This is a genomic window from Cupriavidus sp. 05L310 (assembly GCF_056398185.1).
On the sequence record NZ_JBFTOX010000041.1, the window covers coordinates 1 to 57,671 of the forward strand.

Consider the following 57,671-nt stretch of genomic DNA (forward strand, 5'->3'; position numbering starts at 1 on the left):
GTCTTGCGACGAAAGACCAGTTGGAAGTCTGCCCGCTTTCGCGTGGGATGATGTTTCAACCCCTATCCGAACCATTACAGCCCGGCATTCGCTTTTTCCAACCTCCCATACCCGCACAGCCAACAGCGTTCCTTGCGGTTCGCCTGCCTAAGCTAACTGCGCTTCGGCAGCCATACGGGCTTACCACGTTCCCTGCGCGTTACACGACTGGGTTAGGGCCTGCCTTTTCGCCGGTGGTTCATTAGCGACGTGTCCCGACGATCCAGCGGGACATCCGACCACGTACCGTTTGGTTAGTGCCTATCAGCAGCTTTGGCACTGCAATGCTTACGACGTTTATCAGCAGTTCACTTACATTACCCATACCAGTCAGCCTAGCTCCTCGACCCCATCGCTGCTCGGAGTCTCCACCCATTTCCCTCACGGAGAACGGGCACCCTTACGGGGGCTACATTGTCAGGGAAGCTTCACACCCCACCGTTACCAGTGACGCATGTCCCCTTAGGCTACTGCTAGTCGCATAGCAGGTTCTCTATCAGAGCACCCTCGCGGGTGAGTCCGACCGAACCATAACGCGCAGAGCTTACGCTCCGGAACCTCACTCTCTTACTTCATGTGCTCCTAACCAGCGAGCGCTTGACGGCGGTGGGCTCTTGCGAGCGCTAGCCTCCGTCCCAAAGAACGTAGCGCCGATCCCATATGGACCGGATTGAATGCTATGTTGCGCCTACACAACAAACCGAATTGTGCAGACGCCCACACCCGCCATGGAGCGTGCGTTTACAGAGAACTCGCCCAAAGGCGAGCGTCCCCGCCCTTGGGCAATGGCTGGACATTCATCCAGCAAAAAGCAAGCTTCGATTCGGGCCGGTATTCTGGCCCCCATCGCAACATCTGGACTCCCCCCACCTTGCGGCCAGGTTCGTCAAAGCAAGAAATGGTTGAGATTGACGGGTCAGCCTAAGCCTTCCCGCGTCCCAACAAAGGTCGATGCTCCTAACGTTGGAGCTACCCGGACACGAAGTGCGTGTCGCACGGATCGCCGCATTATAGCAAGCAGGGCGCAGCCAACCGCCCCCGGTTCGCGCTGGAATGCCCGGCCGCGCGGAATCATTTATGCTGCGTCCGGTCTGAATGCTGTCGCACGGGACGTGCGGCCGACGTGGACGGCACATTCTGCCCTCGCCCACGCTGGCTGTGACGACCGCGCCATTTCTCCTCCCTCGGTTACTCCATGCAACGACGCAACTTCCTTGGTGCCGGTGCGGCAGCCCTGCTGGCTGCCTGCTCCTTTGGCCCAAAACCGGGCGCACTCACCGCAGCGCCGGACACCCCGGCTGCGCCGCCCACGGCGCCACCCCGGCCGATCAAGATCGGCCTTGCGCTCGGCGGTGGCGCCGCACGCGGCTTCGCCCACATTGGCGTGATCAAGGCACTCGAAGCACAGGGCATCCATCCGGACTTGGTCACTGGCACCAGCGCGGGCGCGGTGGTCGCGGCACTCTACGCATCGGGCATGAACGGATTCCAACTCAACAAGGTGGCGCTGACGATGGACGAAGCCACCATCGCCGACTGGGCCCTGCCCTTCGGCACCCGCTTTGGCGGCTGGCTCAAGGGCGAGGCGCTGCAGAACTACGTGAACCGGCTGGTCGCAAATCGCCCGATCGAGTCCATGAAGCTGCCACTGGGCATCGTCGCCACCAACCTCAAGACCGGCCAGGGCATCTTGTTCCGGCGCGGCAACACCGGCCAGGCGGTACGGGCATCGAGCAGCGTGCCGGGCGTGTTCCAGCCGGTCTCGATCCAGGGGCATGACTATGTGGATGGCGGGCTGGTCGAACCCGTACCGGTCGATTCCGCGCGCGCCATGGGCGCTGACTTCGTGATAGCCGTGAACATCTCCGCCGAGCCCTCCAGCCAGAAGAACGGCGGCCAGAGCGGCGTATTGCTGCAGACCACGGCCATCATGGGGCAGTCGATCAGCAAGATGGCCCTGGCGCATGCCGATGTGGTAATCCGCCCCGACCTGCCGGACATGGGTGGCAGCGACTTCGCCTCGCGCAACCGCGCCATCCTGGCTGGCGAGCAAGCGGCCTCCGCGGTCATGGCGAGCCTGCGCGACAGGCTTGCCCTGGCGCGCTCGCGGCCCGCCGGAACGGTGGCCGCGCAATAACGGCCGCGGGAGCACATGCCGCCGGGAGGCGGCGCCAACGAAAAAGGACTGCGAGGCAGTCCTTTTTCGTTGTGACACGCACGGACAGGGCCCGCCCTCGCCTCAGCCGCCGTAGAGCGAACGACCGCCTGCGTTGGGATCGAAACGCTTGAGCGTCTCGACCATATTGCCCAGGTTGCTGGCGCTGCCGCTGTCCTGCGGCATATCGTCGATACGGCGCGCGCCGTTGTAGCGCGTCACCCAGTACGAGGCGCGCATGTCATCGACACGAATCTTGCTGCCGGTGGACGGGGCATGTACGAACTTGTTGTCACCAATGTAGATGCCAACGTGCGAGAAGGTATGGCGCATGGTGTTGAAGAACACCAGGTCGCCGGGGCGCAGGTCGCTGGTTGCCACGGTGGTGCCAACCTGGCTCATCTCGACCGAGCGGCGCGGCAGCATGAAGCCAAAGGTATCGTTGAAGACGTAGCGGACAAAACCGCTGCAGTCGAGGCCCGATTCCGGGCTGTTGCCGCCGAAGCGGTAACGCACGCCGATCAACCCGAGGGCATTCATGACCAAGTCGCCGGCCTTGCTGGCCACATGGCTGGTCGAGTTCATGACCGAAGACAGCAAGCCGCGCTTGCCTTCCGGATGCGGCTCCGCGCTGAGTTCGGTACGTGCGTCGATGCGGGCGTCGGGATCCTTGAAGACCGTGTCAGCCAGCACTCCATTCGATAGAGTGGCACCGCAGGCAATGGCTATTCCTACGGCGGCGCGCGCCAGGGAATGAAGCACCGTTCGCTGCATTGGTTCTCCTGATGAATCGTTCTTGTCCGGGCCCGGGCAAACACACCGGGGCGGGCCTGAAATCAATGAAGTGGATCGCACGCAAAAAGCGCGCCAAGTGACGCAAGCCACCCGCGCTGTGCATAAGCGACGCGCGAACCACCCGTAAAATTAGTTCTCGCCGGATGGTATAAGGTTGTCATCCACATGTCAAAGTTCGTTACAAAATTCAGACAAAGTGCTTTGTAATCAAGGCTATACAACGGAAGTCGCAGATGCTTTCTCGGTTTGATTATGTCAGCGGCAGGTCAATCGGGTGACACCCTGAGTTCGGCCGCACCAACTTGCGGCGGAATCGGGTCGCCTGCACCAATTTCGGCCGCGATCATGAGCTTGCGGGTGTATGCGTGCTGCGGATCACCTAGCACAACCTCGGTTTCTCCCGCCTCCACCACCTCGCCGGACTTCATCACGATGACCCGGTGCGCCATGGCGCGGATCACGGCCAGGTCATGGCTGATAAAGAGATAGCTCAGGTTGTACTTGCGCTGCAGTTGCGTCAGCAGCGCCAGCACCTGCTGCTGGATGGAGACATCGAGCGCGGACGTCGGCTCATCGAGCACCAGCACCTGCGGCTTGAGGATCAGCACGCGCGCGATCGCCACGCGCTGGCGCTGGCCGCCGGAGAACTCATGGGGATACCGCCCCAGGGCCGTGCGGTCCATGCCCACCTCGCGCAGCGCCTCGGTAACGCGTTGCCGCATGGCGTCGCGCGAAAGGCCCGGCTGATGCAGTGCCAGGCCCTCCCCCACGATCTGCTCGATGGTCATGCGCGGCGAGAGCGAACCGAACGGGTCCTGGAACACCACCTGCAAGCGCGAGCGCAAAACGCTACGCTCGCGCCGCGAGACTTCGTCCAGGTTGCGGCCCAGGAACTGGATTTCGCCGGCACTACGGCGCTGCAGGTTCAGCACGGCGTGAGCCAGCGTGGTCTTTCCGGAGCCCGATTCGCCCACGATGCCGATCGTCTCGCCCTCGCGCAGCGAAAAATCCACGCCCTTGACCGCGGCAAACTGATCCCGGCCGAACCAGCCAGCCAGCCCGCTGCGCTTGCGCGCATAGTTCACGCACAAGCCGCGCGCTTCCAGCAGTACCGGCGCCAGCGGCACCAACGGCAGCACCTCCCGGCGCGGCCGGCTGTCGATCAGCTTGCGGGTGTAGGGATGCTGGGGCGCGGCGAAAACGCTGGTGGTTTCGCCCACCTCGACCAGCACGCCCTTCTCCATCACGCCCACGCGCTGGGCAAAAGCCCGCACCAGGTTGAGGTCGTGCGTGATCAGCATGACGGCCATGCCGAACTCAGCCTGCAGGTCGCGCAGCAACTCGAGGATCTGCACGCGGATGGTGACGTCGAGAGCAGTGGTAGGCTCGTCGGCCAGCAGCAGCTTGGGCCGGCAGGCCAGCGCCATGGCGATCATCGCGCGCTGGCGCTGGCCGCCCGATAGCTGGTGTGGAAAGCTGTCGAACCGGTGCGCCGCATCACTGATGCCAGTGCGCTCGAGCAACGCAATGGCGCGCTCGCGCGCAGAGCGCCGGTCCAGGCCCTCATGCAGCGCCAGCGTCTCCACGATCTGGTTGCCGATCGTGTAGAGCGGGTTGAGCGCAGTCATCGGTTCCTGGAAGATCATGGCGATGTCGGCACCACGAATGCCCCGCATCTCGCGCTCCGAGACCTTGAGCAGGTCGCGGCCCTCGAAACGCACCGCGCCCTGGTAACGCGCGTCCTCCACCAGGCGCAGCATGGCAAGCGCGGTAACCGTCTTGCCCGAGCCGGATTCGCCCACCAGCGCGAAGCGTTCGCCCGCACGCAGGTCAAAGCTGACATCGCGCACCGCGCGGGTGGCCTCGTCGCCATGGCCGAACGTGACCGACAGGCGTTCGATGCACATTAGCGGACCGCCAGCGCCCTCCTTGGCTTGCACCGCTTGCACACCATTCACGGTGCTGGCTTGCGACAGTGCGCTCATGGCGTCACCTCGGCCGCGGGCGAACCTTCCGGCGCCTTCGGCTCGACCCGTCCGCGTAGCTGGGCCAGGCCCAGGCGCGTATCGAAGGCATCGCGCAGCGCGTCGCCCATGAAGGTCAGCAGCAGCAGGGTCACCACCAGCACGGCGAAGGTCGACAAGGAAATCCACCAGGCATCGAGGTTGGCCTTGCCCTGCGCCAGCAACTCACCCAGGCTAGGGGTGGTGGGCGGCACGCCCAGGCCAAGGAAGTCGAGGCTGGTCAGGGCCAGGATGGCGGCGCTCATGCGGAATGGCAGGAAGGTGATGACGGGCGTCAGGCTGTTGGGCAGGATGTGGCGCCACATGATCTGTACGTTGGAGAGTCCGAGCGCCCGTGCCGCCTTGACGTAATCGAGCGAGCGATTGCGGTAGAACTCGGCGCGCACGTAGTCGGACAAACCCATCCAGCCGAACAGCGAGAGCAGGATGATCAGCAGCGCCAGGCTTGGCGTGAAGATCGAGGCGAAGATGATCAGCAGATAGAGCTCGGGCATCGAGCTCCAGATCTCGATGGCGCGCTGCGAGAACAGGTCGAAGCGCCCGCCGAAGAAGCCCATCAGGGCGCCCGTCAGGGTGCCGATCACCACGCCGATCAGGGTCAGGGCCAGGCTGAACAGCACGGAGACGCGAAAGCCGTAGAGCAGCCGTGCCAGCACGTCGCGCCCGCGGTCGTCGGTACCCAGCCAGTTCTCCGCCGAAGGCGGCGCCGGATTGGGTTCCTTGGAGAAATAGTTGATCGAATCGTACGAATAGCGGTTGGGCGGAAAGATCGCGAAATTGCCATTGCTGGTGATGCGGTCGCGGATAAAGGGATCGAGGTAGTCCGCCCTGGTAGGAAAGTCTCCGTCGAAGGTGTTCTCGGCGTAGGTCTTGACGATGGGGAAATACCATTCGCCCTTGTACTTCACCACCAGCGGCCTGTCGCTCGACAAGGTCTCGGCAACCAGGCTGAGGAGGAAGATGGCAACAAAGAGGATCAGGCTCCAGTAGCCGAGGCGATTGCGGCGAAACCGCTGCCAGGCTCGCTGGCGCGGCGAGGGCGAATGCGGCAGCCCGTTGGGGAGCGTGCGCGAGCGGAATTTCATCGGTGCACTGCCTCGAAGTGGATGCGCGGGTCGACCATCACATAGCAGACATCGGAAATCAGCCGGGTCACCAGGCCGATCAGGGTGAACAGGTAGAGCGTGCCCAGCACGACCGGGTAATCGCGCCGCAGCACGGCCTCATAGGACAGCAGGCCGAGTCCGTCGAGCGAGAACAGCGTTTCGATCAGCAGGGAACCCGTGAAGAAAGCACCGATAAAGGCCGCCGGGAAACCGGTCACAAGCGGGATCAGCGCGTTGCGGAAGATGTGCTTCCACAGCACGCGCCGCTCCGCCAGGCCCTTGGCGCGGGCGGTCAGCACGTATTGCTTGCGAATCTCTTCGAGGAAAGCGTTCTTGGTCAGCATGGTAACCACGGCAAAACTGCCCACCACCGATGCGGTGATCGGCAGCACCAGGTGCCAAAGGTAATCCATTACCTTGCCCATCAGCGAGAGCTGCTCCCAGTTGTCCGACGTGAGCCCGCGCAGCGGGAACCACTGCACGAACGTGCCGCCCCCGAACAGCACCAGCAGCAACACACCCAGCACGAAGCCGGGAATGGCATAGCCCACCAGCACCACCATGCTGGTCACCACATCGAAGCGGCTGCCCGCCCGGATCGCCTTGGAGATACCGAGCGGCACCGATATCAGGTAGGTCAGGAAGAAGGTCCATAGACCCAGGCTGACGGAGACCGGCATCTTCGACTTCACCAGCTCCCACACGCTGCGGTGCTGGAAATAGCTCTGCCCCAGGTCGAACTGGGCGAAGCGCTTGAGCATCATGAAGTAGCGCTCCAGCGGCGGCTTGTCGAAGCCGTACAGGGCCTGGATCTCCTTGATCTTCTCGGGGTCCACGCCGCGCCGGCCGCGGTATTCCGCGCCGCCGCCGCTGGCCTCGCCGCCACCGCCCCCCCTGCCCTTGAGCTCGAGCATCATCTGCTCGACCGGCCCCCCCGGCACGAACTGGATCACCGCGAAGGTGAGGGTGATGACGCCGATCAGGGTCGGGATCATCAGCAATACGCGCTTGAGCAGATAGGCGAGCATCTTGTTTCCTTGTCGCGCTTATTGAGCGGCCGGCTTGGTGTCGGCACGCCACCAATCGCTCAGTATCCAGCCTTCGGCCGTGTAGTAGTGCGGCAAGCGCTGCGGATAGACCAGCTCTTTCCGATATGACACCCGGTGCGAGGCGCTATACCAGTTGGGCACGATGTAGTAGCCGTGCATCAGCACGCGGTCCAGCGCGCGCCCGGCGTTGACCAGTTCCTCGCGCGTATGGGCGTGCAGGACATTGTCCACCAACCGGTCGATGGCGGGCGATTTCAGGCCGAACAGATTATCGGAACCGGGCGTGCCTGCGGCTTCGCTGTTGAAGCGGTCGCGCAGTTCGTTGCCGGGGCTCTGCGAATCCGGGAAGCGGATCGACACCATATCGAAGTCGAAGTCCTCCAGCCGCTTCTGGTATAGCGCGAAATCGGTGGTGCGCTGGTTCACCTCCATGCCCAGCTTTTCCAGGTTGCGCACATAAGTGGTAATGACGCGGCTCATGGCGCCGCCGTCATCCAGGAACTCGAAGACGAAAGGTTCACCCTTGGCATTGCGCAGCGCACCATCCGTGTAGGTCCACCCCGCCTGCGCCAGCAACCTGCGCGCCTCGCGCAGGTTGTCCCGCAGGGAGCGCGGCGGATTGGTGGTAGGCATCGTCACGATAGGCCCGAATACCTCCGGCGCCAACTGTGTGCGCAGCGGCTCCAGCAGCGCCAGCTCGCCGGGGCCTGGCCGGCCGTCGAAGGTGGCACTGGCTGCCAGTTCGCTGTTGGAGAACCAGCTATCGAGACGCCGGTAAGCACCGTAGAAAAGCTGGCGGTTCAGCCACTCGAAATCCAGCGCCAGGATCATGGCTTGCCTGACCCGCACATCCTGGAACACCGGCTTGCGCATATTCATGACGAAGCCTTGCATGCCGGCTCCGTTGCGATGCGGAAAATCGGTCTTCACCAACTCGCCGTTGCTAAAGCGCTTGCCCTCATAGCTCTTGGCCCAGCTCTTGGCCTTGTACTCGACGATGGCGTCGAACTCGCCGGCCTTGAAGGCTTCCAGCTTGGCGGTCTCGTCCTTGTAGAGGCGGTAGACCACGCGATCGAAGTTAAAGGTGCCGCGCCGCACCGCCAGGTCCTTGCCCCAATAGGCTGGATTGCGCTTGAAACTGATGCCGCGCCCGGCATCGTAGCGCTCGATCAGGTAGGGCCCGCTGGCCACGGGATCCTCGAAGGTCAGCTTGTCGAACGGTACCGTGGCGGTCCACTTCTTCGAAAAGACCGGCAGCGAACCGACAATCAGCGGCAACTCGACATTGCGCTGCTTGAAATCGAAGCGCACCGTGTGCGGATCCACCACAGTGACGGCTTTCACATCGGTGCACATGCTGCGGTAGCCTGGGCTGGATGCCTTGCTCATCAGCATGTCGTAGGAATACTTGACATCGCTGGCCAGCACCGGATCGCCGTTGCTGAAGCGCGCCTGCGGCCGAATGTGAAAGGAGACGGACAGCTCGTCCGCCGCCACGGTCACGTCGTCGGCCAGCAAGCCATAGGCGCTGGCGGTTTCGTCGGCGCTGGCGATCAGCAGGGATTCGAACATCAGCGAATTCACGCCGGGGGCGGAGGTACCCTTGAGCGTAAACGGGTTGAACTTGTCGAAGCTGGTGCGGCGATCCGGATTCGCGAGCGTCAGCGTGCCGCCGCGTGGCGCGTCCGGATTGACGTAATCGAAATGGGTGAAGTCGGCGGGATACTTGAGGCCGCCATACTGCGCGAAACCATGGGCCGCGCCAGCGGATAAGGGAAAACCCGCGGCACACAGGGCTACTAGTCCACAGCCCAGCGCCGCAATCGTGCGGAAGCGCTGCCATGCCGCCTGAAGCGGTCTACGTGCGCGAATAGACATCCGGTTGGGGTCCTCCACCTGAATCGGATTCGTCCGCGGCCGTCTGCGGCGCGGTCAAGTTATGAGACAATTTTACATGGGTTCGGCCGGCATTCAGCCATCCGGACATTCCAGTACGCGGCACCGCTAGTTTGCCGGTCGTCAGCCTGCTGCCAAGCAGCCACCGCGGCGCGCGCTGCAACCCGGACGCGATTGCACGAACCGTGCCCGTCCACCTCGAACATCATTGGAGAAGTTATGGGATTTCTCGCAGGTAAGCGAATCCTGATTACCGGCTTGCTGTCCAACCGCTCGATTGCCTATGGCATCGCATCGGCCTGCAAGCGCGAAGGCGCGGAACTCGCCTTTACTTATGTCGGCGAGCGTTTCAAGGACCGCATCAACGATTTTGCCAAGGAGTTTGGCAGCAGTCTGGTGTTCGAATGCGATGTCGGCAGCGACGAGCAAATCGCCGCCACCTTCGCCGCACTGGGCCAGAGCTGGGACAAGCTCGACGGGCTGGTGCACTCGATCGGCTTCGCACCGCGCGAAGCGATCGCCGGCGACTTCCTCGAGGGCCTCTCGCGCGAATCCTTCCGCGTGGCGCACGACATTTCCGCCTACAGCTTCCCGGCGCTGGCCAAGGCCGCACTGCCCATGCTGTCGGACAAGGCCTCGCTGCTGACGCTGACCTATCTGGGCGCGGAGCGCGTGGTGCCGAACTACAACACCATGGGCCTGGCCAAAGCCTCGCTGGAAGCCAGCGTGCGCTACCTGGCCGCCTCGGTAGGCCCGCGCGGCATCCGTGCCAACGGCATCTCGGCGGGCCCGATCAAGACCCTGGCTGCCTCCGGCATCAAGGGCTTCGGCAAGCTGCTGGGCCATATCGAGGAAGCAGCGCCGCTGCGCCGAAATGTGACCATCGACGAGGTCGGCAACGTGGCCGCATTCCTGCTGTCCGACCTGGCCAGCGGTGTGACCGGCGAGATCACCTACGTCGACGCCGGCTTCAACACGGTGGGCGCGAGCCTGCCCGAAGAAGCGTAATCCGGGTGCGGCCGCCTGGGCGGCCGGCCATCGCAAAAAAGGGGCGCCCGGCTTTGGCCGGCGCCCCTTTTTAGTGCCTGCGGCGAGCTGGCACCGGGACCACCGCGCATGGCACGCGCCAACTAATCGGGGCCCGGCGCGGGCAGGAGACCCGAGCGCAGATAAGCAATGATCGGCGCCCAGAAGGCATCCTGACGCTCCGGTTCGATCGCCGCATCGTGCGGCAACGCCGGCAACGCCACCAGTCGCCGCGCCCCCGCGGCGGCACGCTCCAGCCGCTCGGCATGCGCGAAGGGAATCACCTCATCCGCGCGGCTGTGCACAAGCAGCAGCGGCAACTGCAAATTACGCAAGTGCATCTCGTTGTCCCACGGCTCGGGCAACAGCCGCGCCAACCACGCCGGCACCCGCCCTGTCACCACCGCCGCCTCGCGCGCGGACGTGAATCCGGCTGCAATCACCAGGCCAGCCGGCGCCGGGCGCAATGTGGATATCACATCAAGCAGCACCGCTGAGCCCAGCGAAAATCCCATCACATAGCGCCGGGACGACAACGGCGTAGCGGCAAGGAACTGCCCGTAAGCGGCCACGCCATCTTCATGCAGGTTGACAACGCCGGGCTTGCCGTCGCTGGCGCCGTAGCCGCTGTAGTCGAACACACAGGAAGAAACACCGTTACGGTAAAGCAGCGCCTGGGCGCTGGCCCAGTCGGACAGGTTCTCCTCGTCGCCGTGATAGATCAGCACGGCAGGCGCCTCGGCTGCCTGCACCAATACGCAAGAGCCGCGCAACGTGCGCGCCCCGCTGGAAAAAGCGAACTGGCGTGACGGGGCGCCCAGGCGGTCGGGGGTCATGGCATCGGCGGAGCCGGCCGGCTTGGGTTCGAACGCATCACGTTCAACGGCCAGGAACAAGGCATGGCGGGCAGCAGCCGCCAGCAACAACAGGCAGGCGCCGCCGGCCAGCCATTGACGCAGCTTCCTGGCACTGCCTGCCGGGGACTTTGCCATGGGGACACCTCGGGAAACGAGACCGTGGCCAAAAACCGCGGCTCAACCCTGGAATCTTAATCCGGACTTGTGGGGAATGCGGGAGAAGGTGGCCCGCCCTACACGATTCGAACGTGTGACCGCTCGCTTAGAAGGCGAGTGCTCTATCCAACTGAGCTAAGGGCGGATACGTGGAAACTGCTGAAGACTACCGATACGAAGCCCGGTATTCTACCTCAGAGCCGCAGCCTATCCTACCGCCCCGACACGGCGCGCCGCACAGGCAATCGTCACGATGCCTGCGAAATCCGCATGCGCGGTGTCTTTGCCATGCCGGCAATTCGCTCGACGGGCTGCGTGGAAACGCAATTCCGACCCATTGTCTTGGCGTCGTAGAGGGCATTGTCGGCTCGGCGCATTAGCGCATCCGCGCCCTCTCCCGGCAGCCGCTCGGCCATGCCGACGCTGACCGTGTAGGAGATCGCATCCGGCTCGGACGGGCATGGCGTTGCGCGCACCAGCATATTCAACCGCAAGCTGATCGCCCGCCCCTGGTCCAGTGACGCATCGGGCATCACGATGCCGAACTCTTCCCCACCCAGCCGGCCGACGAAATCGCCCGTGCGCACCGACTTGCGCAGCAACCCACTGAAGTGGCGCAGCACGCTGTCGCCGGCGAGGTGGCCGTAGAGATCGTTGATGGCCTTGAAGTGATCAAGATCGATGAAGGCCACGGTCAAAGGACGTTGCAGGCGGTCCGCCTGCTTGCAGGCATCCTCCAGCGCCTCCCAGTAAGCGCCGCGCGTCAGCAAATCGGTAAGATCGTCATAACTGGCGCGATGCTCGAGCCGGCGGCGCAGGCTGTCGTGGGCCATCAGCGCGAAGCTGACCGACAGGCTGACGATGCCGAAGGCGTGCAGGAGGGTGAACGTTCCCTCGGGTGGCCCCTTCGCCAGCCAGGCGAGCCCGGCAGGAAGCAGGGCCAGGTCGGCTGCCTGATAGACGCCCATACCCGCGCAGGCGAGCGCGATCAACCCAAGCGACAGCGCCGCCAGCCGCCCGGTGCCGCGCTTGGCCGGCACTTGCGCCGCCACGACGCGCAGCAACGCGAGCGGAAGATAGATATTGGCCAGGGCGAAGAGCAGCGCCGGCCCCGATGGCGGCGCCCCCGACCAATCGAAGTAGACCGCACCGGCCAGCACCGCAAGATTCAGCAGGCAGAGTGCGCCCGCGCGCCCACGCCTGCCGAAGAAGCAGCGCGTGCCGTAAACCATCAAGGACAGCGCCGCGGTCATGACCATGTCCGCCAGATTGAGCGTCAGCCATTCCGGCAGATAGTCATGCGCGGCAAGCAAGACCGTGGCGGCCGTTACCAACAGGTCGCCAACCGCCCAGGAATTCAAGCCCGCCCGGCCCATACCCGGTGTGCGCTGCAAGACGGCGAATACCACTGCCATCTGCAACCCGAATAGACCCGCGACGAGCATACTAACTTGCGACTGAAACATGATTTCCCCGTCCAACTTGGCAGGTGGCGTTCCATCACGCCACCTTGCGCCCCAGGACCCGCGCGGACCCAAGGTTTTCGCCATTCATTCTTTTTACGCATCTGACCGACTTCATGCGCCCCGGCGGACGAGGGCTGGGCCTCGCGATCGTGGCGAGGGCACTCTTGTTTTCATGCTCGGCGCCAGTCCGGCAGGCGGCACGCTTCCCCTTGCGCCTGACCGGGCGCGGGGTCTGGCCGCTGCGGTGTGCGGATTATGTCAGCGCTTGCGACCAAGTCAAGCGAACCTTACCCATCGAATACGGCAGCGCTACCGGCACCGGCCAGCGCCATGCGCGGCCGGTGCAAAAGTAAAATTTGACCCGTGCCCCCCAGCCGGGCTACAATCCGACGCTTCGGGGCGTAGCGCAGCCTGGTAGCGCATCTGATTTGGGATCAGAGGGTCGCATGTTCGAATCATGTCGCCCCGACCAGTATTTGGCAATATGATCAAAGGCTTAGACCATAGGGTCTAAGCCTTTTTTTCGTCCACTGTTGGTACATGGGCCGAATCTCGGCCACTCGCCTGCCGCCCCCTCCACTGCGCCGCACCAATTCCATGGCAATGCCATGAACATGGGATGCCCCGCGAGAGCCGGAACGACGACACTGATCGCGGGCGGATCCGCAGAACGCCCACACCACTTTTAGCCCGTCACCTACCCGGCCGCGGGCTTTTTTTCGTGTTTTTGCGAGTGGAAACCAACAAGGTACCCGAGAGCACACCACGCCCGGGCAGCACTGGCATGGTATAATCGCGCGTTAGCCCGGGGTGTATGCAGCATGCCCTGTAACCGGGCGCCCTTGCCGAAATCTGCAATCAAGCCGCAATTTATACTGCGACGCAGTATCGGCAAGCCACCGGGAACATCTTGCCCGCTTCATTGCCCCGCGCCTATCACGGTAGCTCGGCCGCATTAGCTTGGGCCGCAACCGGCAAGGCAATCGGCCGGGCACTGACGCGCCCCCTGGCGATTCCCTAACGTGGACCACGTTGCACGCGCTTCGGCCGTGCCGGTCCGGGTCAGCTTGCCTCCCGCAACTCCAAGGCGCAACCAAGCAAGCCGGCGCTTGTCACTGCTGGCACCCGGACCTCGCGAGTCAGCAGGCGGCAAGCCCGCGCTCGCCTCACCGGATTTACCTAAATCATGCAGCCCAAGGCTGCCGTAAAGGAAGAAGATTGGCTAAGGAAGAACTCATTGAATTTGGCGGCGTTGTCTCGGAAGCCCTGCCCGACAATCGTTACCGCGTAACGCTGGAAAACGGCGTGGAAATCTGGGCCTATGCCTCGGGCAAGATGCAGAAACACCGCATCCGCATCCTGGCCGGTGACCGCGTGACGCTGGAAATGTCGCCCTACGACTTGACCAAGGGCCGCATTAACTTCCGCCACAAAGTCTGATCTTCTTCCACACTCGCCGCCAGCGAGCGTTGCGCCAAGCGCGCTCCCAGGGCACCGCATAGCGGCGGTCCGGCCCAGGGAAACATCTGGCCATTGGTACCGCCTTGGTACCGGCAAGGGCCTGCCGGAAGCGTCGCCGTGGCAACGCCGGCCTGATCCCCCAGGCCTGGCATCCACGTGCTGGCGCCGTATGCGTTTCCGGCGGTCTTGGCATGAGGTGCCCGTCACATGCGCGTCATCCGGGCTTGCGATGCTGCAAGCCCGTTTGGCCGGTGTTTGCCCGCCTTGCATGCACCTGCAGGCGTAGCCATACTCAAGCCACCCCCCTAGTCCGAATACCCCGCCCCCATGAATCTGATCCTTTGGCGCCATGCCGAAGCCGAAGAGTTGCCTGGCTCGCTCGGCCTCAGCCGCAATGCCGACCTGCAGCGCCCATTGACAAGGCGCGGCCATAAGCAGGCGGATGCCTCGGCAGCCTGGCTGCGCGCGCACCTTCCGGCCGGCACGCGTGTTGTCTGCAGTCCGGCGCTGCGCACCCGCGAGACCGCCGCCGCCCTGCGGGAGAACGCCGAGATATTGCCCGAGCTCGCTCCAGGCGCCGACGTCAGTTCGGTACTGGCCGCGGTCGACTGGCCGCAGGGCGCCGAGCACACTGTCCTCGTAGGCCACCAGCCGTGGCTAGGCCGCCTTGCCAGCCTGATGCTGGCAGGCACCGAGATGAACTGGAGCGTGCGTAAGAGCGGCATCTGGTGGCTATCGGGCCGCACCCGCGAAAGCGAATCCCAGGTGGTGCTGCGGGCCGTCATCAATCCTGAATTTCTCTGACTTTTCCAGAGATTTCTTGCCTCCCGGGCCAGGCAGGCTCCACTTGCCTGGCCATCGTCACCGAACCGTCACAGCGGCTTCACGGCACTGTCACCTGCCCTCTCTACATTCGACCGCAACAGTTTCGTCACCGTAAGGACATACTGATGCGAGAGCTACCGACGCCCACCCAGCCGTTGTTCGATTCCTTGCCCAATGGCCTCTCCGGCCATTCGGCGCGGAGGCGTCTTCATCGCCAGCAACCTGCACAGGCAAATGAACAAGGGCATGAACAGCCTGCTTTCAGCGTGGCGTGGGCGCGCCACCAGGACGAAGTAGTCGAGGCGCAACGCCTGCGCTACAAAGTCTTTGCCGAAGAAATGGGCGCAAGGCTGAACCCGTCGACGCCGGAACTCGACGTGGATATGTTCGACGCCTATTGCGACCACCTGATCGTGCGCGACATGACCACGCTCAAGGTGGTCGGCACGTACCGCGTCATGGCGCCGCACCAGGCCAAGCGCATCGGCTGCCTCTATGCCGAGTCGGAATTCGACCTGGTGCGCCTGGCCCACCTCAAACCCAAGATGGTCGAACTGGGGCGCTCCTGCGTGCACCGGGACTACCGTTCGGGCAGCGTGATCATGGCGCTGTGGGGGGGCCTTGGCGAGTACCTGCAGCGCTGGGGAATCGAGTCGATGCTAGGATGCGCGAGCGTGCCGATGAGCGACGGCGGCCACTATGCGGCCAGCCTTTACCGCGTCTTCGCGGAGCGTGCCCTGGCGCCGATCGAATACCACGCCTTCCCGCGCCTGGCCTTGCCGATCGATGAGCTGAACCAGACGCTGGAGGTGGAACCGCCGGCACTGATCAAGGGCTACCTGCGGCTCGGCGCGCGCATTTGCGGCATGCCGGCCTGGGATCCCGACTTCAACGTCGCGGACTTCCTCACGCTGCTGCGCGTGAACGATATGAACCCCCGCTACGCGCGCCATTTCCTCGGCCTGAACCGCGGCGCCTGATCCGGACAGTTCCTGCGCGAGCGCTGGCTCGCACAGGCAACATCGGGTCATTGACCGGGGGCCGCCTGCCGGCCGGCCCCCGCCCTCTTGCTCAGGCGTAGACCACCTTGTAGCGCTTGCCGATACGTTCCCACTCATCGGCTTCCTGCGCCAGGCTGTATTCCACCAGCGGATTGGCTTCGATCCAGGCCTTCGGCAAGCGGACTTCGAAGCCCTCATCCAGTTCGTCCGAGCGCTGACCAACGGTGATCTCCGGCAGCGGCTCGTCGGCGCGGCGCCGGCACAGCACGAAGGCCAGGCGCAGGCTGAACAGCATGCGCCAGTCGAGGAACTTCCCGCTGCCTGACAGCTTGCCCAGCTTGCCGGCGTGTCCGAGCAGTAGCGTCGCCAGCCGTGCCTGGTCGGTCTTGGAGAAGCCAGGCATGTCGGCGTGGGTGGCGATATACGCCGAGTGTTTGTGATAGCCACTGTGCGAGATGGTCATGCCGATCTCGTGCAGCCCGCCAGCCCAGCCCAGCAGCGCAAGATTGTCATCGCGGCGCTCATTGCGCGGCTCGGGAAACTGTGCCAGCAAGCCCAGCGCGGCCTGTCGCACGCGCTGCGCCTGGGCACGGTCCACGCCATAGCGTCGCATGAACTGATCGACGGTAATGGTGCGCATATCCTCGTGATGCGTGCGGCCGAGCAGGTCGTACAGCACGCCGAGGCGCAGCGCGCCATCGGTCACGTCCATGCGCTCGATATCGAGTTCGGCGAACACGCCGAGCATGATCGACAGGCCGCCGGGCAACACGGGAATGCGGTCCGCCTTCAGCCCGACCAGCTTGACCCGGTTGGCGTTCTCCGCCTTGACCAGCGCGCGCTTGAGACGTTCCAGACCTTCACGGGTGATGCCGTGCTCGGCCGGGTTGTCGTTCATGCCGTTCAGCTCGATCAATTCAGCCAGCGCGCGCGCCGTGCCGGACGATCCCACCGCCTGCTGCCAGCCGGCGGCGCGGTACTGGCGCACCAGCACCTGGATCTCCCGGCGCGCGGCCAGTTCCGCCTGCTTCATCGCGTATTCATCGACGTTGCCACTGGGAAAGAATTGCCGGCTGTGCGAGACGCAGCCGATGTACAGGCTCTCCATCAGCTTGGACGAGTAGCCACTGCCAATGATGAACTCGGTCGAACCGCCACCGATATCAACCACCAGCCGATTGCCCGCGCAGGCCGGCGCATCGTGCGAGGCCCCCAGGTAGATCAGCCGCGCCTCTTCCCGCCCGGCAATCACCTCGATCGGGAATCCCAGCGCATGCTCGGCCTCGATGAGGAATTCCGAAGCGTTCTTGGCCACCCGCAGCGTATTGGTGGCCACAGCACGCACATGGTCCGCGGAGAAATCGCGCAAGCGGTCGCCGAAACGCCGCAGCGCGTCGATGCCGCGGCGGCGAGCCGGCTGGTCCAGGTATTTGTCGGGCGTCAGGCCCGCAGCCAAGCGCACGGGCTCGCGCAGCGCGTCAACCTGGAAAATCTGGCTGGCCGGCCCGGATGCGGTCAGGCTCTCGTCCACCCGGCCGATCATCAGGCGGAAGCTGTTGGAGCCCATATCGACGGCGGCCAGCAAGCGAGGGGTTTGGTTCATCGCGGTAGGGGGAATGTTAGTCGGTGCCGCAAGCCGCGGCGCAAAAGATTGCATCGGGCGAAACAAGGCTGCCCAACCATGGAAAATATGTCTTTATCATGTCTGCATCGTGACAAAATCACTTTGTCATCAATTTGACATCAATCTATGAAAAAGTCGCCGCATTACCAAAAGAAGGTCATGCCAATGTCGACAAGCCCACCTGGCACGCTGCTCAACCGTGAACTGGGCATTCTGGAATTCAATACGCGAGTGATGGCACAGGCTGCTGACGCCAAGGTGCCGTTGCTGGAACGTCTGAAGTTCATCTGTATCGTATCAAGCAATCTGGACGAGTTCTTCGAGATCCGCATGGCCGGATTGAAGGAGCAGATGCGTGACAATCCGTCCGGCATCACCCCCGATGGGCTCTCGCTGCAGCAGGCTTACCAGATCGTAACGGAACGCGTGCAAACGCTGGTGGCGATGCAGTATGACATGCTGCAAAACGTGATCTTCCCCCTGCTGGAGAAAGAAGGGGTGTTCTTTCACCTGACCTCCACCTGGAACGAGGCGCAACGCGAATGGGCGCGCAGTTTCTTCGTGCGCGAACTCGGCCCCGTCCTGACGCCGATCGCGCTGGACCCGGCCCACCCCTTCCCGCGGGTACTCAACAAGAGCCTGAATTTTGTCATTGAATTGTCGGGCAAGGATGCCTTCGGCCGGGAGGCCGACCTGGCCATCGTGCAAGCGCCGCGCGCGCTGCCGCGCATGGTCAGGATGCCCGAGGAGCTCTCGGGCTATCCCTACGGCTTTGTGCTGCTGTCGTCCTTCATGCAAGGCTTCGTGCATGAGTTGTTCCCCGCCATCAAGGTCAACGGCTGCTATCAGTTCCGCGTCACCCGCAACTCTGACCTGTTTGTGTCCGAGGACGATATCACGGACCTGCGCGAAGCGCTGCAGGGCGAGCTGCCCACCCGCCACTTTGGCGACACGGTGCGCCTGGAAATCTCTTCCGACACACCGCCGACGATCGCGCGCCGACTGCTGCTCGAATCCGGCCTGGGCGAGCAGGATGTCTACCGCGTGAGCGGCCCCGTCAACCTGGTGCGGCTGATGCAGATCCCCGACCTGGTCGACCGCCCCGCCCTCAAGTACCCGCCCCACGTGCCGGCGCCGGTCAAGGCATTCGTGCCTGGCGTGCCGATGTTCGACGCGATCCGCCAGCAGGACGTGCTGCTGCATCACCCCTACGAGAGCTTCAGTTCGGTGCTCGACCTGCTGCAGCAGGCCGCAGTCGATCCCGCCGTGGTGGCCATCAAGCAGACTGTCTATCGCACCGGCAACGAGTCGCCGGTGATGGAAGCGCTGATGACCGCGGCCCGCAATGGCAAGGAAGTCACGGTCGTGGTGGAACTGCTGGCGCGCTTCGACGAAGAAACCAATATCAACTGGGCCGAACGGCTCGAGTCCGCCGGCGCGCACGTGGTCTACGGCGTAGTCGGCCACAAGTGCCATGCCAAGATGCTGCTGATGGTCCGCCGGGAACTGGCCGGCGCCAAGAGCAAGCAGTACAAGCTGCGCCGCTACGCGCACCTGGGCACCGGCAACTACCATCCGCGCACCGCGCGGCTGTACACCGACTTCGGCCTGCTCACCGCCAACGAGCAGATCTGCGAGGACGTCCAGCATGTGTTTCAGCTGCTCACCGGCACCGCGGGCACCATCCGGCTGAACCATCTGTGGCAGTCGCCGTTCACCATGCAGAGCAACCTGGTCGAGCATATCCGCGCGGAAGCGCGCAACGCCCGCGCCGGCAAGCGCTCGCACATCATGGCCAAGATGAATGCGCTGCTGGAGCCGTCTATCATCGATGAGCTGTACAAGGCTTCGCGCGCCGGCGTGAAGATCGACCTGATCATCCGTGGGGTTTGCGCGCTGCGTCCGGGCGTGCCGGGCATGTCGGAGAACATCACGGTACGCTCGATTGTCGGGCGCTTCCTGGAACATCATCGCGTCTACTACTTCCTGGCCGACGGTGCCGATGTCGTCTACTTGTCCAGCGCGGACTGGATGGACCGGAACCTGTTCCGCCGGGTCGAGGTCGCCTTCCCCGTACTGGACAAGACACTGAAGGCGCGCGTGATCAGCGAGAGCCTGCGCGTTCACCTGCGCGACAATGCTTCCGCCTGGATCATGCAGGAAGACGGTAGCTACACACGCAAGCACACCAAGTCCAAGCAGCCCCACGTCAGCCAGCACGACTTGCTGGCCATGTTCGGCAGTGCCTGAGGCGCGGGTGGCACGGCACGCCTGGCGTGCCGTGTCCAGCGAACTGGAGCAGTCGATGCCCTGGGCCAGCCGCAAACCTCCGGTCTGGGCCGGCGACTGACCACCGAGAATCGCCCTGGTCAGGCTGCCTTCTGCGGCGACTGGCCGGGGCGCGGCACGGCGGCCGGCACGTAGCCACTGCGATCGGTCGGGAATACCACGCGGAACACGCTGCCGCGGCCTACCTCGCTGGTGATACGCAGATCGGCATGATGGCGCGACAGCACGTGCTTGACGATGGCCAGCCCCAGGCCGGTGCCGCCGGTATCGCGCGAGCGGCTGCGATCGACCCGGTAGAAGCGCTCGGTCAGGCGCGGGATGTGGTCGGCGGCGATGCCCAGGCCCGTATCGCTGACCGAGAAGATGGCGTGCTCGTTCTCGTACGTCAGCGCGATGCCGATGCGCCCGCCCTCGGGCGTATAGCGCACCGCGTTGGAAACGAGGTTGCCGAATGCCGATAGCAGTTCCCGCTCCGCGCCGCGGATCACCACCGCCGGATCGATCTGCGCGGACACCTGATGGCCGCCCTGCGACAGCGCCTCGGCGTCATGCACCAGGTGCCCGACCAGTTCGGCCATGTCGATGCGCTCCGGGCTCGGCGGCTGCTCGTCGCTTTCCAGTTTGGCCAGCACCAGCAAGTCCTCGACCAGATGCTGCATGCGCATGGACTGCACCAGCATCATGTCGAGATAGCGGTTGCGATCCTGCTCCGATACCGGCAGGTCGCGCACCGTCTCCAGGAAGCCGGTCAGCACTGTCAGCGGCGTCTTCAACTCGTGCGAGACATTGGCGACGAAATCCCTGCGCATCGCCTCGGTGTTCTCCAGCTTGGTGATGTCGTGCGTCAGCACCAGCTTGCGGTTCTCCCCGTAAGGCAGGATCTGTACGGCAATCACGCTGCGCTTGTGCTCGCCCATGTCGCGCATCAGCAGCGGATCGTCGAAACGCTGCAGGTGCAGATACTGGACGAACTCGGGGCGCCGGATCAGGTGGGTAATGCGCTGGCGCACGTCCCGCCGCGCATTGAGGCCGAAGTGCTGCTCGGCCACGTCGTTGCACCACTCGATCTGGTCGGCGTCATCGAGCATCAACACGCCGTTGGGCGAAGCCTGGATGGCCTGGATAAAGCGGGTATGTTGCTGCTCGACCTGGAGCACCTGGGTACGCCACCGCTTGACCAGCCGATGCAGGCGGTAATACACCTCGCCCCACAGCCCGAGCGCGCTGGGAATCTCGCCGTAGGCCGGCGCGTCGAGCACTTTCCACAGACGGTTGATCTGGTACAGGTAGTAGAGCAAGAGTCCCAGCAGCGCGACGCACATCATGGCCAGCGCGGGTACGGGACCGGCAAGGAAGTACAGCCCCGACGAAGCCAGGGCCAGGAAGATCAGGATGGCCGCCGAACGGGCCCAGATGACGTTCATGAAGAAGGAAGAAGGTCAGGCAGGCGGCAGGACCGCAGGGAATGCGGTGGAGTGTGCCACGAAACAGGCCACAAGAAACAGGCCACAAGCGAGGCAACAAGCGAGCGGCCGGCGGTCGGCCGCCCGCCCGGCGACAGGCGCCACGCCAGCGACGACGTGGCAAGCCTGGTGTCAGTGGCTGGGAGCGCGCGCCAGACGGTACCCGCTGCCCCGCACCGTCTCGATCATATTGCTGTACCCGCCGGGCGTCAGCGCGGCACGCAGGCGCTTGATATGGACGTCGACCGTCCGCTCTTCGACGAACACGTGATCGCCCCAGACCTGGTCCAGCAGCTGCGAGCGGCTGTGCACGCGCTCCGGATGCGTCATCAGGAAGTGCAGCAGACGGAACTCGGTGGGCCCCAGATCCAGCTTGATCAGCCCGGTCTCGTCCTGGCCGGTGACACGGTGCGTGGCCGGATCGAGGCGCAGGCCATTGATGGCAACCACGTCGTCGGTGAGTTGCGGTGCGCGGCGGCGCAACACGGCCTTGATGCGGGCCAGCAGTTCCTTGGGGGAAAACGGCTTGGTGACGTAGTCGTCCGCGCCGGCCTCGAGCCCCAGTACCTTATCCTGCTCCTCGCTGCGCGCGGTCAGCATGATGATCGGAATCTGCTTGGTACGGTCGTTGTTGCGCAGTTCCTTGGCGAAGGTTGCACCCGACTTCCCCGGGAGCATCCAGTCGAGCAACACCAGGTCCGGCAACACGTCGCTCATCAGCGACAGTGCCTGCTCGGCGTTGTAGGCCCGGATCGGATAATGTCCCGCGTGTTGCAGGTTGACCGCGATCAGTTCGGCGATCGCCGGTTCGTCTTCGACAACAAGAATGCTGCTTGGCATGTAGTTTTCTCCGCAGTGGCGCCGTTTTAACTCAGCGCTTCGCGCTCCATGTCCTCACGCGAGGCGTGGCGGACGTCGGTTCCCTTGACGATGTAGATGATGAATTCGGCGATGTTCTTGGCGTGATCGCCAATACGCTCGATTGCCTTGGCGATGAAGAGGAAGTCGAGCGCGACCGAGATCGTACGCGGGTCTTCCATCATGTAGGTGATGAGCTTGCGCACAAAGGCGCGGAATTCTTCATCAATGGCTTTGTCTTCCTTGACGATCCGGGCCGCGGCCACGGTGTCCAGGCGCGCAAAGGCGTCCAGAGCCTGGCGCAGCAGCGCGATGGCCATATCGCCCGAGAGCTTCACCTCGGAATAGTTGATCTGGTGGGCACCCGAATCTTCCATGATGTGCTTGGTGCGTTTGGCGATCTTCTCCGCCTCGTCACCGGCGCGTTCCAGATTGGTGATGGTCTTGGAAATCGCCATCACCAGGCGCAGGTCGCGCGCGGTCGGTTGCCGGCGCGCGATGATATTGCCGCAATCGGCATCGATCTCGAGCTCGAGCGCGTTGAGCTGCTGCTCGCGCGCGATCACCTGGTCGGCGAGATCGGCATCGAACTCCGATAGCGCCCGCATGGCGATTTCGATCTGCGACTCGACCAGACCGCCCATCTGCAGCAGCTTCGTGCTGATGGCGTTCAGGTCGGCGTCGAATTGGGTCGACAGGTGCTTGTCAGACATGTTGTTCTCCTAGCCGCTCTATTTGCATGCTATGCGTTACGTGCACAACGCTCAAATCAGCCGAAACGGCCGGTGATGTAGTCTTCGGTTTCCTTGCGATGCGGCTTGATGAAGATCTTCTCGGTCTCGCCGAATTCGATCAGTTCACCCAGATACATATATGCGGTGTAGTCCGAGCAGCGCGCGGCTTGCTGCATATTGTGCGTCACGATCACCACCGTATACTCATCCTTCAGCTCCGCAATCAGTTCTTCGATGCGCCCGGTCGAAATCGGGTCGAGAGCAGAGCACGGTTCGTCAAGCAAGAGCACTTCGGGGCGGATGGCGATGCCTCGTGCGATGCACAGGCGCTGCTGCTGCCCGCCCGACAGACCATAGCCCGACTGGTTGAGCTTGTCCTTGGCCTCGTTCCACAACGCAGCCTTGGACAGTGCCCACTCAACGCGGTCGTCCATCTCGGAGCGAGACAGCTTCTCGAACAAGCGCACCCCGAAGGCAATATTGTCATAGATCGACATGGGGAACGGCGTGGGCTTCTGGAACACCATGCCAACCTTGGCGCGCAGCAGGGCGATGTCCTGCTTGGCGGTCAGCAGGTTGTCGCCGTCCATGTTGATCTCGCCCTCGGCTCGCTGCTCCGGGTAGAGCGCGTACATCTTGTTGAAGGTACGCAACAGGGTCGACTTGCCGCAGCCGGACGGGCCGATGAAGGCCGTCACTTTGCGCTCCGGGATCGACATGTTGACGTTCTTCAACGCATGGAACTGGCCATAGTAGAAGTTCAGGTTGCGCACGTCGATCTTGGCGCGGGTCGTGTCGGGAATGTCGATGACGGTCGAGGTCATGCTCGTCTCTCGCAAGGAATTTCGGGAATGCCGTGTGGCTATCACGCCGCTGGTCATTTCTTGAACAGAATGCGGGCCAGGATGTTCAGCGCCAGCACCCCAACGGTAATCAGGAACACGCCGGCCCAGGCCAGTTGCTGCCATTCGACAAACGGGCTCATGGCGAAGCGGAAGATGGTCACCGGGAGGTTCGCCATCGGCTTGTTCAGGTCGCTGGTCCAGAACTGGTTGGACAAGGCCGTGAAGAGCAGTGGCGCGGTCTCGCCGGCGATGCGGGCCACCGCCAGCAGCACGCCGGTGACGATGCCCGCATAAGACGACTTCACCGTGATGGACAGCACCATCTTCCACTTGGGCGTGCCCAGGGCGAAGGCCGCCTCACGCAGTGCGTTCGGGACCAGGTTCAGCATGTTCTCCGTGGTACGCACCACGATCGGGATCTGCAGCAGCGCCAGCGCGCAGATGCCTGCCCAGGCGGAGAAATGGCCCATGCGGGTCACCACCAGCGCGTAGACGAACAGGCCAATCACGATCGATGGCGCCGACAGCAGGATGTCGTTGATGAAGCGGATGAAGCTGGCCAGCGGCGAAGTCTTGCCGTATTCCGCCAGGTAAATGCCAGCCAGGATGCCTAGCGGCGTGCCGCACAGCGTGGCCAGCCCGACCATCACGAAACTGCCGTAGATTGCATTGGCCAAGCCGCCGCCGGCGGTGTTCGGCGCCGGCGTCATCTGCGTGAACAGGTCCATCGACAGCCCGCCCACCCCCAGCGAGATGGTGGTCCACAGGATCCAGGCCAGCCAGAACAGGCCAAACCCCATGGCGCCCAGCGACGCGGTCAGCGCATAGAAATTGGTGCGACGGCGGCGCGCCTGCAGGCGCTTGCGCATTGAGTCCGCATCCGGACTGACTGCCGGAATCGAGGAGGAGGAGGAAGACATTGCGGCTTGGCTCATTTTGCGCCCTCGTTCTTGGCCAAGCGCAGCAGAAGGATCTTCGACAGCGCCAGGACCACGAAAGTGATGAAGAACAGGATCAGGCCGAGTTCCATCAGCGCAGCAGTGTGCAGCCCCGCGCCGGCTTCGGCGAACTCATTGGCCAGCGCCGAGGTAATGCTGTTGCCCGGCGAAAACAGCGAGGCGCTGTCCAGCAGGTTGGTATTGCCGATGACGAAGGTGACCGCCATGGTCTCGCCCAGCGCGCGGCCCAGGCCCAGCATCACGCCGCCGATCACGCCGGCCCGGGTGTAAGGCAGCACCACGCGCCACATCACTTCCCACGTCGTGCAACCGATGCCGTAAGCCGATTCCTTGAGCAGCACCGGCGTGACTTCGAACACGTCGCGCATCACCGAGGCAATGTAGGGAATGATCATGATCGCCAGGATCACCCCGGCGCACAACAGGCCAATGCCCAGCGGCGCGCCCTGGAACAGCTTGCCGATCAGCGGCACCTGGCCCACCGTGGCGGCCAGTGGCTTCTGGAAGTACTCGCCGAAAATGGGCGAGAAGACCAGCAGGCCCCACATGCCGTAGACAATCGAGGGCACCGCCGCCAGCAGTTCGATGGCCGTGCCGAGCGGACGGCGCAGCCACGCCGGCGACAGTTCGGTCAGGAACAGCGCAATACCGAAGCTGATGGGCACCGCGATGATCAAGGCGATGAGCGAGGTCACGATGGTGCCGTAGATGGGCACCAGGGCGCCGTAGACATCGGCGGGTGGATCCCACTCGGCGGTCCACAGGAAGCGCAGGCCGAAGGCCTCGATGGTGGGCCACGCGCTGATCGCGAGCGATACGATGATGCCGCCCAGCAGCAGCAAGGTCACGATGGCGGCGCCGCGCGTCAGGCCACCAAACAAGATGTCACCGGTACGGCTGGGTGGCCGCACAGCGGATAGATCGGATGTAGTCGCCATGATGTGGTTTTTGAGTTCGGTTAAGGGCAGGTCGCCGGCTGCTCCGCCCGCTCAGGCTCGTGAGCCGGCGCATTGCGCTGCGGGTGCCAGGATGTTTGCCATACGTTCTGCGTTGCTGTTTCTGCTGTGATGCTGCTCTGCTGCTGCGTAGTACTTTATTGCCTGCCCGGCGCCTTTTGGGCGCCAGGCAGGCGAAGCTGCAACCCCGGCCCGCACATGCGGCCGGGTTCGCAGCCGGCCGATCAGTTGTACAGTGCCTTGCCCGAACCGTCCTTGACCGAGCTCTTCCAGGTCGCGCGGATCTGGTTCACCACGGCGTCCGGCAGCGGCACATAGTCGAGATCGCTGGCCATGTTGCCACCGCTCTTGTACGCCCAGTCGAAGAACTTCAGCACTTCCGTGCCCTGTGCCGGCTTTTCCTGGTTCTTGTGAACCAGGATGAAGGTGGCGCCGGCGATCGGCCATGCCGCCTTGCCAGCCTGGTTGGTCAGGATCTGGTAGTACGTCTTGCTCCAGTCGGCACCGGCAGCAGCTGCCTTGAAGGCATCGTCGCCCGGCTGGACCACGGCACCCGAAGCGTTCTTCATGTTCAGGTGGGTCATCTTGTTCTGCTTGGCGTAGGCGTACTCGACGTAGCCGATGGCGCCGTTCAGGCGCTGCACGAAAGCAGCGACGCCTTCGTTACCCTTGCCACCCGTGCCGCCGCCCGGCCAGTTGACCGTGGTGCCCTCGCCAACCGAGCTCTTCCACTCGGGGCTGACCTTGGTCAGGTAATTGGTGAAGATGAAGGTCGTGCCCGAACCATCGGCACGGCGCACCGGCAAGATGTCCTGGTTCGGCAGCTTGGCGTGCGGGTTCAGCGCCTTGATGGCGGGATCGTCCCACTTCTTGATCTTGCCCAGGTAGATGTTGGCCAGCACTTCGCCGGTGATGGTCAGCTCGCCCGGCTTGATACCTTGCAGGTTGATCACCGGCACCACGCCGCCGATCACCGTGGGAAACTGCACCAGGCCTTGCTTGGCGAGTTCCTCATCCTTCAGGGGAGCGTCGGAAGCGCCGAAATCGACGGTCTTGGCGCCAATCTGCTTGATACCACCGGACGAGCCGATGGATTGATAGTTGACCTTGTTACCCGTTGCCTTTTGGTATGCGTCGGCCCACTTGGAATAGACGGGCGCCGGGAAGGATGCGCCAGCACCGGTAATTTCCGCCGCGAACGCAGTGCCCGCCACCACCAACGACACGATGCCTGCAACGGCAGTCTTGACCAGCTTCATATGTCCTCCAGAGACATGGTTGGGGAATGACAATTTTTTGACAAGTCGAACTGTATGCCCCCTGTATGACAATTCCATGACATCACGAGATCTTCTTGCTGGCGACTGGGAAGTTAGCCTCGACTCACATAAAACAGCTGCCGCTCACCTCCCTTCCGCTCTCGCTTCTGGCCTTCAACTCCGCCGGTTAATTGCTGATTGGAGCAAAAAAATGCCGGGCAATGCCCGGCATTCCTGACCGCGTCGAATCAATCGATGCTCAGGCCCGCAACGCGTCCGCCAGCGTCTGCGCCGCCTGCTCCGCGGTATCGGCCTGCTCGGCCTCGACCATCACGCGCACAACCGGCTCCGTCCCCGACGCACGGATCAGGACACGGCCGCGGCCTTCCAGTTGCGGCTCGATCACAGCACGCGCCGCGCTCAGTCCAGCGTGCGACTGCCAGTCGAAGCCTTTCTCGACGCGCACGTTGATCAGCGTCTGCGGGAACAGCGAAACGCCTTCCAGCAACTGGGCCAGGCTCTTGCCGCTACGGCGCAATGCCGCCAGGACCTGCAAGGCGGACACGATGCCATCGCCGGTGGTGTGCCGGTCGAGGCAGAGCAGATGGCCCGAGCCCTCGCCGCCCAGCGTCCACTTGCGCTTGTTCAGTTCCTCCAGCACATAGCGGTCGCCCACCTTGGCGCGCACGAACTCCACGCCCTGGCGCTTTAGCGCCAGCTCGACCGCCATATTGGTCATCAACGTGCCCACCGCGCCCTGTACGGCCTGCCCCGCATGGAGACGATCCTGCACGATGAGGTAAAGCAGTTCGTCACCGTTGAACAGACGGCCGTCGCGGTCCACCACCTGCAAGCGGTCGGCATCGCCATCGAAGGCCAGGCCCAGGTCCGCGCCATTGGCCTTGACAGCCTCGATCAGCTTCTCAGGCGCGGTGGCGCCATAGCCCGCATTGATATTGCGTCCGTCTGGCTGGTTGCCGATCGAGATCACGTCGGCGCCCAGTTCGTGGAAAACGTGGGGGGCAATGTGATAAGCGGCCCCATGGGCGCAATCCACCACCAGCTTGAGCTTGTGCAGGTCCTGCTCGTAGGGGAATGTGCTCTTGCAGAACTCGATGTACCTGCCGGCGGCATCCTCGATGCGGCGTGCGCGGCCGAGATCGTCCGAGCGCACGCACACCATTGGCTCTTCCAATGCCTCCTCGATCGCCATTTCCACCGCGTCGGGCAGCTTGTCTCCGTCTGCCGAGAAGAACTTGATGCCGTTGTCGTAGTAGGGATTATGGCTGGCGGAGATCACCACGCCCGCCGACAGGCGAAGGGCGCGCGTGAGATACGCCACGCCCGGCGTCGGCAGCGGCCCGGTCAGCAGCACGTTGACGCCAGCCGAGGTAAAGCCGGCCTCCAGTGCGGCCTCCAGCATATAGCCGGAGATACGCGTGTCCTTGCCAATCAGCACGGTCGGACGCGCCTGGTCTTGCTGCTTCGCGCCATGGGCGAGCACCATGCCCGCCGCATAGCCCAGGCGCATCACGAAGTCGGGCGTGATCGGCGCCTCGCCTACCCTGCCGCGCACCCCATCCGTGCCGAAGTACTTGCGTGTCATAAGGTCTTTCTCCCGTTGTTCTGTCTTGCGATGCCGAATGCTAAGGGCTAAATGCGCAACGCTGGATGCCAATAGTCAAAACAAATGTTAACTGGCAATGGTTTCATGACGGATGGCCCACCAGATCTTGAGGGCATCCACGGTTTGCGCTACATCATGCACGCGCACGATATACGCACCCCGCTCCGCCGCGCACACCGCCGCGGCCAGGCTGGCTGCGACGCGTTCCTGCGGTGGGCGGCCGCCCAGAATCGTGCCGAGCGTCGACTTCCGTGACAACCCCACCAGTAGGGGCAATCCTTCCACGGCGAGTTGCGGCAACTGGCCCAGCAAGCGCAGATTATGATCCGGCGTCTTGCCGAAGCCAAAACCCGGATCGAGCGTGATGCGGGCATCGTCGATGCCCGCATCACGCAGCACGCCGATGCGCTCCCGCAGGAAGTCGGCCACGTCGCGTACCACGTCCTCGTACTGTGGGCGCTCCTGCATGGTTTGCGGATCGCGTTGCATGTGCATCACGCACAGCGCGGCCTGCCCGGCATCCGCCCCGCTCACCGCCTCGACCGCGCCGGGCATGCGGAAGCCCCAGATGTCATTGATCAGGTCGGCACCGGCGGCCAGCGCGGCGCGCATGACTTCCGGCTTGTAGGTATCGATCGACAAGGCCCGGCCACAGTCGCGCAGCGCCTCGACCATCGGCAACACGCGCTCCAGTTCCTGCTCCAGCGGCAGCGCCGCCGATCCTGGCCGGCTCGACTCGCCGCCAATATCGATGATGTCCACGCCTTCGGCAATCATGCGTTCGGCATGCCGCAAGGCGGCATCGCGGCCGGCATGCTGGCCACCATCGGAAAAGGAATCCGGGGTGACGTTGAGAATACCCATCACCAGGGGTCGGCGGTCACGCGCGAATCGGTAGCGGCCGCATTGGAAATACGAATCAGTTGAGATCGACGACAAGATACGAGAGCGAGAGACGATAAAGGAAACCTGGCTGTGCAATATGCGGCGCCAGCAAAGCAAAAGCCGGCGCACAAGGCGCCGGCTTCAGGCTTGGTGAACAAACGCTACAGCCACCACTACGGCACCAGGGCTACTGGTCCGCCGACGTCGTTGCCGCGCGCCGGCTATGCCGCTCAGGCCGTGGCGGGTGCGTTGGCGGGGGCCACCGGCGAACCACCCGACGGGGTGTTGCCACCACCGTTCTGGCTGGAGGCACCACGCGGCGGCCGCGGCGGCTTGCCTGCCATGATGTCGTTGACCTGGTCCGCGTCGATGGTTTCCCACTCCATCAGGGCCGCGGTCATTGCCTCGACCTTGTCGCGGTTTTCCTCGAGCAGTCGCTTGGCCAGGTTGTACTGTTCGTCGACGATGCGGCGGATTTCCGCGTCGACCTTGACCTGGGTGGCTTCCGACACCGTCTTGGACGACATCTTGCCGAACATGCCATCCTGCTCGGTATCCACATACACCATAGTACCCAGCGTATCGCTCATGCCGAACCGGGTGACCATGTCGCGGGCCGTCTTGGTGGCACGCTCGAAGTCGTTGGAAGCACCGGTGCTCATGGCGTTGAGGAAGACCTCTTCCGCCGCGCGGCCGCCAAACAGGATGGCGATCTCGTCGAGCATGTTGTCCTTGTACTTCGAGTACTTGTCGTGCTCAGGCAATTGCCAGGTCACGCCAAGCGCCCAGCCGCGCGGCATGATGGTGACCTTGTGCACCGGATCCGCCTTCGGCAGCAGCTTTGCCACCACCGCATGGCCGGACTCGTGGTACGCGGTAGCGCGGCGTTCCTCTTCGCGCATGACCGTGGACTTGCGCTCCGGACCCATGTAGATCTTGTCCTTGGCGTCCTCGAAGTCCTGCATGTCGACCACGCGCTTGCTGCGGCGGGCGGCGAACAGTGCGGCTTCATTGACCAGGTTGGCCAGATCGGCGCCCGAGAAGCCCGGGGTACCGCGTGCGATTACCGAGGCGTCGACGTCGTTGCCAATCGGCACCTTGCGCATATGGACCTTCAGGATCTGCTCGCGGCCGCGGATGTCGGGCAGGCCGACGTACACCTGGCGGTCGAAACGGCCCGGGCGCAGCAGCGCCTTGTCCAGCACGTCCGAACGGTTGGTGGCCGCGATCACGATCACACCCGAGTTGGCCTCGAAGCCGTCCATCTCGACCAGCATCTGGTTCAGGGTCTGCTCGCGCTCGTCGTTGCCGCCGCCCATGCCAGCGCCGCGGTGACGGCCGACCGCATCGATTTCGTCAATGAAGACGATGCAGGGCGCCTGCTTCTTGGCGTTCTCGAACATGTCGCGCACACGGGCCGCGCCCACGCCGACGAACATTTCAACGAAGTCCGAACCGGAGATGCTGAAGAACGGCACCTTGGCTTCGCCGGCGATCGCGCGCGCCAGCAGCGTCTTGCCGGTGCCCGGAGGGCCGACCAGCAGCACGCCGCGCGGGATACGGCCGCCCAGCTTCTGGAATTTCTGCGGATCCTTGAGGAAGTCCACCAGTTCGACCACTTCTTCCTTGGATTCATCGCAACCGGCGACGTCCTGGAAGGTGACCGCGTTCTGGTTTTCATCGATCAGGCGTGCGCGCGACTTGCCGAAGGAAAAGGCACCGCCTTTGCCGCCGCCCTGCATCTGCCGCATCATGTAGAACCAGAACACGATGATCAGCAGGGTGGGCCCGAGGTAGTACAGGGCCTGCACCAGCATGTTGGGTTCGTCGTCAGCCTTGCCGGTCACCTGAACGCCGTACTTCATCAGGTCGCCGACCATCCAGATGTCGCCCGGCGAGATGATGGTGTACTTCTGCCCTTCCTTGGGCGTCACCACCAGATTACGGCCTTGCACGTCGACCCGGCCCACCTTGCCGGACTTGGCATCATCCATGAACTGCGAATAGGTGACGCCTTCCTGCGTGCGGGGCTTGTCGAACTGCTTGAAGACGGTAAACAACACCAGCGCGATCACGAGCCAGATTGCCGCCTTTTGAAACAGGTTGTTATTCAAGGCCAAACTCCTTTACGAACGCCTTGCCAACGGGATAGCTGCATTGTAATGCAGCGCCCGGCGTCGGGGGAAAAAGCAAATTGATCGAAGCGATAGGCTCGCTTCACCCCGCCGACTTGAGGTAACGCCCAAGAATGAAGGTCTCTGAAGACTTGTCGCGCGACGCCTTGGGCTTGCGTTTGGCGACCACCTTGAACTGGCGCTTGAACTTCTCCACGATCTGGCTGTAACCGCTGCCATGGAAACACTTTACCAGCAATGAGCCCTCCGGCTTCAGATGCGCCTGGGCAAATTCCAGCGCCAGGTCGCACAAGTAATCGATACGGGCAGCATCGGCAAAGGCTACACCTGACAAATTGGGGGCCATGTCCGACAATACAAGGTCGATCTTTGCGCCGCCGGACGCCTGGAGCACGATTTCCTCCAGCTGCCGGAAAACGTCCTCCTCGCGGAAGTCACCCTGGATGAATGTGACGTCGGCGACCGCCTCCATGGGCAGCAGGTCGATGGCGATCACCGCGCCGTCGATGCCGCCGTCCTTGGCGCGCGGCGAAGCCGCCAGCTTGTTGCGGGCGTACTGGCTCCAGCTGCCGGGGGCAGCGCCCAGGTCGACAATGACCTGGCCGGGACGAATCAGCTTGTCCTGCTCGTCGATCTCCTTCAGCTTATACGCTGCGCGGGCCCGATAGCCCTCGCGCTGCGCCATTTTGACGTAGGGGTCGTTGATATGGTCGTGCAACCACGCCTGATTGAATTTGTTCTTGGCCATTCCGGAGACATCTGTTTGAGAAAAACGCCACCGACCCGCGGTCGACCGTGCGTTTTTCACTCGTTTTGCTGATTTTGCAGCCTGACCGTGCCAGTTTGACGGATAATACGCGCCGATTCGCTTTTTCGGCACTTCAGTGCCTTGGTTTGCGCACCACTTGCGCGCCCATTTGCGCCCTCGCCTGCGCTTTACTTATGCCCGCTCTTCAACTCATTCCCGCCCAGCGCTCCGAACTTCGCTCACGTGCCCATGGCCTCAACCCGGTCGTGATGATCGGCGGCGAGGGCCTGACCCGGCCCGTCCTGGCTGAAATCGACCGCAGCCTGGCGTCTCACGACCTGATCAAGATCCGCGTGTTCGGCGACGACCGCGAAAGCCGCATCGCCATGTACGAAGCCATTTGCGAGGATCTCAGCGCCGCCCCGATCCAGCATATCGGCAAGCTGCTGGTGGTATGGCGCCCGGGTCCGGCCGTCCTGAAGGAAAATCGTCCGCAGGAACTGGGCCGCCTGGCCCCGCGTGGCGGCGCCGCGCCGCGCACCGTGACCGTCAGAAAGCCGAGCGCCGCGCCCAATCGCCGCCCCAAGCGCTCGCAAGTGACGGTGCTGGGCAATGAGCGCGTCACCGCTGGCGGCAACGTCAAGCGTGCGCGTGCCCGTCCGACCAGCCAGAAGAAGAAAGCGCTCGACTGAGCGACTGGCCGGCGCCTCCTGACGCGCGCCGGCTTGATATCGGCGCCCCCACGCGGGGGTCCGCCACACTCCTTGCCGGCTTGCCCTACTCGCCCGCCGAACGCGGTGCCGCCGCGCGCCACACCAGGACCAGTGCAAGCAGGCTGTGCGCCAGGTAGAACACGCTGGACACACCATGCAGCATGCCGAACTGCCCCTTATAGGGGGATTCGGACACGCCCACGCCCAGCGCCGTCGCCTTGTCCTTCAGGTTCTCCATGAAGGGCTGGATGCCGAAGTATCCCACCAGCACGCAAAGCAGCATGCCCAGCACCAGCCAGCGCAGCCCCCGGTAGCGCCTCGCGCCACGGCGGATCATCAGGTTGCATAGCGCCAGTTGCAGCACGCCGACCACCACGCCAAGGATTGCCTCGGTCCGGAACAGCTGCCCGGCGATCAGCCCGGCGGTCTCCCGGCTGGGCAGCACCGAAAACAGCGTCGGGGCCACCATGTAGCCCACGGTCCACAGGCTGCCGGCCCAGACTACGGTCAGCAGGAGAAAGATCCGATGCGGCAGCGGCGGCAGGCTCGAGTAGGAGGAGGAGAACACGCAGCCTCGTTCAGACGTAGCGAACCGTGATGACTTCGTACTCGCGCTCGCCGCCAGGGGCCAGCACGATAGCCACATCGCCCTCGAACTTGCCGATCAGCGCGCGCGCGATAGGCGAGCTGACCGAGATCTTGCCGCTGTCGAGGTCGGCCTCGTCGTCACCGACGATCTGGTAGCTCACGGGCTTGCCCGACTCCAGGTCTTCCAGGTCCACGGTGGCGCCAAACACGATGCGGCCATCGGTATCGAGCTGGGTCGGGTCGATGACTTGCGCGGTCGACAGCTTGGACTCCACCTCCAGGATGCGCCCTTCGATAAAGGCCTGCTTTTCCTTGGCGGCGTCGTATTCGGCGTTTTCGGACAGGTCACCCTGCGCGCGCGCTTCGGAAATGGCATTGATCACCGCGGGACGTTCGACGGCCTTCAGGCGCTGCAGTTCCTCTTTCAGCAGCTCGGCGCCGCGCTTTGTAATCGGAATCGTGCTCATGTCTTCGTTCTGCAAAAAAATGAGCCGCAGCGGAGCTGGAGCCATGCACCGGCATCGCTGCCCGGGGCACTTCCGCTCAACCGCGGCCTTTCAGGTTGTCAGGTTGGATCGACCCATTGCCCGGACGCTTGCCCGGTCGGTGGATCGACAGTATTGCTGTTAGTTTAGGCCATGAGGGCTGCCCGCAGCAACTGCGGGCAGCCCAGGGGGCCCAAAGGGGCCGTCAGGCCAGCGAGGCGTGCAGGCCTTGCAGGTCGTAGACCTCCAGGCTCTGCATGTGCTTCAGACCCTCCACCGCGGCGCGCGCGCCGGCGATGGTGGTGTAGTACGGCACCCGGCTGGCCAGGGCCGAGATACGGATCGAACGCGAGTCGGCGATAGCGGTGCGGGTTTCGTCCACCGTGGTGAACACCAGCGCCAGTTCGCCGTTCTTCAGCATGTCGACGATATGCGGGCGGCCGTCCTTCACCTTGTTGACCACGCGAACCGGGATGCCGGCGGCTTCGATGGCCGAGGCGGTACCGCGGGTGGCAACGATGGGGTAGCCCATATCGTGCAGCATGCGCGCCACGCCCACGGCGTGCGGCTTGTCGCTGTCCTTCACGGTCAGCAGCACCGTGCCCTTCTCCGGCAGGCGCGAACCGGCGGCGAGCTGGCTCTTGAAGAGCGCTTCGCCGAAGGTCTTGCCCACGCCCATCACCTCGCCGGTGGAGCGCATTTCAGGTCCGAGCACCGGGTCGACGCCGGGGAACTTGTTGAACGGGAACACCGCTTCCTTGACGCTGTAGTACGGCGGCACCACTTCGTCATGGATGCCTTGCGAATCCAGCGTCTGGCCGGCCATGCAACGCGCGGCGATCTTGGCCAGCGACAGCCCGGTGGCCTTGGACACGTACGGCACCGTGCGCGAGGCGCGGGGGTTCACTTCCAGCACGTAGACGATATCCTCGCCGTTGACCTGCTGGATGGCGAACTGCACGTTCATCAGGCCGACCACGTTCAGGGCCTTGGCCATGGCGGCGGTCTGGCGCTTGAGCTCGTCCACGGTGGCTTGCGCCAGCGAGTACGGCGGCAGCGAGCAGGCGGAGTCGCCCGAGTGCACGCCGGCTTGCTCGATGTGCTCCATCACGCCGCCGATGAACACGCGCTGGCCGTCGCACAGGGCGTCGACGTCGCACTCGATGGCGTCGTTCAGGAAACGGTCCAGCAGCACCGGGGAATCATGCGACACCTTGACGGCTTCGCGCATATAGCGCTCGAGGTCGCGCGGCTCGTGCACGATTTCCATCGCGCGGCCGCCCAGTACGTACGACGGACGCACCACCAGCGGGTAGCCGATCTCGGTGGCCAGGCGCAGCGCTTCGTCCTCGGCACGCGCGGTGCGGTTGGGCGGCTGGCGCAGGCCCAGCTCATGCAGCAGCTTCTGGAAACGCTCGCGGTCTTCCGCGGCGTCGATCATGTCGGGGCTGGTGCCGATGATGGGCACGCCGTTGGCTTCCAGGTCCAGCGCCAGCTTCAGCGGGGTCTGGCCGCCGTACTGCACGATCACGCCGACCGGTTTTTCCTTGTCGACGATTTCCAGCACGTCTTCCAGCGTCAACGGCTCGAAGTAGAGGCGGTCCGAGGTGTCGTAGTCGGTCGACACGGTTTCCGGGTTGCAGTTGACCATGATGGTCTCGTACCCGTCCTCGCGCAGCGCCAGCGCGGCATGCACGCAGCAGTAGTCGAATTCGATGCCCTGGCCGATCCGGTTCGGACCGCCGCCCAGCACCATGATCTTGCGATTGGTGGTGGGCTCGGCTTCGCACTCGCCATGCTCGGCTTCATACGTGCCGTACATGTAGGCGGTATTGGTGGCGAACTCGGCGGCGCAGGTGTCCACGCGCTTGTACACCGGGCGCACGCCGGCGGCATGGCGCGCGGCGCGCACGGCCTTGGGCTCGGCGCCCATCAGCTTGGCCAGGCGGCGATCCGAGAAGCCCTTCTGCTTCAGGTGGCGCAGCTCGGCGGCCGACAGGCTGTCCAGCTTGCGCGCCTTGACCAGGGTCTCGGTCTTGACGATGTCTTCGATCTGGGCCAGGAACCACGGGTCGATGTCGGTCTCGGCGTGCACTTCTTCCAGCGACATGCCGATACGGAAGGCGTCGCCCACGTACCAGATGCGGTCCGGGCCGGCTTCGCCGATTTCCTCGACGATCTCGTCGCGGTCGGTGGACTTGTCGTCCAGGCCGTCCACGCCGACTTCCAGGCCACGCAGCGCCTTCTGGAACGATTCCTGGAAGGTGCGGCCCATGGCCATCACTTCACCCACGGACTTCATCTGGGTGGTCAGGTGGCTGTCGGCCTGCGGGAATTTCTCGAAGGCGAAACGCGGCACCTTGGTGACCACGTAGTCGATCGACGGCTCGAACGAGGCCGGGGTCGCACCGCCGGTGATCTCGTTCTTCAGCTCGTCCAGCGTGTAGCCCACCGCCAGCTTGGCGGCAACCTTGGCGATCGGGAAGCCGGTGGCCTTGGACGCCAGCGCCGACGAACGCGATACGCGGGGGTTCATCTCGATCACGATCATGCGGCCGTCGGCCGGGTTGATCGAGAACTGCACGTTGGAGCCGCCGGTATCGACGCCGATCTCGCGCAGCACCGCCAGCGAGGCGTTACGCAGGATCTGGTATTCCTTGTCGGTCAGGGTCTGGGCCGGCGCCACCGTGATGGAGTCGCCGGTGTGGATGCCCATCGGGTCCAGGTTCTCGATCGAGCAGATGATGATGCAGTTGTCCTTTTTGTCGCGGACCACTTCCATCTCATACTCTTTCCAGCCCAGCAGCGATTCTTCGATCAGCAGTTCGCGGGTCGGCGAGAGATCCAGGCCGCGCTTGCAGATTTCCTCGAATTCCTCGCGGTTGTAAGCGATGCCGCCGCCGGAGCCGCCCAGCGTGAACGACGGGCGGATCACGATGGGGTAGCCGCCGGTCGCGGTTTCCTTGGCGATCTGCGTCTGCACGGCCAGTGCTTCTTCCATCGAGTGGGCGATGCCGGACTTGGCCGAACCCAGGCCGATCTTGGTCATCGCCTCCTTGAACTTCTGGCGGTCCTCGGCCTTGTCGATGGCTTCCGGCGACGCGCCGATCAGCTCGACCTTGTACTTGTCCAGCACGCCATGGCGGTGCAGGTCCAGCGCGCAGTTCAGCGCGGTCTGGCCGCCCATGGTCGGCAGGATCGCGTCGGGACGCTCTTTCTCAATGATGCGCTCGACCACTTCCCAGGTAATCGGCTCGATGTAGGTCACATCGGCCGTGTTGGGATCGGTCATGATCGTGGCCGGATTGGAGTTGACCAGGATGACCTTGAAGCCTTCCTCGCGCAGCGCCTTGCAGGCCTGGGCGCCGGAATAGTCGAACTCGCACGCCTGCCCGATGATGATGGGGCCGGCGCCGATGATCAGGATGCTCTTTATGTCTGTGCGCTTTGGCATTGCACGCTCTCATTATTGGCCGGTCCCCACGTTCGCGCGGACCGCACCGGATATCAGGATTCGATTCAGTTCAGGGTGGCCGTCGCCAGCTTGGCGCCGAAGCCGATGAACATGGCGCCCACACCGCTCGCCATGCCCGCCGACAGGCGTCGTCGGCGGCGAAACGCCTCGGCCAGCCTGGCGCCCACGAAGATAATCGCGGTCAGGTAGGCGAAGCTGCACAACTGGCACACCAGCCCCAGCGCGACAAAGGACAGCGCCGGATAGCCGAACTGCGGATCGACGAACTGGATGAAGAAGGAGATGAAGAACAGGATGGCCTTGGGGTTGAGCAGGCTCACCACCAGCGCCTTGCGGAACGGGCTGACGGCACGGTCCACGGGCATCTCGCCCTGTGCCGCCGTCCCGCTATCGCTGCCGCGGCTGGACCAGCCGCGCACGGCACCGCGCAGCATCTGGAAACCGATCCAGCCGAGGTAAGCGGCACCGATGTACTTCACCACGTAGAACAGGCCCGGGCTGGCCTTCAGCAGCGAGGCCACCCCCGCTGCCGACAGCACCATCAGGATGGCATCGCCCAGGAACACCCCGCAGGCGCCCTTGTAGCCTTCGCGCACGCCACGCTGCGCGGCGACGGAAAGCACATACATCGAATTCGGGCCCGGCAGCAGCACGATAAAAATCGTGCCGAGCACAAAGGTCCAGAAATCGGTAATGCCCAGCGCGGTATGCATGAAGGCGTTCATGGGATCGTCCTGCGGTCTGCCTGTCTACTAATCTTCTCGTCTTGACTTCTTCGCTGCGCGCTTACTGGCGTGCGTCCGCCATCATCTTGGTGAAGCGGTCGAACAGGTAAGCCACGTCGTTCGGGCCCGGCGAGGCTTCCGGATGGCCCTGGAAGCAGAAGGCGGGCTTGTCGGTCAGCGCGAAACCTTGCAACGAACCGTCGAACAGCGACACGTGGGTGGTGCGCACGTTGGCAGGCAGGGTATCGGCGTCCACCGCGAAACCGTGGTTTTGCGAGGTGATCACCACACGGCCGTCGTCCACGTCCTTCACCGGATGGTTCGCGCCATGATGGCCGAACTTCATCTTCAGCGTCTTGGCGCCAACTGCCAGCGCCATGATCTGGTGCCCCAGGCAAATGCCGAAGGTGGGGATGCCGCGTTCGATGAACTCGCGGGTAGCGCGGATCGCGTAGTCGCAAGGCTCGGGGTCGCCGGGGCCGTTCGACAGGAAGATGCCATCCGGGTTGAGCGCCAGCGCGTCGGCGGCGCTGGCTTGCGCCGGCAGCACGGTCACCTTGCAGCCGCGTTCCGCCAGCATGCGCAGGATGTTGAACTTGACGCCGTAGTCAAAAGCCACCACGTGGAAGCGCGGCGACGCCAGCTTGCCGTAGCCGGCACCCAGCGCCCATTCGGTCTGGCTCCACTCGTACGGTTCCTTGACCGAAACCACCTTGGCCAGGTCCATGCCGGCCAGGCCGGGGAAGGAGCGCGCCAGGTCGATGGCCTTCTGCACATTGTCCTCGCCAGCCAGGATGCAGCCGTTCTGGGCACCCTTCTCGCGCAGGATACGGGTCAGCTTGCGGGTATCGATGCCGGCGATCGCCACCACCTTTTCCTGCTTCAGGTAATGGCCGAGGGAATGTTCCTTGCGGAAGTTGGAGGCCAGAAGCGGCAGATCCTTGATGATCAGGCCGGCGGCATGGACTTTCGTGGCTTCGACATCCTCAGAATTGACCCCGACATTGCCGATATGCGGATACGTCAGCGTGACGATCTGCCGGGAATAGCTGGGGTCGGTGAGGATTTCCTGGTAACCGGTCAGAGCGGTGTTGAACACCACTTCGCCGATGGTATGGCCGGAAGCGCCAATGGAATAGCCACGAAAGACCGTGCCGTCTGCAAGCGCGAGAATGGCGGACGGAAAAGACGGTAACACGGGTAGGCTCCTGCTGGATTCACCCCGTGACCGACCTGCTCAACGCCTCTTGCCCCGTTGTCCGGCGGGGCGACAGGCAGCGTGATGGACGCGATGCTTGTCGCCGGGGCCGTTCGCCTGGTGCTCGATACGCCACACAAATTAGTGCAGCGGAGCCAAGGCGAAATGGGGGCGGCGGAAGGTGGAATTCGGTAGGCGCTAGGGTGAGGGGTTCTGAAAGCGAAACTTTTGGATTATACCCCGCGCCACCCATTTTCTCAAGTTATCAAGGACTTGCGGACGCGGCAGGGCCGCTGCGCGCGCCCGCCGGCAGGCCGGAACGCCCGGCCGGCACCGCTCATTCGCTGGCAGGCACCACCGCCGTCACCTCGATCTCCACCTTGGCGCGGGCCTCCACCAGATCGGCGACCTCGACCGCCGTCATGGCCGGGAAGTGACGCCCGATGGTGGCCCGGTAGTGCTCGCCGATGGCGCGGTAGGCGGCGACATATTCCACCTTGTCCTTCACGTACCAGGTCATGCGCACGATGTGATCGGGACGCGCCCCACCCGCGGCCAGCACCGCCACGATGTTGCGCAGCGCCTGGCCGACCTGCTCGGCGAAGTCATCGGTTTCGAACTCGCACTGGCCGTTCCAGCCGATCTGGCCGCCGACGAAGAGCAGGCGGCTGCCCACCTGCATCTCGGTCATGATGCCGTTCGAGTAGCCGCGCGGCGCGGCCCAGTCTGGTGGCTGGAGAATCTTCATGGTCGGTCTTCCGTAATCAGTGATTGGGATCTGGTTGGTTCGCACCACGCCCCGGACGGGCGCATGGGTGCGGGATGTCAGGTGGCGCGCTTACCGCGCCGCGGCTTCTTGCCCTGGCGCCAGGAAGCGCTCCATGCCCGCGCGGACCTCCGGCGGCAGCGCGCGCGGCATCATTTCGCCGGTATCGACGCACACCAGGCGCTGGGCGATCTCCACGCGGAGGTCCGCGGCAGGCCCGACGAAGCGCACCTGCAAGGAGAAACTGGTGCGCCCCAGCCGCGTCACACGCAGCTCCCGCGTCAGCAACTCGCCCAGCCGGCTGGGCGCCACGAAGCGGCAGGACACTTCCGCCGTCGGCACGCCGGCCTGTGCCGCGCCATGCATGGCGTCGAAGGACCAGCCCAGTGCCTCCCGAAACCAGTCCTCGACCAGGTCGTTAAGCATCTCGAAGTAGCGCGGGAAGAACACGATGCCGGCGGCGTCGCAGTCCTTGAAGCGCACCCGCACGGTGTTGGTGAACACTTCGCTCACGGCTGGCGCCCTCCTCCGGCCGCGCCGGCCTGCTCCGCCATCTGCCGCAACCGGAAGCGCTGCAGCTTGCCGGTCTCGGTGCGCGGCAGCGCATCGACGAAGATCACCCGGCGCGGATACTTGTACGGCGCGATCTCGGCCTTGACGTAGGCCTGCAGCACGGCGCACATCTCCTCGCCGGCCACCACGCCGGGGCGCAGCACCACGTAGGCGGCGACGACCTGCCCGCGCTCGGGATCGGCCATGCCGACGACGCCGCATTCGGCCACCGCTTCGTGCCGCATCAGCGCGCTTTCCACTTCCGGCCCGGCAATGTTGTAGCCGGCCGAGACGATCATGTCGTCGGAACGCGCCTGGTAGTAGTAGTAGCCGTCGGCATCGGCCATGAAGGTGTCGCCCGGCAGGTTCCAGCCGTCCCTCACATAGCTGGCCTGGCGCGGGTCGTCCAAATAGCGGCAGCCGGTGGGACCGCGCACCGCCAGCTTGCCGACCGTGCCGGGCGGCACCGGTTGCATCGACTCGTCGACAATCTGCGCGACATAGCCCGGCACCACCTTGCCGATGGCGCCCGGCCGGACTTGCGCGCCGGCGCTGGAAATGAAGATATGCATCATCTCGGTGCCGCCGATCCCGTCTGTCATCTCGATGCCCGTGGCCGCCTTCCAGCTCTGGCGCGTCGCATCGGGCAGCGCCTCGCCGGCCGAGACGCTCTTCTTCAAGCTGGAGATGTCATACCCCGGCGCCAGCGCCGCCATCTGCCGGTAGAAGGTCGGCGCGGTGAACACGATCGTCGCGCGCCAGGACTGGATCAACGCAAGCAGGCTCTCGGGCGTGAGCCGCTCGGCCAGCACGGTGGACGCCCCGACCCGCAGCGGAAAGCACAGGATGCCGCCCAGGCCGAAGGTAAAGGCCAGCGGCGGGGTGCCGCAGAAGATGTCGTCCGGCCCCGGCTTGAGCACATGACGCGGAAACAGGTCGCACATGGCGATCACATCGCGGTGGAAATGCACCGTGCCCTTGGGCTGGCCGGTAGTCCCGCTGGTGAAGGCGATCAGGCAGATGTCGTCGCTAGCGGTATCGCACGCGTCGAACGACTCGGGCTTGCCGGCCATGGCGGCTTCCACCGAGTCTGCGCCGCTGCCGTTGAAGTAGCGCACCTGCGCCAGGCTCGGGCAATAGTGCTCGTTGCCGGGATCCAGATTGGCTTCGAGTTCTTCGCGCAGGCGCTCGTCGCACAACGCCGCGCTGACCGCGGCACGGTCGATCACCTGCTTGAGTTCCTTGGCGCGCAGCAACGGCATGGTCGGCACCGCGATCAGCCCCGCCTTGACCACCGCCAGCCAGCACGCTGCCATCATCAGGTTGTTGGGGCCGCGCAGCAGCACGCGATTGCCCGGCACCAGCTCCATATCGCCGGTCAGCACGTGGGCGATGCGGTTGGAGAGCGCTGCCAGTTCGGCATAGCTGACGGTGCGATGGGCGCCGTCCTGCTCGTAGCGGATCGCGATGCGCTCGCCCCGCCCTTCGCGCACATGGCGCTCGACCAGTTCCAGCGCGCAGTTCATGCGCTCCGGATATTGCGTGTCCGCGTTGAACAGCAGTTCCGGCCACTGCTGCGGGGGCGGCAGGCGGTCGCGTGCAAAGGTATCTAGGTGGGCTGTGCTCGCCATGGTTGTCTCCGCTTCCTTCATTCTGGTGATGCTGGTAAGGGCTGTCCGGCCGCGTCGATCACGCTATGCGCGATGCTGTGCCAGCGTTTCGCGCGCGATGATCAGCTTCTGCACTTCGGTGGCGCCTTCGTAGATCCGCAGCGAGCGGATCTCCCGGTACAGGCTCTCCACGCGCGTGCCCACCTTGACGCCGAGCCCACCGAACATCTGCACGGCGCGGTCGATGACCTGCTGCGCGTTCTCGGTGGCCACCATCTTGGCCATCGCCGCTTCGCGCGTGGTGCGCACACCCGCCACATCGCGCAGCCACGCGGCGCGGTAGGTCAGCAGCGCGGCCGAGTCGATGGCGGTGGCCATGTCGCCGATTGCCGCCTGGGTCAGTTGCAGGTCGGCCAGCACGCCGCCGAACATGGGCCGCGCGGTGGCGCGCGCGAGTGCTTCGTCAAGCGCGGCGCGGCCGAAGCCCAGCGAGGCGGCCGCCACCGAGGCGCGGAAGATATCCAGCGTCATCATGGCCACTTTGAAGCCCTGCCCTGCTTCGCCCAGCCGCGCGCCAACCGGCACCCGGCAGTTCTCGAAACGCAGCGTGGCAAGCGGGTGCGGCGCCATGACATCGATCCGCTCGGCGATGGTCAGGCCCGGCGTGTCCGCGTCCACCACGAAGGCGGAGATGCCGCGCGCGCCCGGCGCTTCACCGGTGCGGGCGAACACGCAGTAGAAGTCGGCGATGCCGCCGTTGGAGATCCAGGTCTTCTCGCCATCGATCACGTAATGATCGCCGTCCAGTACCGCGCGGCATTGCATTGCCGCCACGTCGGACCCGGCGTCGGGCTCGGACAGGGCGAACGCAGCGATCGCCTCGCCGCGCGCCACGCGCGGCAGGTAGCGCTCGCGCATGGCGTCGCTGCCGGCCAGCGTGATGGCGCCGCTGCCCAGGCCCTGCATGGCGAAGGCGAAATCGGCCAGGCCGTCGTGACGGGCAAGCGTCTCGCGCAGCAGGCACAGCGAGCGCGAGTCGAGCGTTTCGAGCGCGCCGCCATAAGCAGCGGGCACGCAGTAGCGCAGCCAGCCGGCCTCGCCAAGCTGGCGCACCAGCGCGCGGCAGGCGGCGTCGGTGTCGCTGTGATCGACCGCGAGCGAGGCCGTGGCCCACGCGTCGAGCCGTTGTTCCAGTTCGCGGTGCGCGTCGCCGAAGAACGGCAGGGCGAGATAGCTTTTGTCGGACATGAAGTTTGTACCCTTTCAGTCGCCTTCGAACACGGGCCGCGTCTTGGCTACGAACGCGTCGTAGGCCCGGCGGAAGTCCTTGGTCTGCATGCAGATGGCCTGCGCCTCGGCCTCGGCCTCGATGGCTTCGTCCAGGCCCATGTTCCATTCCTGGTGCAGCAGCTTCTTGGTCACGCCGTGGGCGAAGGTGGGCCCGGCGGCGATTTGCGCGGCCAGCGACTGGGCTTCGGCGAGTACCGCCTCCGGTGCGTGCAAGGCGTTGAAGAAGCCCCATTGCAGCCCTTCCTGCGCAGTCATCGCCCGGCCGGTGTACAGCAGCTCGCTGGCACGGCCTTGTCCGATCACGCGCGGCAGCAGCGAGCAGGCGCCCATGTCCGCGCCCGCCAGGCCTACCCGCACGAACAGGAAGGCGGTCTTCGCCTGCTCGGTGCCCAGCCGCATATCCGAGGCCAGCGCCATCATCGCGCCGGCGCCCGCGCAGATGCCGTCGACGGCGCTGATGACCGGTTGCGGGCAAGCCCGCATGGCCTTGATCAGGTCGCCGGTCATGCGCGTGAACTCGAGCAGCTCGGGCATGGTCATGCGGGTGAGCGGGCCGATGATTTCGTGGACGTCGCCGCCCGAGCAGAAGTTGCCGCCGGCGCCGGTGATCACCACGGTCTTGATGTCCGTGGCGTAGCACAGCGCGCGGAACAGATCGCGCAGTTCGGCGTAGGAATCGAAGGTGAGCGGGTTCTTGCGCTCGGGGCGGTTCAGCGTCACGGTGCCGACCTTGCCGTCGGCCGAGACCGACCACAGGAAGTGCTGCGGCTGGTAGCCGGCAAAGCTGCGCTTGTGGTGGCGCATGTCCAGTGCTATTTCACTCATCTCGTTTCTCGCTTGCCTGTTCTGGTTTTCTCGAATTCGTTCGGGATCAACCCGCCATGACCTCGCCGCCGGCCACTGCGATGGCCTGCCCGGTGACCGCGCTGGCGGTGGGCTGGCACAGCCATGCGACCGCGTCAGCCACCTCGTCCGGCTGCACCAGCCTGCCCTGCGGATTGCCCTTGGACAACTCGGCCCGGGCCTGCGCCTCGGTGCGGCCGGTCTTGCCCATGATATTGGCGACCGCGTCGCGCACGATGTCGGTCTCGGTATAGCCAGGGCAGACCGCATTGACGGTCACGCCGCTGCTCGCAACTTCCAGCGCCAGCGAGCGGGTCAGTCCGATCACGCCATGCTTGGCCGCGCAGTAGGCGCTGACATAGCCGTAGCCAACCAGCCCGGCCGTGCTGGCCACATTGACGATGCGGCCCCAGCCGCGTTCCAGCATGCCCGGCAGCGCTGCCTGCGTGCAGAGGAAAGTGCCGGTCAGGTTGACCTCGAGCATGGATTGCCACAGGGCGAGATCCGTCCTGGCGAAGCTCGCGCTGCGCGCCTGCCCGGCATTGTTGATCAGCAGGTCGATCGGGCCCGCGCGGCCGGATGCTTCCGCGAACGCCGCCGCCACGCTGTCGGCCTGCGAAATATCCGCCGTCACCGTGCCGAGCATGGCGGGCGCGACGACCGCCTCGGCGAGCGCATCGGCTGTCGCTGCCAGCGTGGCCGCGTCGCGCCCCAGCAAGGTGACGCTGGCGCCTTGCGCGAGCAGGCGGCGCGCAATGGCCGCGCCGATGCCGCGTCCGCCACCGGTGACCAGCGCGTGCCGGCCCTGCAGGGAATGATAGGCGCTCATGCTCAGTGATCCTCGGGCTGACGGGCTTGCCGCGCCTGTTGCGCGGCCCGCTCCAGGTTGGTTTCCAGCTGGCGCTTGCCGGCCTGGTATTGCTTGGGCCATGCCAGGTCGCGATGGCCCAGCCGCGCTGCCTCGTGGATGGTCCAGGCGGGGTCCGCCAGGTGCGGGCGGGCAATCGCGCACAGGTCGGCACGGCCGGCGGCGATGATGCTGTCGACGTGGTCGGCTTCGAAGATCGCGCCGACAGCGATGGTGGCAATGCCGGCCTCGTTGCGGATGCGGTCGGCAAACGGCGTCTGGTACATGCGCCCGTACACCGGTGCCTGGTCAGGACTCACCTGCCCCGAAGAACAGTCGATCATATCGGCGCCCGCAGTCTTGAAGGCACGTGCGATCTCGATCGCATCGTCCGGCGTGATGCCGCCTTCGACCCAGTCGTGCGCCGAAATCCGCACCGACATCGGGCGCTCGTGGGGCCACACAGCCCGTACCGCCGCAAAGACTTCGAGCGGGTAGCGCAGCCGCGCGGCCAGCGAGCCGCCGTATTCGTCGCTGCGCTGGTTGGTCAGCGGCGAAATAAAGCTGGAGAGCAGGTAGCCGTGGGCGCAGTGCAGCTCGAGCCAGTCGAAACCCGCCTGCGCGGCACGCCGCGCGGCGGCCACGAAATCGTCCCGCACCTGATCCATGTCCGCGCGGCTCATCTCGCGCGGCACTTGCGACACGCCCGGCATATAGGGCAGCGGCGAGGCCGACATCACCGGCCAGTTGCCGCTGGCAAGCGGGTAGTCCATCGCTTCCCAGCCGAGCTGGGTCGAACCCTTGCGCCCGGCGTGGCCAATCTGCATGGCGATGCGCGCATCGCTGTTGGCGTGCACGAAATCGACGATGCGGCGCCAGGCGTCGCGCTGCGCGTCGTTCCACAAACCCGGGCATCCCGGGGTGATGCGCGCATCCGGAGAAGTACAGGTCATCTCCGCCACCACCATGCCGGCGCCACCGAGCGCGCGCGCGCCCAGGTGGGTCAGGTGGAAGTCGCCGGGCACGCCGTCCTCGCAGGAATACATGGCCATGGGCGACACCACCACGCGGTTCTTCAGCGTGACGCCGCGTACACGGAACGGCGTGAACATCGGCGGCACCGCGCGCGCATCGGCGGGTTGGCCGGCATTGGCAACGTTGGCCGCCGCCTGTGCCGCGAGCCAGCGCTCGAAGCCCTCGACGTAGCCGGAATCCCGCACGCGCAGGTTCTCGTGCGAGATGCGCTGCGAGCGCGTCAGCAGGGAATAGGCGAACTGCTCCGGCGCCATGCCCGCATAGCGCTCGACGTTCTCGAACCATTCGGTGGAGTTGCGCGCGGCATTCTGGATCTTGAGGACCTCGACGCTGCGGGTGGCCTGGTAACGCTCCAGCGCCTGCGGCAGCACGTCGGCGCCGCCCGGCCCGGCATCGCGGATATTGTTGGCGAGGTCGATCGCATCTTCCAGCGCCAGCTTGGTGCCGGAGCCGATCGAGAAATGCGCGGTATGCGCGGCGTCGCCCATCAGCACCACCGGCACGCGGCGGCCGTCGGCCAGCGTGTTCCAGTGCACCCAGGTGCCGCAGATCACACGCGGAAAGCGGATCCAGTTGGCCGAGCCGCGCAGGTGAGTGGCGTTGCTGATCAGGGCGTTACCGTCCAGGTAGCGGGCAAACAGGCGCTCGCAGAAGGCCACGCCCTCCTCCTGGCTCATCTGCTCGATGCCGGCGGCGCGCCAGACCGGCTCGGGCGCCTCGACGATAAAGGTGGAGGTGTTGTCGTCGAAACGGTAGGCATGGGCCTGGAACCAGCCATGCTCGGTTTTTTCGAAGGCGAAGGTAAAGGCGTCGAACAGCTTGCGCGTGCCAAGCCAGACAAAGCGGCACAGACGGGTATCGATATCGGGCTGGAAGGTCTCGGCGTAGCGGCCGCGCACGCGGCTGTTGATACCGTCGGCGGCGATCACGATGTCGGCCTGGTATTGCTGCGCCAGCGCCTGGTCATCCGTGACGTCGGTCTCGAAGACCAGATGCACGCCCAACTCCTCGCAACGTGCCTGCAGGATATTGAGCAGACGCTTGCGGCCGATGCCGATAAAGCCATGCCCGCCGGAACGCATGGTGCGCCCGCCGATATGGATGTCGATATCGTCCCAGTGGTTGAATGCCTCGTTGATCTGCTGCGCGCTGACCGGATCGGCCTGCTTGAGGTTGTCCATGGTGGCGTCGGAGAACACCACGCCCCAGCCGAACGTGTCGTAGGGCCGGTTGCGCTCCACTACGTAGACCTCGTTGGAGGGATCCCGCAGCTTCATCAGCAAACCGAAGTACAGGCCCGAGGGGCCTCCGCCGATACACAGCACTCGCATCTTGTCGTCTCCTGCGCGCCGGCCCGGATCCGGCTGGCCCGGCCCCTCGCGGCACATGCGATGCGCGGGAGCGCATCTAGATCATACTTAAATATTTGATGCTTAAAATATTAGTCCGCATCGGACCGTCGTGCAAGCACAATCTCTGACGCGGTGCAGCGCGTGCCCCGGGAGGCCAGCTCAGCCAACCCGGCAGCGGCGGATACGCCGCGTTTCAAGCCCTAAACATGCCTCTGCCGCCGCTCGCCCTCCGGCGCGCGGCGGCCTGGACAGCCGTCAGCCTTGCATCGCCGCCTGGAGTTGCGCCAGCGCGGTGGGATCTTCGATCGTGGTGAGATCGCCGGGGTTGCGGCCTTCCGCCACCGCCTGCATGGCGCGGCGCAGCAGCTTGCCGGAGCGGGTCTTGGGCAGCGCATTGACGAAGAACACGCGCGCCGGGCGCGCCACCGCGCCCAGTTGCCGGTCCACGGTCTTCATCACGTCGCCTTCCAGCGCCAGCCGGTCGGCCTGGGTTTCGATGCGGCCCGCGTCGCGCGCGATCACGAACGCCATCGCCACCTGCCCCTTCAGCGCATCGTGCACGCCCACCACCGCCACCTCGGCCACCGCCGGATGCGACGAGATGCTCTCCTCGATCTCGCGCGTGCCCAGCCTGTGGCCCGCCACATTGATCACGTCGTCGGTGCGGCCCAGGATAAAGATATAGCCGTCCTCGTCCTGCACACCCCAGTCGAATGTCGAATAGCAGCGGCGGCCCGGCACGCCGGACCAATAGGTCTTGACGAAGCGTTCATCGTCGCCCCACACCGTGGTCATGCACCCCGGCGGCAACGGCCCGTCGATGGCGACCACGCCTTTCTGCCCCGGCGCGCATTCGGCGCCGGTGGCTTCATCGACGATCTTCAGGTCGTAGCCATAGACCGGCACGCCGGGCGACCCCAGCTTGGCCGGCAACGGATCGATACCGCGCTGGATGGCAATGATCGGCCAGCCCGTCTCGGTCTGCCAGTAGTTGTCCACCACCGGCTTGCCAATGCCCTGCTGGATCCAGCTGGCGGTGGGTTCGTCGAGCGGCTCGCCGGCCAGGAACAGCAGGCGCAGGCTGGAGAGGTCGTAGCGCGTGAGCCAGGCCGGGTCCTGCTTCTTCAGCACGCGAATGGCGGTGGGCGCGCTGAACATGATGTTCACGCGGTACTGCTCCACCAGTTGCCACAGGATGCCGCCGTCCGGGCGCACCGGCGTGCCTTCGTACATCAGCGTGGCCATGCCGGCCAGCAGCGGCCCGTACACGATGTAGCTGTGCCCCACCACCCAGCCGATATCGGAGCTGGAGAACATGGTGTCGCCAGCCTTGCCGCAGAAGATGTAATCCATCGAGGTAGCCAGCGCGACCGCGTAGCCGCCGGTGTCGCGCTGTACGCCTTTTGGTTTTCCGGTGGTGCCCGAGGTGTAGAGCACGTAGGATGGCTCGCTCGATTCGAGCCAGACGCACGGCACGCGCGCCGCGCCCACGCGCTCGCGCCAGGCTGCGTAGTCTTCGTCGCGGCCGGGCGTGAGCGCCATCTGCGCGAGCTGGCGATCCACCAGCAGCACGCGTTCGGGCTTGTGCGCGGCCAGCGTCACCGCCTCGTCGAGCAGCGGCTTGTAGGGCACCACCTTGCCCGCGCGCGAGCCGGCGTCCGCGCTGACGATCACACGCGGCTGCGCGTCGTCGATGCGCGCGGCCAGGCTGACCGAGGCGAAGCCGCCGAACACCACCGAGTGAATGGCGCCGATCCGCGTGCACGCCAGCATGGCAAAGGCGGCCTCGGGAATCATCGGCATATAGATCAGCACGCGGTCGCCCTTGGCCACGCCCATCTGCTGCAGGATCGCGGCCATGCGGTTGACCTCGTCATGCAGTTCGGCGTAGCTGTAAGTGCGATGCTGGCCGGTTTCGGTCGACACGTAGATCAGCGCGGGCTGGTCCGCGCGCGCCGCCAGGTGACGGTCGACGGCGTTGTGGCAGAGATTGGTGCGCCCGCCAACGAACCACCGGGTAAATGGCGGACGGCTATCGTCCAGCACGGTCTCGAACGGGGTTTCCCAGTCGATGCGGCGAGCCTGTTCGGCCCAGAAACCTTCGGGATCGCTCACTGAGCGTGCGTGCAGGGCACGGGTAGCCGTCATGGCTTGTCTCCTCCGCTTGAATGCGGGTTGTCTATATGCAGATTGTCTTGGCCGGGCGAACCGCCTGATGCTGTCTGCTGTCGCCCGTTAGTTTGCCACCATTCCAGGCGCATGGCGGCTGGCTTGCCGCAGCCAAGCCAGCCCACCGGTACCTGCAGTCTGGGTACGCCGGCTTACGCAACGCTTACCGCTGACGCACCGCACCAAGCAAAAGGGCGTGCCATTGGCACGCCCTTGATCTGGCTCAAACTTGCTGGCTCGAACCCGTTGGCCCGAGCCCGGTCAGCGCGCGTGCGCCTTGGTCTTGGCAGGCGCCGCGGCAGCCTTGCCGGCTGGCTTCGCGGACGGTTTGGCGCCGGCCTTGGCTGCCGGGACCGCCGGAGCGGCTTTGGCCGTCCTGCCGGCGCCGGCAGCAGCCTTGCGCGGGGCCGCCTCCACCGTCACACGCTGACGGCCCGCCGCGTGGCCCTTGGCGGTTGCCTGCACCGGCTCGCCGCGAACCGGCGCCAGGGCGGACGCAGTGGGCGGCGTGTCGGTGGCACTGGCGAAACGGGCCGCCGAACGCGCGGGCACCATCAACACCAGGCTCTGCCCCACCACCAGCTTGGTGCCGGAAAGCTTGTTCCAGGATTGCACCTGCCCGGCCGACACGCCGTAGCGATGCGCCAGCGAAACCACCGTGTCGCGCCGCCCCGCGCGCACCACCACGCGGCGCGCGTCCGGCACATCCGGCTCGACAGCCATCATGGCGCTTTCCGCCAGCGTGGCGCTGATATCCTGGCCGTGGCTCTCCGAGCGCGGCACCACCACGGTGGAGCCGGCCTTCAGCCGCATGCCCTTGGGAATGCGGTTGATCTCGCGAATGGTGTCCGCGTCGATATTCAGCCGCGCCGCGAGCGCCTCGATGCGCTCGCGGTTGTCCACCGTCACCGCCGTCCAGCTCGACAGGCCGCCCCGGTAGGTATTGAGGTTGTACTGGAAGCGCTCGGCGTTATCGAACGGCAGCAGGATCTGCGGATTCGCCGCGCCGAGGATCACCGGCCGGTTGAAGGACGGGTTCAGCGCCTTGAACTCGTCGAGCGGCATATTGGCGAGCTTGGCCGCCAGCGAGACGTCGATATCGCGCGATGTGGTCACCGTGACGAAGTACGGGTGGTCGGGAATATCGGGCAGCTTCACCCCGTACATCTGGGGGTTGGCAATGATGTTCTTGACCGCCTGCAGCTTGGGCACGTAGTAGCGCGTTTCGTTGGGCATGCTCAGGCTGGCGTAGTCCGTCGGCAGCCCGCGCGCCTGATTGCGCGCGATGGCCCTGGAAACCGCGCCCTCGCCCCAGTTATACGCCGCCAGCGCCAGTTGCCAGTCGCCGAACATGTCGTACAGCCGCTGCAGGTAATCCAGCGCCGCGTCGGTCGACGCCAGCACATCGCGCCGCTCGTCGCGGAACATGTTCTGCTTCAGGTTGTAGCTCTTGCCGGTGCTCGGAATGAACTGCCACATGCCGGCCGCCTTGGCGGTGGACTCGGCCTGCGGGTTGAAGGCGCTTTCCACGAAGGGCAACAACGCCAGCTCCGTGGGCATCTTGCGGCGTTCCAGTTCCTCGACGATGTGATAGAGGTAGCGGCTCGAGCGCGCGACCATCCGTTCCATGTATTCCGGCCGCTGCGCGTACCACTGCGTGCGATCGTCAACCAGCGTGCCTTCCAGGTCCGGCATGCCGAATCCGCGGCGGATACGGTCCCAGATGTCGCTTGACGGGCCGCGCAGCCAGTCGAGGCTGTCGCGGTCCAGGTTGATCACGGCCGCGCTGTTGATCGAATTGAGCGGATCGGGCTTCGAATACGCAGGTTTGGAAGCGGAGGCGGTCGTGCTGACGCCATCGGCGGCGCCGGGCGGAGTTGGCGTGCCGGCACACGCTGCGAGCAGCGCGGCACACGCAACCACCGCCAGTAATCGACCAATTTTCATTAAGTTCTCAAATCGTGACGCTAAAAATTTGCCTGATGCTAAGAAAAAGCGGCTTTCGCGTCAATGAAATTTTCCCTGCGGCGGCGCCAGGGCAGCGCCGCCAGGAACATAACGGGTACACGGAAATCGCCCTCCCGGCTTGCGGGGTCAACGGCTGGCGGGTCCGCCACGCCGGCATATGGCAATAAGGAATCAGCGGAAATTGTCTTTCCAGCCACGCAGCGCGCCGAAGGCCGCCGCGTCGTTGGCTGCCGGGCCACCCGCACGGGCGGCCACCGCCAGGCGTACCGAAGGTTCGCGCGAACGCAGGAAGGGATTGACCTCCCGCTCCTGCGCAACCGTGGTCGGTACGGTCGGCGTGCCCGCGGCACGCAATGCATCCACACGCGCCTCCCAGGCTGCCAGCGCGGCATTGTCCGGCTCCACCGCCCGCGCAAAGCGCACATTGCTACGCGTGTACTCGTGGGCGCAAAACACGCGGGTGGCGCCGGGCAGCGCCGCCAGCTTGTCCAGCGAGGCCAGCATCTGCGCCGGCGAACCCTCGAACAGCCGCCCGCATCCGCTGGCGAACAGCGTATCGCCGCAGAACACGGCCGGACCGGCGCCGGGCAGATCCGCCACGTAGGCAACGTGACCGGCGGTGTGACCCGGTACGTCGAGCACCTTGAGTTGCAGCGCGGGATGGGCCACCTCCACGGTGTCGCCTTCGCGCACGGCCACGGTACGCCCGCCGATGCGTTCGCCGGCCGGCCCGATCACGGGCAATGGCGTGCCATCCGGCGCCACCGGATGCGCCGCCAGCAGCTCGGCCACCCCGCCCTGGTGATCGCCATGGTGATGGGTGATTACAATAGCGCCCAGCACCAGCCCCGCGCGTGCCAGGAAAGCCTCGACCGGCGCGGCTTCGCCCGGGTCCACCACGGCGGCGCAGTGACCGTCGTGGATAGCCCAGATATAGTTATCCTGGAATGCGGGAATCGGCTCCACCTTCAACATGCGTGCTCCTATGTCCAAGCGTCCGATTATAAATTGGGAAGACTGGCTTGCCTCGCCTCCCGGGCAATACATGCTCCAGTGGGAGCAGGGTCAGTACGACCGGACCGTCGTGGATATCTTCGGCTACCACGCGGTGCAGCTTGGCCTGCCGCACATTGACACGCTGCGCGAAAACCGCATGCCGTTCTCCGCACTGGCGCTGGCTCCCGGCAGCGGCCCCCATGGCCCACGCGCCCAGGCCGACGCCCGCCAGCTGCTGTGCCGCTTCGACGAATTGCCGTTCGAAACGCAAAGTATCGATCTGATCACCCTGCCCCATATCCTGGAGTTTTCGGAAGATCCCCACGAGGTGCTGCGCGAAGTATCGCGCGTGCTGATGCCCGAAGGCCGCGTCGTGGTGACCTGCTTCAACCCCATGAGCCTGTGGGGCGCGCGCCAGGGCCTCAAGCGGCTGGGCGCCGATCCTTTCCTGCCCAACGACAGCCAGTCGATCGGTTTCGTGCGGATCAAGGACTGGCTCAAACTGCTGGGTTTCGATATCATCCGCGGCCGGTTTGGCTGCTATTGCCCGCCCTACCACACAGAGCGCTGGCTGCAGCGCACCGCCTTCATGGAAAAGGCCGGCGACCGCTGGTGGCCGATCTTCGGCTCAGTCTATATGATTTCGGCGGTCAAGCGCGTGCGCAATATCCGCCTGGTCGGCCCCGCCTGGAAGAGTCCCAAGACGGCACTGTCACCCGTCGCCGCGCCGGTGGCCTCGCCCACGGGCACCCACGGCAAGGCGCCCGGCGACGAGCATTGAGCGCCACCGGCGCACACCCAATCACCCCGGTCGGCACCGCGCGCCATTGCCGTGCCAACCTTAGCGACAACGCAATGCAACCCAACGAAATCGAAGACGTCATCATCTACTCTGACGGCGCCTGCAAAGGCAACCCTGGCCGCGGCGGCTGGGGCGCTGTGCTGGTCTCCGGCAGCAACGAAAAAGAACTGTTCGGCGGCGAGCCCCTGACCACCAACAACCGCATGGAAATGACCGCCGTGATCGAAGCCCTGCGCGCGCTCAAGCGGCCGTGCCGGATCAAGGTCTACACCGACTCCCAGTACGTGCAGAAAGGCATCGGCGAATGGTTGCCGGGCTGGAAGGCACGCGGCTGGAAGACCGCCGACAAGAAACCGGTGAAAAACGCCGACCTCTGGCAGGAAATGGACAAGCTCGCGCAGCAGCACGATATCTCCTGGCACTGGGTGCGCGGCCACAACGGCCATCCGGGCAACGAACGCGCCGACGCCCTCGCCAACCGCGGCGTGGAGTCGCTCAAGGGTTAAGGACAGGCCCCGACGGCCGCCTGCCCCGCCCCTCCGGTTAGAATGCCCGCCATGCGACAGATCGTTCTCGACACCGAAACCACCGGCCTTAGCGCCGCCACCGGCGACCGCCTGATTGAAATCGGCTGCGTGGAGCTGCTCAACCGCCGCCTCACGGGCAGGCACCTGCACTTCTACGTCAACCCGGAACGCGATATCGACGAAGGCGCGATCGCGGTGCACGGCATCACCGTCGAATTCCTGGCCGACAAGCCCAAGTTCGCGGAAGTGGTACACGAGATCCGGGATTTCATCCAGGACGCCGAACTGATCATTCACAACGCGCCCTTCGACCTTGGCTTCCTCGACATGGAATTCAAGCTGGTCGGGCTGCCCCCGTTCCGCGAGCACGCGGGCAATGTGATCGACACCCTGCGCGAAGCGCGCCAGATGTTCCCCGGCAAGCGCAATTCGCTCGATGCGCTGTGCGACCGCCTCGGCATCAGCAATTCGCACCGCACCCTGCACGGCGCACTGCTCGATGCGGAACTGCTGGCCGAGGTCTACCTCGCGATGACGCGCGGCCAGAACTCGCTGGTCATCGATATGCTTGACGGCGGCGGCTCGCAGAGCGACGCCGTGGCATCCACTGACCTCTCGCGCCTGGACCTGCCGGTGCTGATGGCCAGCGAGGAAGAGACCACCGCGCACCTGGCCGTGCTCAAGCAACTGGACAAGGCGAGCGGCGGCAAGGTGGTGTGGCAGGAAGATGCGCCCGCGGCTGAAGCCGCGTGAGCCTGCCAGGAAAGCCAGAAGCGATTTTTTGCAGAAATCTCCAGAAAGGGCTTTACAAGATACAAGCGTGCTGACATAATCTTGTTTCTCTGCAGCACAGCAACAACGCAGCAGCAGGGGTGGTTAGCTCAGCGGTAGAGCACTGCCTTCACACGGCAGGGGTCACAGGTTCAATCCCTGTACCACCCACCAAAATTCGGTGAGGAATGAAGGACTTGCGGCGACAGCCCAAGTCCTTTTTTCTTTGGGTGAAAAAATTTCCGCCGAAGCCATCGCGACACCTTGCATTGAAGATGCCGTCGAACCCAGGTGGGCGCCCGATTCTGCGACTCCCCCGATTCCGTCCATTGCCCAAGCGGCGGCGGCCACTGCGGGAAGGCGCCGGGACCATGGCCATCCGGATTCCTCCACCGTCATTCCTTGGTACCATCCAGCCCCAGACTCGTACACAAGCCAAGATGCGCCGCGCTTCCTGCAATGAAATCCTTGGAGATCATGCCGTGCAATACAAGAAGGTGCTGGCAGCGGTAGCCTGCCTGATATCGGCGGCATGCACTACGACCACGCCCGCGCCATCTGCTGGCCGACAGATGTCGACGTATGACATGGACACCGAATACACGGTTGAATACGTTCCAGACGGCTTCACCCTGATAGTCAACTATCGCTATTCGCAGTTCATCGTGCGATCCAGCTCGGCCGATGCGGCGTGCAAGGCAGCGCTTGCCAGCGTAGCCAACAGCCTGGCCGAGCGCCGGCAACGGCCGATCGAGCCGGTCAACGAACAGCTAGTCAAGGTCACTACCACCAGGAGCTGGTCCGGCAAGGTGGCCGCCTGCTCCGCCTCCGCGCCGATAGCCTGGAAACGCTGACGCAGGGCTAATGGCTCACTAGAGAGGCCCTCGGTCCAGAGGGATGGCGACGGGAGGGCCTCCTGTGGAAGATATCCAGCACGGCAACAACGCGCGCCGCCGCCTCAGCCACCGCCCTTCGCGGTATCGGACGTGGCCGGAAAGACGGTCAATCCTTGCGAGGCATCCAGTTTCCGGTGGAACTCCGCGCAGGCCTGATCTTCCTGGATTGGCAGTTGCTCAAACAAGCCCTTCCACAGGAATATGGAGAAGTAAATCTTCAGGTGCTCAGGATAGTCGGGCGCCTCTGGGGCCATTGCAACGCTGAGCGTAAACAAGCCTTCCAATCTGATGCTCCCCCAAGTGCCGGGAGCGCTCGCGGTGCAAGGACCTATCCCAAAGAGGAACTGCGTCGGGACGGACTGCTCAGGACAAGCCAGCACCAGGTCCGAGGGGCCCAAGGCCTCATCATGCTCATCAAGCCGCCCTGCCGACGGGACACGATAGACCGCGAAGAGATTCAGGCCGGTGATACGGCTCAAGGGCTCCATGAAGACGCTTTCGCCGGGCCGGTGGTCCAGGTGGACTTGCCCGGTGGCGTGATACGACAACTTCCTGGTTTTCGGCTGCCCGATCCGGTCAGAATCGGCGCCCGCGCCTTCCTGAACGGTGCCGGCACGGACGAAGCGGATATTCAGCGAGCCCTCATCTTCGATTGCGTATCGCGCAAGCCGGCGGTAACCGCCTTCGCTCCCCACTAGAATCCAACCGCCAACCTTCTCAGCCATTTCGCTTCCCGGGGTTCCCTGATCGTCCTGCCTGGCCGCGCCCGTCCACCAGCGGGACAGGATGGGCCTGCAGGAATTCGCGCCGCTCGCCCGGCACCTTAGAAATTCGCCACCACGCCACCCATCGGCGGCCGATAGTCCAGCAACCGCGACAACTCCGCCGCGGCCCCCCTCACCTGCTCCACCATGGTATCCAGCCGCTCCGGATCGATCCGCGAAGCCGGGATGGTAGCCCCAAGCGCCGCCACCACCTTGCCGCTGCGGTCGCGCACCGGTGCGGCAATGGTCGAGATGCTGGTTTCGAAAAAACCCTCCTGCAGCACATAGCCGCGCTGGCGGTCGCGCTGAACCATGTCGAACAGGGCCTCCACGGTCTTGGGTGTGCTGTCCGAGAAGACTTCCAGTTGCGGCTCGGGATAGAGTTCGCGCAACGCCTCCAATGTCAGGTCTTCAAGCAGCACGCGGCCGAGCACGGTCGCGTGCGCCGGCAGGCGGGTGCCGACATTGACCGAACTGGCGAACGGCGTGGGCGCCACGGACTTGGCCACATAGACAATGGAGCGGCCGTCGCGCACCACGAGGTTGCAGGGGTAATTGATTTCGTCGCGCAGCCGGTCCAGCAGCGGGCGGCCCAGCTCGGTCAGCTCCAGCGAAGCGAGATAATCGAAGCCGAGGCGCAGCACCGCCATGCCGAGCCGGAACTCGCGGCCGCCGTCGGTGCGCTCGACAAAGCCCATCATCTCCAGCGTGGTCAGCAGGCGGAACACCGTGGAGCGCGGGACCTGGAGCCTGCGAGCCAGTTCGGCCGCGGACAAGGTCTTCTCGTTGCGGCTGAACTCGCCCAGCAAGCGCAGGCCGCGTTCAAGTCCCGGCACGATGTACTTGTCCTGGAGATCGGTTGGCTCGACAGCGTCTGTCATGGTGATATCTCTGCGAATGAAGTGCTTTGGCGTTGCTATATGGTACCGGCTTTGGGCCGGGCCCCGCCCGATGCGGGCCCCGCGCCCCGACCCCGGCGCGCCATCCCGCGACTGACCGATATAACACGCCCGGCGTCGATCCTCCAGCACTTCAATCACCAGACCGGTGCGCGGACCCTA

47 protein-coding genes and 3 tRNA genes are annotated in these 57,671 nt (G+C 64.7%); 13 read left to right on the top strand and 37 right to left on the bottom strand.

The window, feature by feature from the left end; all coding sequences use genetic code 11:
* Nucleotides 1-1,234 precede the first annotated feature (1,234 nt).
* Complete coding sequence (locus tag AC1DS6_RS26950) at nucleotides 1,235-2,176, top strand: patatin-like phospholipase family protein (RefSeq protein ID WP_477103522.1); 942 nt, start codon at nucleotides 1,235-1,237, stop codon at nucleotides 2,174-2,176.
* 102 nt (nucleotides 2,177-2,278) lie between these two features.
* On the opposite strand, the gene AC1DS6_RS26955 is transcribed toward AC1DS6_RS26950, so the two are convergent.
* From AC1DS6_RS26955 to AC1DS6_RS26975, 5 genes are all read right to left on the bottom strand, one after another.
* Nucleotides 2,279-2,968: a C40 family peptidase gene (locus AC1DS6_RS26955; protein WP_035860485.1), complete on the bottom strand. Its 690-nt coding sequence runs from the start codon at nucleotides 2,966-2,968 to the stop codon at nucleotides 2,279-2,281.
* Between the two features lie 287 nt (nucleotides 2,969-3,255).
* On the bottom strand, nucleotides 3,256-4,896 hold the full coding sequence (locus AC1DS6_RS26960) for an ABC transporter ATP-binding protein (protein ID WP_441627538.1): 1,641 nt from the start codon (nucleotides 4,894-4,896) through the stop codon (nucleotides 3,256-3,258).
* A gap of 74 nt (nucleotides 4,897-4,970) precedes the next feature.
* On the bottom strand, nucleotides 4,971-6,098 hold the full coding sequence (locus AC1DS6_RS26965) for an ABC transporter permease (protein ID WP_035860490.1): 1,128 nt from the start codon (nucleotides 6,096-6,098) through the stop codon (nucleotides 4,971-4,973).
* The gene (locus AC1DS6_RS26970; protein WP_441627430.1) at nucleotides 6,095-7,147 is read right to left on the bottom strand and encodes a microcin C ABC transporter permease YejB; all 1,053 of its coding nucleotides are present in this window, start codon (nucleotides 7,145-7,147) and stop codon (nucleotides 6,095-6,097) included. The genes AC1DS6_RS26965 and AC1DS6_RS26970 overlap by 4 nt, the downstream gene beginning before the upstream one ends.
* 18 nt (nucleotides 7,148-7,165) lie before the next feature.
* Entirely contained in the window at nucleotides 7,166-9,046 is a 1,881-nt protein-coding gene (locus AC1DS6_RS26975; RefSeq protein WP_441627432.1) for an extracellular solute-binding protein, read from the bottom strand.
* Between the two features lie 237 nt (nucleotides 9,047-9,283).
* On the opposite strand from AC1DS6_RS26975, the gene fabI reads away from it, so the two are divergent.
* The gene (fabI, locus tag AC1DS6_RS26980; RefSeq protein WP_035860500.1) at nucleotides 9,284-10,072 is read left to right on the top strand and encodes an enoyl-ACP reductase FabI; all 789 of its coding nucleotides are present in this window, start codon (nucleotides 9,284-9,286) and stop codon (nucleotides 10,070-10,072) included.
* A gap of 122 nt (nucleotides 10,073-10,194) precedes the next feature.
* Here the strand turns inward: fabI and AC1DS6_RS26985 are convergent, their stop codons facing one another.
* The 3 genes from AC1DS6_RS26985 to AC1DS6_RS26995 all read right to left on the bottom strand — a co-directional run bounded on the left by AC1DS6_RS26985 (nucleotide 10,195) and on the right by AC1DS6_RS26995 (nucleotide 12,569).
* The gene (locus AC1DS6_RS26985; RefSeq protein WP_477103523.1) at nucleotides 10,195-11,082 is read right to left on the bottom strand and encodes an alpha/beta hydrolase; all 888 of its coding nucleotides are present in this window, start codon (nucleotides 11,080-11,082) and stop codon (nucleotides 10,195-10,197) included.
* A gap of 89 nt (nucleotides 11,083-11,171) precedes the next feature.
* Nucleotides 11,172-11,248, bottom strand: a tRNA-Arg gene (locus tag AC1DS6_RS26990).
* Between the two features lie 103 nt (nucleotides 11,249-11,351).
* Nucleotides 11,352-12,569, bottom strand: a complete 1,218-nt coding sequence (locus AC1DS6_RS26995) for a GGDEF domain-containing protein (RefSeq protein ID WP_441627437.1) — start codon at nucleotides 12,567-12,569, stop codon at nucleotides 11,352-11,354.
* A gap of 395 nt (nucleotides 12,570-12,964) precedes the next feature.
* On the opposite strand from AC1DS6_RS26995, the gene AC1DS6_RS27000 reads away from it, so the two are divergent.
* From AC1DS6_RS27000 to AC1DS6_RS27015, 4 genes are all read left to right on the top strand, one after another.
* Nucleotides 12,965-13,041, top strand: a tRNA-Pro gene (locus AC1DS6_RS27000).
* 746 nt (nucleotides 13,042-13,787) lie between these two features.
* Nucleotides 13,788-14,009, top strand: a complete 222-nt coding sequence (gene infA / locus AC1DS6_RS27005) for a translation initiation factor IF-1 (protein ID WP_006157708.1) — start codon at nucleotides 13,788-13,790, stop codon at nucleotides 14,007-14,009.
* A 348-nt stretch (nucleotides 14,010-14,357) separates the two neighbouring features.
* Nucleotides 14,358-14,834, top strand: a complete 477-nt coding sequence (locus tag AC1DS6_RS27010) for a SixA phosphatase family protein (protein ID WP_035860512.1) — start codon at nucleotides 14,358-14,360, stop codon at nucleotides 14,832-14,834.
* A 146-nt stretch (nucleotides 14,835-14,980) separates the two neighbouring features.
* Nucleotides 14,981-15,835, top strand: coding sequence for a GNAT family N-acetyltransferase (locus tag AC1DS6_RS27015; protein ID WP_081862006.1), 855 nt, complete (start codon nucleotides 14,981-14,983; stop codon nucleotides 15,833-15,835).
* A gap of 91 nt (nucleotides 15,836-15,926) precedes the next feature.
* Here the strand turns inward: AC1DS6_RS27015 and ppx are convergent, their stop codons facing one another.
* Entirely contained in the window at nucleotides 15,927-17,459 is a 1,533-nt protein-coding gene (gene ppx / locus AC1DS6_RS27020) for an exopolyphosphatase (RefSeq protein WP_441627440.1), read from the bottom strand.
* 147 nt (nucleotides 17,460-17,606) lie between these two features.
* Between ppx and ppk1 the strand changes: the two genes are divergently transcribed.
* Complete coding sequence (gene ppk1, locus AC1DS6_RS27025) at nucleotides 17,607-19,730, top strand: polyphosphate kinase 1 (RefSeq protein ID WP_477103524.1); 2,124 nt, start codon at nucleotides 17,607-17,609, stop codon at nucleotides 19,728-19,730.
* Between the two features lie 119 nt (nucleotides 19,731-19,849).
* On the opposite strand, the gene phoR is transcribed toward ppk1, so the two are convergent.
* The 11 genes from phoR to AC1DS6_RS27080 all read right to left on the bottom strand — a co-directional run bounded on the left by phoR (nucleotide 19,850) and on the right by AC1DS6_RS27080 (nucleotide 32,238).
* A complete protein-coding gene (gene phoR, locus AC1DS6_RS27030; protein ID WP_441627444.1) occupies nucleotides 19,850-21,193 on the bottom strand; it encodes a phosphate regulon sensor histidine kinase PhoR in 1,344 nt (447 codons plus the stop codon).
* A gap of 171 nt (nucleotides 21,194-21,364) precedes the next feature.
* Nucleotides 21,365-22,072 (bottom strand): phosphate regulon transcriptional regulator PhoB, encoded by a 708-nt coding sequence (phoB, locus tag AC1DS6_RS27035; RefSeq protein ID WP_045238375.1) that lies wholly within the window; start codon nucleotides 22,070-22,072, stop codon nucleotides 21,365-21,367.
* A 26-nt stretch (nucleotides 22,073-22,098) separates the two neighbouring features.
* On the bottom strand, nucleotides 22,099-22,803 hold the full coding sequence (gene phoU, locus AC1DS6_RS27040; RefSeq protein ID WP_035860529.1) for a phosphate signaling complex protein PhoU: 705 nt from the start codon (nucleotides 22,801-22,803) through the stop codon (nucleotides 22,099-22,101).
* Between the two features lie 56 nt (nucleotides 22,804-22,859).
* Entirely contained in the window at nucleotides 22,860-23,648 is a 789-nt protein-coding gene (pstB, locus tag AC1DS6_RS27045) for a phosphate ABC transporter ATP-binding protein PstB (RefSeq protein ID WP_006157701.1), read from the bottom strand.
* 53 nt (nucleotides 23,649-23,701) lie between these two features.
* Nucleotides 23,702-24,604, bottom strand: a complete 903-nt coding sequence (gene pstA / locus AC1DS6_RS27050; RefSeq protein ID WP_441627449.1) for a phosphate ABC transporter permease PstA — start codon at nucleotides 24,602-24,604, stop codon at nucleotides 23,702-23,704.
* Nucleotides 24,601-25,566: a phosphate ABC transporter permease PstC gene (gene pstC, locus AC1DS6_RS27055; RefSeq protein ID WP_441627451.1), complete on the bottom strand. Its 966-nt coding sequence runs from the start codon at nucleotides 25,564-25,566 to the stop codon at nucleotides 24,601-24,603. The genes pstA and pstC overlap by 4 nt, the downstream gene beginning before the upstream one ends.
* Before the next feature lie 242 nt (nucleotides 25,567-25,808).
* Nucleotides 25,809-26,843 carry a phosphate ABC transporter substrate-binding protein PstS gene (gene pstS, locus AC1DS6_RS27060; protein WP_441627453.1) on the bottom strand — a complete coding sequence of 345 codons (1,035 nt, stop codon included), beginning with the start codon at nucleotides 26,841-26,843 and terminating at the stop codon, nucleotides 25,809-25,811.
* 259 nt (nucleotides 26,844-27,102) lie between these two features.
* Nucleotides 27,103-28,449: a phosphoglucosamine mutase gene (glmM, locus tag AC1DS6_RS27065; protein ID WP_035860542.1), complete on the bottom strand. Its 1,347-nt coding sequence runs from the start codon at nucleotides 28,447-28,449 to the stop codon at nucleotides 27,103-27,105.
* An 87-nt stretch (nucleotides 28,450-28,536) separates the two neighbouring features.
* Nucleotides 28,537-29,334 (bottom strand): dihydropteroate synthase, encoded by a 798-nt coding sequence (gene folP / locus AC1DS6_RS27070; protein ID WP_441627455.1) that lies wholly within the window; start codon nucleotides 29,332-29,334, stop codon nucleotides 28,537-28,539.
* Between the two features lie 251 nt (nucleotides 29,335-29,585).
* Entirely contained in the window at nucleotides 29,586-31,469 is a 1,884-nt protein-coding gene (ftsH, locus tag AC1DS6_RS27075; RefSeq protein ID WP_441627457.1) for an ATP-dependent zinc metalloprotease FtsH, read from the bottom strand.
* Nucleotides 31,470-31,572: 103 nt separating this feature from the next.
* Nucleotides 31,573-32,238, bottom strand: a complete 666-nt coding sequence (locus tag AC1DS6_RS27080; protein ID WP_035860545.1) for an RlmE family RNA methyltransferase — start codon at nucleotides 32,236-32,238, stop codon at nucleotides 31,573-31,575.
* Nucleotides 32,239-32,432: 194 nt separating this feature from the next.
* Here AC1DS6_RS27080 and AC1DS6_RS27085 point away from each other — a divergent pair, with 194 nt between their 5' ends.
* Complete coding sequence (locus AC1DS6_RS27085; RefSeq protein WP_035860547.1) at nucleotides 32,433-32,930, top strand: YhbY family RNA-binding protein; 498 nt, start codon at nucleotides 32,433-32,435, stop codon at nucleotides 32,928-32,930.
* Between the two features lie 85 nt (nucleotides 32,931-33,015).
* Here AC1DS6_RS27085 and AC1DS6_RS27090 read toward each other — a convergent pair whose 3' ends face one another.
* The 15 genes from AC1DS6_RS27090 to gloB all read right to left on the bottom strand — a co-directional run bounded on the left by AC1DS6_RS27090 (nucleotide 33,016) and on the right by gloB (nucleotide 52,829).
* Entirely contained in the window at nucleotides 33,016-33,519 is a 504-nt protein-coding gene (locus AC1DS6_RS27090) for a DUF4149 domain-containing protein (protein WP_035860548.1), read from the bottom strand.
* Nucleotides 33,520-33,529: 10 nt separating this feature from the next.
* On the bottom strand, nucleotides 33,530-34,006 hold the full coding sequence (gene greA, locus AC1DS6_RS27095; RefSeq protein WP_035860659.1) for a transcription elongation factor GreA: 477 nt from the start codon (nucleotides 34,004-34,006) through the stop codon (nucleotides 33,530-33,532).
* A gap of 223 nt (nucleotides 34,007-34,229) precedes the next feature.
* Nucleotides 34,230-37,478 (bottom strand): carbamoyl-phosphate synthase large subunit, encoded by a 3,249-nt coding sequence (gene carB, locus AC1DS6_RS27100; protein WP_441627462.1) that lies wholly within the window; start codon nucleotides 37,476-37,478, stop codon nucleotides 34,230-34,232.
* 65 nt (nucleotides 37,479-37,543) lie between these two features.
* A complete protein-coding gene (leuE, locus tag AC1DS6_RS27105) occupies nucleotides 37,544-38,224 on the bottom strand; it encodes a leucine efflux protein LeuE (protein ID WP_441627464.1) in 681 nt (226 codons plus the stop codon).
* 61 nt (nucleotides 38,225-38,285) lie between these two features.
* A complete protein-coding gene (gene carA, locus AC1DS6_RS27110) occupies nucleotides 38,286-39,422 on the bottom strand; it encodes a glutamine-hydrolyzing carbamoyl-phosphate synthase small subunit (RefSeq protein WP_441627466.1) in 1,137 nt (378 codons plus the stop codon).
* Nucleotides 39,423-39,759: 337 nt separating this feature from the next.
* Entirely contained in the window at nucleotides 39,760-40,170 is a 411-nt protein-coding gene (locus tag AC1DS6_RS27115) for a RidA family protein (protein ID WP_035860557.1), read from the bottom strand.
* A gap of 90 nt (nucleotides 40,171-40,260) precedes the next feature.
* Nucleotides 40,261-40,701 carry an acyl-CoA thioesterase gene (locus AC1DS6_RS27120; protein ID WP_441627468.1) on the bottom strand — a complete coding sequence of 147 codons (441 nt, stop codon included), beginning with the start codon at nucleotides 40,699-40,701 and terminating at the stop codon, nucleotides 40,261-40,263.
* Nucleotides 40,698-42,371: an AMP-binding protein gene (locus tag AC1DS6_RS27125; RefSeq protein ID WP_477103525.1), complete on the bottom strand. Its 1,674-nt coding sequence runs from the start codon at nucleotides 42,369-42,371 to the stop codon at nucleotides 40,698-40,700. Before AC1DS6_RS27125 ends, AC1DS6_RS27120 begins: the two co-directional genes overlap by 4 nt.
* A gap of 63 nt (nucleotides 42,372-42,434) precedes the next feature.
* Complete coding sequence (locus AC1DS6_RS27130; protein ID WP_477103526.1) at nucleotides 42,435-43,598, bottom strand: acyl-CoA dehydrogenase family protein; 1,164 nt, start codon at nucleotides 43,596-43,598, stop codon at nucleotides 42,435-42,437.
* A 15-nt stretch (nucleotides 43,599-43,613) separates the two neighbouring features.
* The gene (locus tag AC1DS6_RS27135; RefSeq protein WP_477103527.1) at nucleotides 43,614-44,465 is read right to left on the bottom strand and encodes an enoyl-CoA hydratase family protein; all 852 of its coding nucleotides are present in this window, start codon (nucleotides 44,463-44,465) and stop codon (nucleotides 43,614-43,616) included.
* Nucleotides 44,466-44,511: 46 nt separating this feature from the next.
* A complete protein-coding gene (locus tag AC1DS6_RS27140; RefSeq protein ID WP_477103528.1) occupies nucleotides 44,512-45,312 on the bottom strand; it encodes an SDR family NAD(P)-dependent oxidoreductase in 801 nt (266 codons plus the stop codon).
* Between the two features lie 2 nt (nucleotides 45,313-45,314).
* Nucleotides 45,315-47,696: a bifunctional salicylyl-CoA 5-hydroxylase/oxidoreductase gene (locus AC1DS6_RS27145; RefSeq protein WP_441627478.1), complete on the bottom strand. Its 2,382-nt coding sequence runs from the start codon at nucleotides 47,694-47,696 to the stop codon at nucleotides 45,315-45,317.
* Nucleotides 47,697-47,972: 276 nt separating this feature from the next.
* Nucleotides 47,973-49,865, bottom strand: a complete 1,893-nt coding sequence (locus AC1DS6_RS27150) for a propionate--CoA ligase (protein ID WP_477103529.1) — start codon at nucleotides 49,863-49,865, stop codon at nucleotides 47,973-47,975.
* 282 nt (nucleotides 49,866-50,147) lie between these two features.
* Nucleotides 50,148-51,833 carry a transglycosylase SLT domain-containing protein gene (locus AC1DS6_RS27155; protein ID WP_477103530.1) on the bottom strand — a complete coding sequence of 562 codons (1,686 nt, stop codon included), beginning with the start codon at nucleotides 51,831-51,833 and terminating at the stop codon, nucleotides 50,148-50,150.
* Nucleotides 51,834-52,025: 192 nt separating this feature from the next.
* Nucleotides 52,026-52,829, bottom strand: a complete 804-nt coding sequence (gene gloB, locus AC1DS6_RS27160; protein ID WP_477103531.1) for a hydroxyacylglutathione hydrolase — start codon at nucleotides 52,827-52,829, stop codon at nucleotides 52,026-52,028.
* 10 nt (nucleotides 52,830-52,839) lie between these two features.
* On the opposite strand from gloB, the gene AC1DS6_RS27165 reads away from it, so the two are divergent.
* From AC1DS6_RS27165 to AC1DS6_RS27185, 5 genes are all read left to right on the top strand, one after another.
* Nucleotides 52,840-53,631 (top strand): class I SAM-dependent methyltransferase, encoded by a 792-nt coding sequence (locus tag AC1DS6_RS27165; protein WP_035860582.1) that lies wholly within the window; start codon nucleotides 52,840-52,842, stop codon nucleotides 53,629-53,631.
* 89 nt (nucleotides 53,632-53,720) lie between these two features.
* A complete protein-coding gene (gene rnhA / locus AC1DS6_RS27170) occupies nucleotides 53,721-54,158 on the top strand; it encodes a ribonuclease HI (RefSeq protein WP_441627540.1) in 438 nt (145 codons plus the stop codon).
* 51 nt (nucleotides 54,159-54,209) lie between these two features.
* Nucleotides 54,210-54,932 (top strand): DNA polymerase III subunit epsilon, encoded by a 723-nt coding sequence (gene dnaQ / locus AC1DS6_RS27175; protein ID WP_441627487.1) that lies wholly within the window; start codon nucleotides 54,210-54,212, stop codon nucleotides 54,930-54,932.
* 117 nt (nucleotides 54,933-55,049) lie between these two features.
* Nucleotides 55,050-55,124, top strand: a tRNA-Val gene (locus AC1DS6_RS27180).
* Nucleotides 55,125-55,432: 308 nt separating this feature from the next.
* Nucleotides 55,433-55,804 (top strand): hypothetical protein, encoded by a 372-nt coding sequence (locus AC1DS6_RS27185; protein ID WP_441627489.1) that lies wholly within the window; start codon nucleotides 55,433-55,435, stop codon nucleotides 55,802-55,804.
* 104 nt (nucleotides 55,805-55,908) lie between these two features.
* Here AC1DS6_RS27185 and AC1DS6_RS27190 read toward each other — a convergent pair whose 3' ends face one another.
* Nucleotides 55,909-56,571 carry a hypothetical protein gene (locus tag AC1DS6_RS27190; RefSeq protein WP_441627491.1) on the bottom strand — a complete coding sequence of 221 codons (663 nt, stop codon included), beginning with the start codon at nucleotides 56,569-56,571 and terminating at the stop codon, nucleotides 55,909-55,911.
* 98 nt (nucleotides 56,572-56,669) lie between these two features.
* Nucleotides 56,670-57,491, bottom strand: a complete 822-nt coding sequence (locus AC1DS6_RS27195; protein ID WP_441627493.1) for an IclR family transcriptional regulator — start codon at nucleotides 57,489-57,491, stop codon at nucleotides 56,670-56,672.
* Nucleotides 57,492-57,671 lie beyond the last annotated feature (180 nt).

Bases quoted from the DNA above. Each gene is read 5' to 3' on its own strand.
- AC1DS6_RS26950 (WP_477103522.1), top strand. From the start codon at position 1,235: ATGCAACGACGCAACTTCCTTGGTGCCGGTGCGGCAGCCCTGCTGGCT.
- AC1DS6_RS26955 (WP_035860485.1), bottom strand. From the start codon at position 2,968: ATGCAGCGAACGGTGCTTCATTCCCTGGCGCGCGCCGCCGTAGGAATA.
- AC1DS6_RS26960 (WP_441627538.1), bottom strand. From the start codon at position 4,896: ATGTGCATCGAACGCCTGTCGGTCACGTTCGGCCATGGCGACGAGGCC.
- AC1DS6_RS26965 (WP_035860490.1), bottom strand. From the start codon at position 6,098: ATGAAATTCCGCTCGCGCACGCTCCCCAACGGGCTGCCGCATTCGCCC.
- AC1DS6_RS26970 (WP_441627430.1), bottom strand. From the start codon at position 7,147: ATGCTCGCCTATCTGCTCAAGCGCGTATTGCTGATGATCCCGACCCTG.
- AC1DS6_RS26975 (WP_441627432.1), bottom strand. From the start codon at position 9,046: ATGTCTATTCGCGCACGTAGACCGCTTCAGGCGGCATGGCAGCGCTTC.
- fabI (WP_035860500.1), top strand. From the start codon at position 9,284: ATGGGATTTCTCGCAGGTAAGCGAATCCTGATTACCGGCTTGCTGTCC.
- AC1DS6_RS26985 (WP_477103523.1), bottom strand. From the start codon at position 11,082: ATGGCAAAGTCCCCGGCAGGCAGTGCCAGGAAGCTGCGTCAATGGCTG.
- AC1DS6_RS26995 (WP_441627437.1), bottom strand. From the start codon at position 12,569: ATGTTTCAGTCGCAAGTTAGTATGCTCGTCGCGGGTCTATTCGGGTTG.
- AC1DS6_RS27010 (WP_035860512.1), top strand. From the start codon at position 14,358: ATGAATCTGATCCTTTGGCGCCATGCCGAAGCCGAAGAGTTGCCTGGC.
- AC1DS6_RS27015 (WP_081862006.1), top strand. From the start codon at position 14,981: ATGCGAGAGCTACCGACGCCCACCCAGCCGTTGTTCGATTCCTTGCCC.
- ppx (WP_441627440.1), bottom strand. From the start codon at position 17,459: ATGAACCAAACCCCTCGCTTGCTGGCCGCCGTCGATATGGGCTCCAAC.
- ppk1 (WP_477103524.1), top strand. From the start codon at position 17,607: ATGAAAAAGTCGCCGCATTACCAAAAGAAGGTCATGCCAATGTCGACA.
- phoR (WP_441627444.1), bottom strand. From the start codon at position 21,193: ATGAACGTCATCTGGGCCCGTTCGGCGGCCATCCTGATCTTCCTGGCC.
- phoB (WP_045238375.1), bottom strand. From the start codon at position 22,072: ATGCCAAGCAGCATTCTTGTTGTCGAAGACGAACCGGCGATCGCCGAA.
- phoU (WP_035860529.1), bottom strand. From the start codon at position 22,803: ATGTCTGACAAGCACCTGTCGACCCAATTCGACGCCGACCTGAACGCC.
- pstB (WP_006157701.1), bottom strand. From the start codon at position 23,648: ATGACCTCGACCGTCATCGACATTCCCGACACGACCCGCGCCAAGATC.
- pstA (WP_441627449.1), bottom strand. From the start codon at position 24,604: ATGAGCCAAGCCGCAATGTCTTCCTCCTCCTCCTCGATTCCGGCAGTC.
- pstC (WP_441627451.1), bottom strand. From the start codon at position 25,566: ATGGCGACTACATCCGATCTATCCGCTGTGCGGCCACCCAGCCGTACC.
- pstS (WP_441627453.1), bottom strand. From the start codon at position 26,843: ATGAAGCTGGTCAAGACTGCCGTTGCAGGCATCGTGTCGTTGGTGGTG.
- glmM (WP_035860542.1), bottom strand. From the start codon at position 28,449: ATGACACGCAAGTACTTCGGCACGGATGGGGTGCGCGGCAGGGTAGGC.
- folP (WP_441627455.1), bottom strand. From the start codon at position 29,334: ATGGGTATTCTCAACGTCACCCCGGATTCCTTTTCCGATGGTGGCCAG.
- AC1DS6_RS27080 (WP_035860545.1), bottom strand. From the start codon at position 32,238: ATGGCCAAGAACAAATTCAATCAGGCGTGGTTGCACGACCATATCAAC.
- AC1DS6_RS27085 (WP_035860547.1), top strand. From the start codon at position 32,433: ATGCCCGCTCTTCAACTCATTCCCGCCCAGCGCTCCGAACTTCGCTCA.
- greA (WP_035860659.1), bottom strand. From the start codon at position 34,006: ATGAGCACGATTCCGATTACAAAGCGCGGCGCCGAGCTGCTGAAAGAG.
- carB (WP_441627462.1), bottom strand. From the start codon at position 37,478: ATGCCAAAGCGCACAGACATAAAGAGCATCCTGATCATCGGCGCCGGC.
- leuE (WP_441627464.1), bottom strand. From the start codon at position 38,224: ATGAACGCCTTCATGCATACCGCGCTGGGCATTACCGATTTCTGGACC.
- AC1DS6_RS27115 (WP_035860557.1), bottom strand. From the start codon at position 40,170: ATGAAGATTCTCCAGCCACCAGACTGGGCCGCGCCGCGCGGCTACTCG.
- AC1DS6_RS27125 (WP_477103525.1), bottom strand. From the start codon at position 42,371: ATGGCGAGCACAGCCCACCTAGATACCTTTGCACGCGACCGCCTGCCG.
- AC1DS6_RS27130 (WP_477103526.1), bottom strand. From the start codon at position 43,598: ATGTCCGACAAAAGCTATCTCGCCCTGCCGTTCTTCGGCGACGCGCAC.
- AC1DS6_RS27135 (WP_477103527.1), bottom strand. From the start codon at position 44,465: ATGAGTGAAATAGCACTGGACATGCGCCACCACAAGCGCAGCTTTGCC.
- AC1DS6_RS27140 (WP_477103528.1), bottom strand. From the start codon at position 45,312: ATGAGCGCCTATCATTCCCTGCAGGGCCGGCACGCGCTGGTCACCGGT.
- AC1DS6_RS27145 (WP_441627478.1), bottom strand. From the start codon at position 47,696: ATGCGAGTGCTGTGTATCGGCGGAGGCCCCTCGGGCCTGTACTTCGGT.
- AC1DS6_RS27150 (WP_477103529.1), bottom strand. From the start codon at position 49,865: ATGACGGCTACCCGTGCCCTGCACGCACGCTCAGTGAGCGATCCCGAA.
- AC1DS6_RS27155 (WP_477103530.1), bottom strand. From the start codon at position 51,833: ATGAAAATTGGTCGATTACTGGCGGTGGTTGCGTGTGCCGCGCTGCTC.
- gloB (WP_477103531.1), bottom strand. From the start codon at position 52,829: ATGTTGAAGGTGGAGCCGATTCCCGCATTCCAGGATAACTATATCTGG.
- AC1DS6_RS27165 (WP_035860582.1), top strand. From the start codon at position 52,840: ATGTCCAAGCGTCCGATTATAAATTGGGAAGACTGGCTTGCCTCGCCT.
- dnaQ (WP_441627487.1), top strand. From the start codon at position 54,210: ATGCGACAGATCGTTCTCGACACCGAAACCACCGGCCTTAGCGCCGCC.
- AC1DS6_RS27190 (WP_441627491.1), bottom strand. From the start codon at position 56,571: ATGGCTGAGAAGGTTGGCGGTTGGATTCTAGTGGGGAGCGAAGGCGGT.
- AC1DS6_RS27195 (WP_441627493.1), bottom strand. From the start codon at position 57,491: ATGACAGACGCTGTCGAGCCAACCGATCTCCAGGACAAGTACATCGTG.